We start from the raw sequence: 57,671 nt of genomic DNA on the forward strand, positions 1-57,671 counted from the left end.
AGGTGTCGCAAGTTCGATCCTTGCATCGCCCACCACCGATCCAGAAACCGGCCCCCGCGGCCGGTTTCGTCGTTCAAGTACCATCAAATGCGCAGCGTGCGTGTAGCAACGGGCACTTCACACGGCAGGTGTCACACAACGATCCTTGTACCGCCCACCATCGAATCCAGCGAACAAGGGCCCGGCATCGCCAGGCCCTTGTTCGTTTCGGCGGGCGCGTACCCCTCAGGGATGCAGGTTGCCGAGCACGTGTTCGACCAGCAGCGCGAGGAAGGCTTCGCGCTCGCGACGGTAGCCGGGGTCGAACGGGCCGGCCATCGCCGCGACGTGCATCGTCCGGTGGCCGGCATTCATCGCCGCATCGAGCCCCGGGCGCTGCAGGTATTCGCCGGGGTCGCAGTTGACCTGCGCATGCCGGGCCCAGAACGCCGGCTCGGCCGGCAAGGCAATGAACTGCTCCTCCCAGCGCAGCTCGCCGGCGAGCGCGCCCAGCCCGGTCTGCGGCCATGCGGCGGAGCCCTGCCCCCACCGGTGATCCGCCAGCCAGGCGGGCAACGCGTCGACGGGCATCGGTCGCGCCAGCGCATAGCCCTGGCCGAAATCCGCGCCGAGGATCGTCGCAGCCTCGATCAGATCGGGCGACTCCAGCCCCTCGACGACCACTTCGAGCCGCAGGTCGTGCCCGATCCGGATCAGCTGGCGGATGAAACGCAGGGTGCCCAGCGGATCCTGCCGAACCTGGCTGACGATGGCCTGGTCGATCTTGATCCGGTCGAATGGCCACTGGCGCAGGCGGATGAGCGAGCTGTAGCCCGCACCGAGGTCGTCTTCGACCAGGCGCACGCCCAGGGCCTTGAGCGACTGCATGCCCGAATCCTGCGGCACGGCGGCATGCTCGGTGCCGATCGGCGATTCGAGTATCTCGAACAGCAGCGCCTGCGCCGCACAGCCACTGCTGGCGATCACCGCCGCCGCCGCCTCGGCATAGCGCGGATCCTCCAGTGCGGCCGCGGGCGCGTTCACCGAAACGTCCAGCGCATGGCCCGCCTGCAACAGCGCTGCGCGGCAGGCGACGGCCTGGGCCAACCCCTGGCGGAACAGCACGAGCAAATCGTCCGCACCCAACGCGGGAAGAAACCTGGCCGGCGCCAGCAGCTCGCCCTCGTCGCGCAACCGTGCCAGCGCCTCGATCTCGGTAATCCGGCCATCGGCAAGCCTGACCAGCGGCTGGTAGTGCATCTGCAGCGCGTCGGTCGCGACCATCGCGCGCCAGCGCTCGCGCACGAAGAACGGCAGCAGCTCGGTGCCCTGGCGCGGCGGCGCCAGGCGCGCCAGGGCGAGATCCAGCACGGTCTTGATCTGCTCGAGGAAAGCGCGCTGGTCCTCGCTGTGGAAACCGCCGGCGTACGGGCTGTACACGGTCAGCACCACCGCCGGCTGCAGCGGCGACGGGCACAGCGGAATGGCGACGTTGGAGACCACGCCGAGGCTCAATGCGATGTCGCGCCAACCTGCCATCGACGGGTCGCTCGCGTAATGGGCGCACCGCTGGATCGTCGCCGTGCGCCAGGCGCGCCCGCTGGGACCCTGCCCTTCCGGCTGGTCCGCATCGACCCGGATCGGCGGTGCGTTGCCGCAGACCAGCGCGTGCAGGTATTCGGCAAACGCCGTTCCCGCCACTGCCTCGTAGGTCAGCTGGCCCGACGCATCCGGGCGCCCCGCCGAACAGGCGATGATTTCCTCGTGCGACACCAGGATGTCGGCCACACCCTGGATCAGTTCCAGGTAGCCCTCGGCCGACCACGCCAGCGCATTGATCCTGGCCAGCAAGGCCACCCGGCGGCGCTGCAGCGCGCGCATGCTTTCCAGTTGCCACTGCCGCTCCATGCCCAGCCGCTGCAGCAAAACCGCCAGCGCGCGGCGTTCGGTCTGGCCGACGCCGGCCAGCGTGGTGGCCAGGATGTCGCGCAACTGCTCGATCGCCTCCAGCAGCCAGACTTCCTCGAGCCCGCAGGCCGCATGGAACAGGCCGGTCCGGGTCGCCCGGGCGCGGTGGCCGGCCATATCGAGGTCCGCCCGCAGCAGGGTCTGCAGATGCAGCAGCAGGTGCTGCTCGAACACCCGCACATCCGCGGCCGGAAGCAGGTCCAGCAACCTGGCGATGCCGTCATGCGAATGCAGCCCGGCATGGAAGATTTCCACGATACCCGGCAACCGCGGCTCCCATGCCTGGCTGCAGCCGCCCAGCAGCATGGCGGCATGTTCGCCATAAGGCGAGGCGGCGGCATCCAGCTCGTCGGCCTGGTCCGTCACGCCATGGGGCGAAACCAGCGACCACCAGCGCGAGCGGTGCCGTTTGCGCGACTTCACCTGGTACATCGCCTGATCGGCACGGCGCAGCAGCTGCTCGCCGGTGGCCTGGACCTCGCCGGAGTACAGCGCGATGCCCAGGCTGGCGCCCACCGAGATGGCCTGGCCATCGATCGCCAGCGGACGCCGCAGGGCCCCGCTGACCCGCTCCAGCAGGCCGTCGAGATCCTCCTCGCGCTCGAGATCCTCGAATACCAGCACGAACTCGTCGCCGCCCAGCCGGGCCACGTAGTCGCCGGCGCGAAGCATCTGCCGGAACCGTTCCGCCACCTCGGCCAGCAGACGGTCGCCCACGGCATGGCCGTGGCGGTCGTTGATCGGCTTCAGATCGTCCAGGTCGAGCAGCCCCACCGCGACCATGCGCCCGCGGCGCCTGGCGCGATCCAGCACGATCTCGAGGTGCCGATCCAGCGCACGGCGGTTGGGCAGGCCGGTGAGATCGTCGTGCAGGGCCAGGTAGGTCTGCCGCTCCTGCTCCTGCAGCAGGGCGTGCCGCTGTGCGTGCTGGCGCAACGCCAGCCCGGTCGCGTCGGCGATCTCGTCCAGCAGGCGGCACATCTCGCCGTCGAAGGCATCCGGCTCGACGGTTACCACGACGAATACGCCGGTCGGCGCCCGCGCCGTGCCGATCGCATCGGCGGGGGATGCAAACAGCGGCCAGCATCCCACCGCACCGGCGTGCTCGAGCAATTCCTTGCGGAAGGCCCTGGCGGACCGCGGCGCGCCGCGTGGGTGGCGCCGGATGACCGGCGCGCCCTGCATGAAGGCCTGTGTCGGCGTAAGCACGGTGGGACCGTCGTCGTGCCGCGGCGGCAGGGGCAGGCCGCGCAGGATGTCCGCGATCGGCCCGACCAGGGCCACCCGCCGCAGCATGTGGTCGGCGCCATCGGCCGCGAACACGTCGACCGCGGCGGCACCGGCAATGTCGGCCAGCGCCTGGGCCAGCGTGCGGTAGACCGATTCCGGATCAGGCTGCTCGAGCAAGGCGCGCTGGATCGTGCGCTGTGCATCACGGTAGCGGCTCATCCGCACGCTGCGCTCCAGCAGCAGCTGGTGGTCCCAGAACCGGCCCAGCTCGTCGACCAGTCGCTGCGCCCAGTCGAGCAATTCCCGGCTCAGACCGGGCCCGTCGTCGCGGGAATAGGCGGCCAGTACCAGCTGGCCATCGTCCCGCGTCCTCGATGCGGCCACGATGCAGGAGCCGAAACCGTGCCGCTGCGCGGCGTCGCGCCATGGCGCGAACTCCGTCGCATCGACCGAAGTCACCCGGGCCTGCTCCTGGCGCAATACCATCGCCACCGGCCCGCGACCGCCGGGCTCGGATTCATCCGTGCTGAGGCGCAGCGCGGCGGCATAGTCCGCGGCGGGTCCCGCCGCCGCCAGGACCTCGACATTGCTGTGCCCCGGTTCGCGCCGCCCGATCCAGACCAGCGGAAGATCCATGGTCGAGGCCAGGATGCCCGCGATCGTGACCATGATCAGGCGTCGGTCGCGATCCGGCGCCGCACGCAGCAGCGCGAGGGTCTCCGCCACGCTCCGGTAGAAGCGTTCGCGAAGCTCGCCGCGTGCCTGTTCCTGGCTGTTCATCCGCCTGCCGATTTCCCCGAACGAACAAACGGTGCACCGATTGTCGGCCTACTTCATCATGGCAGCACGCATTAATCCACCGCGCCGACGGCACCCCGCACGGCCCGGACTGGTGCCGTTCACCCGGCCGGCGCGTGCTCCCCGCACGTCCGGGCGCGCTTGCGCATCAGCTCGCGCTCGCGCCGGTTCATGGCCAGTGCGGCCGCCCGCTCGAATTCCCGGCGCGCCTCGTCGACGCGGCCCAGCCGGGCCAGCAAATCGCCCCGCACCGCGGGCAGCAGGTGGTATCTCTGCAGGCTCGGCTCGTCGACCAGGGCATCGGCCAGTTCGAGGCCCGCTGCCGCGCCGCCCGCCATGCCCACGGCCACCGCACGGTTGAGTTCGACGATCGGCGACGGCGCCACCCGGGCCAGGGTCGCATACAGCGCGGCGATGCCCGGCCAATCGGTTTCCCCGCTGGTCAGCGCACGCGCGTGGCAGGCGGCGATCGCCGCCTGCAGCGCATACGGGCCCAGCGCGCCACCCAGCTTCCGGGCCTGCTCAAGCGCGGCCAGACCGCGGCGGATCAGCAACCGGTCCCACAACGCCCGATCCTGCTCCAGCAGCAGGATCGGCTCCCCGCTCGCATCCACGCGTGCGCGTGAACGCGAGGCCTGCAGTTCCATCAACGCCACCAGGCCATGCACCTCGGGCTCGCGCGGCATCAGGCCGGCCAGCACCCGGCCCAGGCGCAGGGCGTCCTCGCACAAGGCCGGGCGCATCCAGTCGTCGCCGGCGGTGGCCGAGTAGCCCTCGTTGAAGATCAGGTAAATCACCCCGAGCACCGACGAAAGGCGTGCGGCAAGCTCGTCGCCGCGGGGCACCTCGTACGCCACCGCGGCCTTGGCCAGGCTGCGCTTGGCGCGAACGATGCGCTGCGCGATGGTCGGCTCGGGCACCAGGAAGGCGCGCGCGATTTCCTCCGTGGTCAGGCCGCCGAGCAGGCGCAGGGTCAGCGCCACGCGCGCCTCCATGGAAAGCAGCGGATGGCAGGCGGTGAAGATCAGCCGCAGCAGGTCGTCGCCGAACGGGTCGTCCAGCGCCGCCTCGTCCGCGGACCTTGCACATTCCTGCTCGTGTTCCAGCTCGTGCATCAGCTGCTCGTGCTTGCGTTCGAGCAGCTTGCTGCGGCGCAGCCGATCGATCGCGCGATGCTTCGCGGTGGTCATCAGCCACGCGCCGGGATTGTCCGGCACGCCGGTATGCGGCCACTGTTCCAGCGCCACCACCAGCGCATCCTGCGCCAGCTCCTCGGCCAGGCCGACATCGCGCAGCATGCGGGCGAGGCCGGCGATCAACCGGGCCGACTCGATCCGCCAGACGGCGTCGATGGTGCGATGGGTATCGGTCACGCTCATGGCGACCGATCACACCATCCCCACCGCGCCGGCGCAAGGCCGTTCCTGCTTCCGGCCCACGCCCGCCTGCGAGGCCGGTCCCGCGGCCTCGCTCAGGACGCGGCGACGGGGCGGCGGCGGGGGCCGCCCCGCTCCGCGCCGTGCGCGCGCACGGCGGCGTCCCGGGTCAATTCCCGCTGCACGTCGACGGCAAGGTCGGCGAACTCCTGCACCCGCTGCACTTCGATGGTCTCGCCGGCCGCCGCCGGGCACCGCGAGGCCCAGGCGATGGCCTCGTCCCGCGACGCGACATCGACCATCCAGTAGCCGGCGGGCACGCCCATCGTTCCGCTGCGCGGACCATCGACGAGCTCGGCCCCGCCGCCGGCGAAGAAGATGCGCGCGCCCATCGAGGGCGGGCACAACCCGTCCAGCGCAACCAGCACGCCGGCCTGCCACAAGGCGTGGTTGTACCGCGCCATCGCGGCCGCGCCATCGGCATCGGACCCGTTCCCCGGCGCCTCGCCCTCGACCGCGCCGGCGCCGGGGATCAGCCACATCATGAAACGCATGGCGGTTGCTCCCCGGCGCGCCCTTGCCAGGACCGGCCCTCGACCCGGCTCATGACTTCGCCGCGATCTGCGCGCGCAGCCGCTCCTCCTGCTCGCGCAGTTCGGGCGTGAACTCGGCGCCGAAATCCTCGGCCTCGAACACCTGGCGGACCTCGATCTCGGCATCGTCGTCGAACGGCGCGCGCTTGAGCCACTCGATCGCCTCCTGCATCGACTTCACCTGCCACAGCCAGAAGCCGGCAATCAGCTCCTTGGTCTCCGCGAACGGCCCGTCGATGACCGTGCGCGCATGCCCCGAGAACTTCACCCGCACGCCCTTCGAACTGGGCTGCAGGCCCTCGCCCGCCAGCATGATGCCGGCCTTCACCAGCTCCTCGTTGTAGCGGCCCATCGCGGTCAGCAGCTGCTCGCCGGGCATCACGCCGGCTTCCGAGTCCGGGGTCGCCTTCACTATCACCATGCATCGCATCGTCGTGTCTCCTTCGAATGAGTGGGAGCCAGGCAGGCCATCCCGGCTCTATGCGAATGACGAACGGCGGACCGGCAAATCGACACGCCGCCCCGCCTGCCGGCCGCCATCGCAAACGATGAGCCGCGGCTCGGTATGCTGTGCGGGTTGCGTCAACCAGGGCAGGAAGGCATGAGGGACAACCCGGGCGGACTGATCGTCCACCGCGGCAGCCGCACCGAGCGGCTGGCCGATGCACTGGCGCTGCAGCTCGAAGCGCAGCGGCCGGCCAATCCGCTGGCGGCACAGACCGTGGTGGTGGCGCATCCGGGGCTGCAGCGCTGGCTGCTCGGCCATCTTGCGCAGCGCAGCGGGCCGCATGGCGGGCACGGCATCGCCGCCAACATCGAGATGATCCTGCCGTGGCAATGGTTCGAGCGCGCGGCCCGCCGCGTGCTGGGCGACGAGGCGCTGATCGGCGGCGCGTACCGGCACGAACTGCTGCGCTGGCGCCTGCTGGCAGCGCTACCCTCGCTGAAGGCGCCGGAGGTCGCCGCCTACCTGGCCGGCGACGACGCCGCGCGGCGCGGCTTCCAGCTGGCCGAGCACCTGGCCGGCCTGTACACCCAGTACCTGATCTACCGGCCGGACTGGATCCTCGACTGGGAGCAGCATCCCGCGCAGCACGGCGGCGACTGGCAGGCGGCGCTGTGGCAGCGGCTGCGGGCTGCCATCCCGCAGCCACACCGCGCGCAGCGCAGCGCCGCCCTGCTGCAGGCGCTGCGCGCCGGCGGCGGGCTGGCCGGCGACCCGCCGCTGCACGTGTTCGGCGTCAGCCACCTGCCGCCCGACGTGCTGGCGGCGCTGCAGGCGACCGCGCTGCACACGCCGGTGCACCTGTATTTCCCCGACCCCTGCCGCGAGCACTGGGTCTATCTGCGCAAGCAACGCTTCCTGCTCGCCCACGCGGACGACCCGGAGGCGCTGTATTACGAGGTCGGCCATCCGCTGCTGGTGGCGCTCGGCCGCATCGCGCAGGATTTCTGCCTGAGCCTGGACGAATGCGACGCGATCGACGAGCGCGACCCGCTCGACGAGGCCGAGCCGCTCGGCCGGGCCAGCTCGCTGCTAGACCGACTGCAGTCGAGCATCCGCTGCCTGCAGCCGGAGCTGGTGGGCGCGCCGATCCGCGAGCAACGGGCCGGCGGTGCCAGCCTGGAGGACATCCTGCCCGCGCTGAGCCACGACGCCAGCCTGCGCGTGCACGCCTGCCATACCCGTCTGCGCGAGCTGGAGGTGCTGAAGAATGCCCTGCTGCGCTTCCTTGCCGACGATCCCGCCTTGCAGCACCGCGACATCGTGGTGATGGCGCCGGACATCGGCGCGTACGCACCGTACCTGGCGGCGGTATTCGGCGAGCCGGCGCAGTACCGCAGCGATCCGTTGCACATTCCCTGGCACCTGGCCGACGTCGGGCTGGCGCAGGCGCACCCGCTGATGAACGCGTTTTCGCAGGTGCTGGACCTGGCCGAGAGCCGCTTCACGGTCAGCGAGGTGCTGGACTTCCTCGACGTGCCGGCGGTGGCGCGGCGCTTCGCGATCGACGCCGGTGGCCGCGACGCGCTGGAGCGCTGGCTGCGCCGCGCCCGCGTGGCGTGGGGCCTGGATGCCGCGATGAAGGCCGCGGCCGGCGCGGCCGCGGTCGACGCGAATTCATGGCAGTTCGGCCTCGACCGCATGTACGCCGGGTTGATCGTGGGCCAGGACGCGGATGGCGAACTGCTCGACGGCATCCTGCCGCTGCAGGGTATCGCCGGCGGCACGGTGGAGGCGCTGGGCCAGCTCGACCGCCTGCTCGGCGAGCTGCGCCAGGTGCGTCACGCCTTTGCCGGCGCGCGCCCGCTGGCCGCGTGGAGCGCATGGCTGCTGGAGCGGCTCGATGCGCTGTTCCTCGCCGACCCGCGCGATGCCGCCGAGCAGAACGCGCTCGACGCCCTGCGCCGGCTCACCGCCGGCCTCGCCGGCCAGGCCGCCGAGGCCGATGTCCACACGCCGTTGCCATGGAGCGTGGTGCGCGAGGCGTTGCGCGGCGCGCTCGACGCCATGCCGGAGCGGCAGGCCTTCCTGCTCGGCGGGGTGACCTTCTGCGGGCTGGTGCCGCAGCGCTCGATCCCGTTCCGCGTGGTCTGCCTGCTCGGCATGAACGAGGGCGAGTTCCCGCGCCCCGGCCACGACGCCGGCCTCAACCGGATCCTCGGCCAACCGCGCCGCGGCGACCGCGACACTCGCAACGAGGATCGCTACCTGTTCCTGGAGGCGCTGATGTCCGCGCGCGACGCGCTGCACGTCAGCTACGTCGGCGAAGGCGTGCACGACGGCAAGCCGCGCAACCCCGCCGCACCGCTGGCCGAGCTGCTGCAGTTCCTCGACGAACAGCACGGCCTCGCCGCCGACGCCAAGGCCGAACGGCCCTGGCACGTGCGCCACCCGCTGCAGCCGTTCGACGCGCGCTACTACGAGCGCGATGCGCAGGGCCAGCCCCGCCACGATCCGCGGCTGTTCTCGTACGAACCGACGTTCCTCGCCGCCGCGCCGGCCGGTGCCGGCTTGCCGCCCTTCCTCGACCCGCCGCGAGCCGCGCCGGAAACCGTGGCCGGCGGCGAGATCAGCCTCGGCGCGCTCAAGCGCTTCTGGCGCGACCCCGTGCGTGACGCCCTGCAACGCGGCCAGGGCATCAGCCTGCAGGCACTGGACGACAACGGCTGGCCGGACCGCGAACCGCTGGAGACGCCACTGGAGAAAATCGAGCGGGTCGACCACCGCCTGCTGTTCGAGGCGCTCGCCGCCGGCCGCGACGAACTGCCGGTCGAACCGCCGGCATGGCTCGCCCGCTCGGGCATGCTGGCTGGCGGCGCGATCGGCGAGCAGACCTGGATACGGCTGCGCGACTCGCTGCGCCCCCTGCTCGCGCAGGCGCAACCGCTGTTTGCCGGCGGCAGCGCACAACCGCAGGCGCAGGCGATCGACCTTGACCTCGGCGACGGCCTGCGCCTGACCGGCGTGGTCGATCGGGTGTTCCATGGCGCCGGCGACAGTCTGCTGTGGTTCGACGCCCGCCCGGGGCGCGCTGCCCATCTGAAGGATCTGCTGGCCTTCTACATCGACTGGGCCTGCCTGAAACTCGCCCGTGCCGATGACGGCAGCCGCCTGCAGGCCACGCTGCTGGAGCAGGTCTGGCGGACGCGGGGCGGCGGCAGCGTGCTGGTTGCCCAGAGAGCCGGCATGCTCGACGCCGTCATGGCGCAGGATGATGACCGGCTGCGCCATGGCCTGCGCCGCCTGATCGAGGCATGCCGGGCCGCCGAACAGCGACCGCTGCTGTTCTTTCCGCGTACCGCACAGGCCTGGGCCGCCAGCGAACCGGAGGACCGCCGCGCCAAGGCAATTGCGGCGTGGGAAGGCGACGGCTTCAACCCCGGCGAGCGCGACTACGCACCCGGCTACGCGGCCCTGCTGAGCCGCGGACTGGATCTTTTCGACGAAACCGGCCCCGCGCACCGTGCCTTCATCGCCGCCACCGAACTGGTCTGCGGCGTGCTCGATCCGGGGCACACGACGCTGTTGAAGGAACCCCGCCCATGAACCTCCTGGCAGGAGCGCACCCTGTGCACGAACGCTCTTCGCACGGGTCCACCCAAAGGCATCGCGCACAGGGTGCGCTCCTGCAACGGTATCTCGCCCCATGATCGATGCCACCGCCCTGCCCCCGCTCGACTGGCGCCGGATGCCGCTGCACGGGCGCGTGCTGATCGAGGCCAGCGCCGGCACCGGCAAGACCTGGAACATCGGCGTGATCTACCTGCGCCTGCTGCTCGAGCGCGGGCTGCCGGTGGAGCAGATCCTGGTGACCACCTTCACCGACGCCGCCGCGCAGGAACTGCGCGAGCGACTGCGCCGCCGCCTGGTCGAGGCCGAGCGCCTGCTCGAAGCCGCGACCCGCGACGCGGCCAGCGCCGATCCCCTGGAAAGCTGGCTGGCCACGCTGTGCCCCGACGCGGACAGCACGCGCATCGCGCTACGCCGGATCCAGCTCGCCCGCAGCGACCTCGACCGTGCGCCGGTCTCCACCATCCACGCGCTGTGCCAGCGCATCCAGCGCAACTACCCGCTGGAGAGCGGCGCCGCCTTCGCCGACGACCAGCTGTTCGACGAGCAGCAACTGATGCGCGAATGCGTGGAGGATTTCTGGCGCCGTCGCTACCTCGCCGGCGAGGTCGACCCGCGCGAAGCCGAGCTGCTGCTGAGGGACGGCCCGGAGGGCCTGCTGCGCGACCTCGGCGGGCTGGCGAACCATGCCGACGCGCGGATCGAGGCCGGCGGCCTGGCCGAACTCGAACGCGCGCTCGCCGTACTGCGCACGGACGTGAGCATCGCCGAGCTGCAGCGGCTGGCAGACGACGCGACGCTGTACAAGCGGGCCAATGCGGCACTGCGCGGCCGGCTCGGCGAGATCGCCCAGGCGCTGCGAGACGACGACGAGGCGCAACTGTCCAGGTCGCTCAGCGACGTGTTCGAGCCGGAAAACCTGCCAGCGCAGACGGCCGCCGCCCGCGCCGGTGAAATCGCCGACCATCCGCTGATCCACGCCCTGCAGGCGCTGCGCCCGCTGCTCGGCATGCGCGACATCCTCGTCCGCGGCGCGGTGTTGGCCGCGGCGGCACAGGCCTGCCGCGAGGAGATGCCGCGGCGCGCGCGCCAGCGCCACGTGATGACGTTCTCGATGCTGATCGACGCGGTGTATCAGCGGCTTTGCGGCGAACAGGCCGACGACGTGCTGGCCGACCGCCTGTTCGACGCCTTCCCGGTCGCCCTGATCGACGAGTTCCAGGACACCGACCAGCGCCAGTTCGCCATCTTCGAGCGGATCTACCGCGAGCGCGGCACGCTGGTGATGATCGGCGACCCCAAGCAGGCGATCTACAGTTTCCGCGGCGGCGACATCGCCGCCTACCTGCGCGCCAGCGAACAGGCCGGCCAGCGTTTCTCGCTGGGCACCAACCACCGTTCCAGCCGTGCCCTGGTGGAAGCGTTGAACGCCTGGTACGGCCATACCGAGGGCGGCTTCGGCCAGCCGCAGATCCGCTACCAGCCGGTCGCGCCGGCCGGCAAGGCGGACGACCAGCCGTACACCGTCGACGGCCGGCCGGTGACGCAGCCGCTGGTGTTCCACCCGTTCCGCGGCGATGCCGTGGACAACAGGAATCGCCCGCTGAAGGCCCTCGGCGAACTCGAATCGCTGGCGCTGGACGACTGCGCCAACCGCATCGCCGAACTGCTCAACGACCCGCGGCGGGCGATCGGCGGCCGCCCGCTGACACCCGGCGACGTCGCCGTGCTGCTGTCCACCAACAACCAGATCGTGGCGCTGCGCCAGCGGCTGGTCGCACGCGGCGTGCCCTGCATGGGCAGCGGCCGCGGCAACATCTTTGCCGGCGAGGTCGCGCGCGAACTGGAGCTGGTCCTGTTCGCCGTGCTGCATCCCGACGACGACCAGACCGTGCGCGGCGCGCTGGCCACCACCCTGCTCGGCGCCACGCTGGAACAGTTCCGCGACTGGCAGGCACAGCCCGCCGCATTCGAACACGAACTGGAACGCTTCGAGGCGTGGCGCGCGCTGGTGCGCGGCCGCGGCGTGCTGGCCCTGATCGGCGAACTGCTGGCCGCGCGCGCCACCGCCCTGCTGGCGTTGCCGGAAGGCGAGCGCGTGCTCACCGACCTGCGCCACCTCGGCGAACTGCTCGCCGCGGAGGAAGGTGCGCGGCAAGGACTGGACGGCCTGTACGCCTGGCTGCAGGAGATGCGTCGGGAAGGCAGCGACGGCGATGCCGAAGCCGCCGACGAGCGCCAGCTGCGCATCGAGAGCGACGCCCGCCGCGTGCAGCTGCTGACCATCCACGCCAGCAAGGGGCTGGAATTCCCCATCGTGTTCCTGCCGCTGCCGTGGCGCATCGGCAACCGAACGGGCATCTATGCGCCGAAGCTGCTGCGCTATCACGACGACGCCGGCCGACGTTGCGTGGACCTGGGCTCGATGCATTTCACCGAGCACCGCGCCCGACACTTCCGCGAGGAGCTGGAGGAACGCCTACGCCTGCTCTACGTGGCGCTGACCCGCGCCGTGCATGCCGTGCACGTGTACTGGGTCGACCGCGGCCCGCTGCCCGACGGCGATGCGCAGGCATGGCAATGGGCGGCGATCGACCTGCTGGTCGGACAGGCCCAGCATGCGCTGGCGCTGCCCGCGGGCGAAGCCTCGCTCGCGGCCATGGCCGGGGCGCTCGGCGGCATGCAACTGTGCGCGCCGTTCGCCGACACGTTCACCCGCTACCGGCCACCGGCCGAAACCGCCGCGCCGCGCGCCACCCAGGCGCCGCTGCCGCCGTTGCGGCCGTTCCAGTGGCTGCACAGCTTCAGCGGCCTGACCCGCCATGCCGCCGCGGCGCTGATCGACGACAGCGGCGGCGCCGACGAAGCCGGCGCGGAGGAGCCGGCGATCGAAGCGGATGATGCCGCCGAAGATGGCCGCCTGCTCGCGCTCTACCCGCTGCGCGGCCCGCGCTTCGGCGACGCCGTGCACCGCGTGTTCGAGCTGGCGCAGTCCGGCCCGGTCTGGCCCGACCAGCGCCAGTTGTTGCACCGCCAGCTCGGCGCGCAGGCCGTCGCCGCCCCGCACCTCGCCCATGAGGAGGCGCTGGAGCGCGTCGGCCGGATGATCGACCGTGCGCGCCAGGCCGACCTGGGCGACGGCCTGCGCCTGCTCGACCTCGCACCCGACCAGCGCATTACCGAGTTCGAGTTCCAGTTTCCGGTACGGCAGGTGCCGCTGGCGCAATTGCGCCGGATCTGCGCGGACCACGGCCACGCCGACGCGGTGCCGGCCAGCCTCGACGCCACCACGCTGAACGGCATGCTGACCGGCTTCGCCGACCTGATCCTCGCCTGGGACGGACGCTTCCACGTGCTCGACTACAAGACCAACTGGCTCGGCGCGCGGCTGCGCGACTACCAGGGCGACTCGCTCGAGGCCGCCATGGCCGAGCACCACTACCCGCTGCAGGCGCTGCTCTACACCGTGGCGCTGCATCGCTACCTGCGCCAGCGCATGGACGGCTATACGGCCGAACGCCAGCTCGGCGAAAGCTGGTACCTCTTCGTGCGCGCGCTGGGGCTGGCGCCCGGGCTGGGCGTGTGGCGCCGGCGCTGGCCGGCGCCCCTGATCGAGGCGCTCGACGACGCCTTCGCCGGTGCGCAGGAGGCCGTGGCATGAACCTCCCGCTGCCGCAAGCCGCCAATGCCGACGCCGACGAGCGCGCGATCGACCAGGGCCTGGCGCAATGGGTGCTCGGGCGCACCGGCTCCGCTCCGCTGGCTGCCGCCGTGCGCGCAGCCAGCCGTGCCGAAGGCCACGGCCATTCCTGCGCCACGCTGACCGACCCGGATACCGACGCCGGCTTCGACGCCGACGCCCTGGGCGAGTTGCGCCGGCACGACTGGGTCGGCGACGGCAGCTCGTTCACCCCGTTCGTGCTCGATACGCAGGGGCGTTTCTACCTGTGGCGCAACTGGCAGCATGAAACCAAGCTCGCCGAGGCGATCCTGCGGCGCTGCGCGCAACGCACGCTGCCGATCGCCGCCGATACCCTGGCCAGCGACCTGGACACGCTGTTCGCCGGCATGCCGCGCGGCGCCACCGACTGGCAGCGCGCCGCCGTGGCCGCCGTGCCCGGCGCGCGCTTCTTCGTGCTCACCGGTGGCCCCGGCACCGGTAAGACCACCACCGTGGTGCGCATGCTGCTGATGCTGCTGCAGCACGCGCAGGCCTGCGGCCTGCCGGCGCGGCCGTCGATCGCCCTCGCCGCGCCCACCGGCAAGGCCGCCCAGCGCCTGGTGCAGGCCATCGCCAGGGGCAAGGCCGAGCTGCAGGCCGCCTTGGCCGACGACCGCCCCGTAGGGCGGGCACTGCCCGCCGCTCTTCACCACCCCAACGAAGACCAACCGCCGGCGGACAATGTCCGCCCTACAGCGCTGGGCGACGACCCCGTAGGGCGGGCACCGCCCGCCGCTCTTCACCACCCCAACGAAGATCAAGCGCCGGCGGGCACTGCCCGCCCTACGGAGCTGCTTCGGCCCAACCTGCCGAATCTGCTGCAGCACATCCCGCACGCCGATGCGCGCACGCTGCACCGCCTGCTCGGCTACCGGCCGATGGACGACAGCTTCGACCGCGGCCCGCACAACCCGCTGGCCGAGGACATCGTGGTGGTGGACGAGGCGTCGATGGTGGACCTGGCAATGATGCGCCAGCTGCTGCAGGCGCTGCGCCCCGAGGCGGTACTGATCCTGCTCGGCGACCCGGGCCAGCTGGCCTCGGTCGATGCCGGCTCGGTGCTGGCCGACATCGTCGCCGGCGCACCGCGCAACCGGCTGCCGCCAGCGCTGGCCGGCCTGCTCGCGCCGCTGCTGCAGCAAGCGCCCGGCAGCGCCGGCGGCGACACACCGCTGGCCGGCCAGGTACTCACGCTGACCCACAGCTGGCGCGCCGGCAGCGGCCTGCAGCGCGGCGTCGAGGCGTTGCGCGACGCGCCCGACCCGGCCTGGCTGGACGCGCTGCTGGGCAAGCGCAGTGACGGCGACCTGCACCTGCGCCACTGCCCCAACCCGCATGCCCTGCGTGCCTGCGTCGACGGCTGGATCGATCGGCATGCCGCACTGTTGCAGGCATTGCTGACCTCGCCCATCGACGCCGGCACCGCGCTGCAGAACCTGCATCAGCTGCAGATCCTCTGCGCACTACGCGACGGCCCGTTTGGCGCGCAAGGCCTCAACGAATTGATCGCGCGCCGACTCGCCACCCGTTTTGGTATCGACAGCGGCCACGCCTGGTACCACGGCCGTCCGGTGATCATCACCCGCAACGACTACGCCCGCGGCCTGTTCAACGGCGACGTCGGCATCGCGCTGCAAGGCGCAGAGGGACTGCACGTGTGGTTCGAGCTCAGCGACCGCGACGGCAACGCCGGCCTGCGCAGCTTCTCACCACGCGCCCTGCCCGCGCACGAAAGCGCCTGGGCGATCACCATCCATCGCAGCCAGGGTTCGGAATATCGCGACGTGGCCGTGATACTCCCACCGGACGAAGACAACCATGTACTCACCCGCGAACTGGTCTACACCGCCATCTCGCGCGCCAGAAGCCACGCCGAGATCTGGGCTACCGATGGCTCGCTGCGCGCGGCACTGAGTCGCCCGATCCGGCGTCAGGGTGGCCTGCGGAAGCGGCTGCAGTCGTCCTGAGGCCCACAACTGCCACCAACCCAGTCTCCTGCTTGTCCCAAAGGGGCGTCCTTCGGTCGCAGGAGAGTCAGGGAGGGGTTCGCTCTTGATCTTCTGCGATGCTCCCCGTCCACAGGAAGCACAGCTACATCACCAGCACTGATCCACGGTGCCCGTACCGGTCACATTGCGCTTCCCTGTCTGGTCCAACGAGAGCGTGCCGCACTGGGTGTCAGCGGCCAATTGCGCGTTGACGGGGACAGCTTTGACCGTGTAGGTGGTTTGACCCGGCGTGCCGTCGTTATACGTGTAATACGCCGCGGTCTGCGTATCGCAGTCCAACTTCGTGAACGGATTGGCAACGGCTGCAGCATCCTGGTCGTAGCGAAGGTTGGTGGTGTAGTACCGCTCCATGTAATTGGCGTACTGCGACAGGCATGCCTTCGCCGCGGAACGTCGGGTCTTGACGACCTGATTGGTATACGAGGGGTAGGCAATCGCAGCCAGGATGGCCACGATGGCCACCACGATCATCAGTTCGAGCAGGGTGAAACCCCGCGCCGAGCAGCGGTACTTCATTTGCCAGCAGAATGATCCGTTCATGACGTCGCTTGCTCCCCCATCGGCCAACCAACTTTACCTTCGCCTCATCGAAATCAGATGGGCGCGTCGAATATCTAGATCAGCGGCAGATCTCATCACTCGCCAGAGTGACATTCTGGCGAGTGATGAGCGATCGGTCGATGAACTTCTCCCGGCTGGATGTCGTGCCGACGCTGATCAATTCCTGATTTCCCTCCAGGAGATCCGCGACGGAACATCGTTGCTCGGTGGATTCACCTGGCTGAGAGCGGCGCTGCCCGTCACGGTCTGGGTGACGATATAGGTTTGCCCGCCGTACGTCACCGTGGTCGGACTACCCACCGCATCGAGCCGGATGCCAGCGACAGCCGAACCGTCGGAAGCCGTGCCGAACGCTCCGCTCGCATTCGGGAAAAAGCCCCCGGGCAGCGCTCCACCCGACGACGGGTCGAACGCCATCGTCCAGCCGCTCTGCAGTCCGGGATTGCATTTCGCGGCCGAAATGACCGGCGGGATGGCCGAGCTGACCACGACCGCGCCACCCACGATGGCCGGGTTGTAGATGACCTGCTCCTGGGTGTCGGGAAAGTCGAACAGCCAGCCATATTGGGTATTGCCCGTCGTGCAGGTCGTGCTGCCCTGCCAGCACACCACCTTGCTCGTGCTCAGGGTGCGATAGCCGAGTACCAGACTGGTGCCGCCCGGGCCAGCCGTCGTTGCCACCACGGTCTGTGCCAGCAGCGCGCTGCGGGCTATCGCCTGGGTACCCGTCAGACTGGCGTATTGCCTCTTCAGGCTTGCTGCCGCGTTCCAAGCCGTCATGTCCCAGTCCCAGATGCCATAGAAGGTCTGGGTACCGGTCGCATAGACATCCGGACTGGTGGCGGTGAGCGGCGTCTTCTGGCCGGTACCGAACAGCACCATGACCCGGTTCACGCTGCCTGTCTTGATAGCCGCGATGGTGGTCGCGGTCGTGATGGGCTGGAGCTTGGGCGTGGCGCTTCCGTCCTTGGCCACGAACAGCGGAGTTGCCGCTGCATTGCCGAATTTCGAAACGCCCCAACTCGTGGCCGTCTTGCTGGTGACATCGAAGCGCCAGACATTTCCCTGCTGGTCGCCGGCATACAGGTAATCCGCGATGTGGTCGCCATCAAGGTCCGCCGAAGCGACATAGGCGATGCCGTTCGCGCTGGTGGCCGAGCCCACGCCCGTGTCGAGAAACTGGAACGTGACCGCACCGGTGCTTGAGACCAGGCCGATATAGACGCCGGCACTCTTGCCGCTGCCCAGTCCGTTGCCGAAGATGATCGCCCACTGCCCGTTGTGCATCCGGGTGATGATCGGCGAACCGACGGTTTGCCCGAGATTCGACAGCCCGGTGGTGGCACTGGTCCAGTCGCCGATGACCACCGACGAAGCGGTGCTTTCCGTGAACTTGGTCGGATCGGTGATATCGAGTGCGTAGATTTCCGAGCCGCCGGTTCCCACGCCACCCACCAGCCACGTGTGCCACGCGTTTCCGTAGAACAGATCGCCCGCCGTCGGAGTGGCGTCCACGAAATAGTTGTGCACGTAGGTGGGGTTGGTGAGGCTGACCGTCGCCGCGCTGGAAAGCACCGCCGAAGGCATGAATCCGAGAACTTCCTTGCCGTCGTTCTTGGTGGCGTCATAGGTACCGTCGGTCTTGTTGGCGCCCGCTTCGAAACCGTGCAGGAACCCGTCGTTGCTGCCCACGTAGACCACGTTCAGGCGCGTCGCGTTGGTGCTGGCGAAGGCGCTGTAGGCCTGGGCACTGCTGCCATTCTCCGGTGGGCTGACCGAGCTCCCGTAGAGGCCATCGCTGAACACATCAGGATTGGCAGCCGCGACCGGAGCGCCCACCCAGGTCGGGCTGGAGTTGACGATATCGCCCAGCACCGCGGTGCGTGCCCGCAGCGTGCCGGGAGTCGGGCTAGCCAACTGCTCGACCGTCCGGTCGCCGCGCAGCCAGGCAACACGGTTCGCACCTGAAGCATCGGTGCTGTTCAAGGCTGTCTGCTGGGCCGTGGTGAGACTGGTCCATTGCAGCGGCAAGGCTGTACTGCCGACGCTGTCCCAGGTTAACAGCGTGCGTGCGGCAGGCCCCTGCACCGCAACGCTGGTCGTGGGATTGCCTGACGCATCCGTTCCCATCGCCGCGCATGGTCCGCCGGTAAGCACACACCTGGCGTCCCAGTTGGCGGTCGATGCAACGCTGAGCTTCCCGCCGATGGTGACCAGCGAATCGGATACGAGCGAACCCCACCAGTTGTCCGACGAATATGACGCCAGGTAGATCTGCGACCCGGTCTTCACCTGTCCCGACTGCACCGTGTTCGCGCTCGCACTGCTGTTGGACTGCAGCGGTGACGCCTGGAAACAGGTGATTTCATGGACGTTGTTGCTGCCGCCTGTACCCGAGGAAAAACCGAAACGGAAGGATGTGGGCAACGGGCCGTTGTCCGTCGTAATCAACCTGTTTGCCAATACCGGCTGAAAAGCGCCGTTATTGTAGCTGAATGAAAAATTCAACAAGCCCGCCGGAGAAAGCGTCAACTTGTAGGTGATCGGCCATGCATTCTTGGTGGTGTCAGTGGGGGCAGACGGGGTGGATCGTACCTTCGTGGCCTCATTGGCAATCAGGGTGCTGTCAGGCAGCACCCGATAGCCGCCAGCGATCGCGTTGTAGTTGTATGGAATTGCCGCATAGGCCGTCGGACTCTGTATCGTTGTTCCATTGTCGTCTACGTACGTCGTAAAGGTTTTTACATATTGTCCCTTACTGCAAGCAGCGGTGACCTTCGCCTTATTCGGGCTGCTGTCATTGTAGTAAGCAGGATTCTGCGTTTTGAGCCACGCCCAATTCGTGTTGCCGGCACCCCGCAATCCGATCCGCTCAGGCTGATACTGTCCACTAGTACCAAAGGAATTGGTGCCATACGCCTTCGTGCCACCGCTAGCGTTCGAATTGAGGATGCCGGTACTGGTGTTATCGGGTTGATTGAGATAATTGCCATACTCATCGATACCCAGGCCCAGATAAGCATTGGCCATACCATCGTAGGTGGGATTGACGTTGGAACAACTGTAGCCGAGGCTGCCACCCAGTCCACCGGCTACCGTAGGAGCAACCGCGGTACCGTCGGTCAGCATGAATGTGATGCCGTCCGCACCATTTTTTGCAGTGCCTCCGCTGTCGCCACCGTATGTATAGGTGGTGAACGTGACCTGCATGCCCTGGCTCAACGGAAACGTGAAATTCGAGAGAATCGCGCCGGTCTGGTTACCCAAAGCAGGGGTGAGGCGAAGCGCGCCGGAACCTGCCGCGTCCACGGGGGCGGTCACCCCTATATTTGCGCAGCCCGGTATGACCCCCGTGCTTTTAGCCGCTGTACCCGCCGTGAGGCAGGCATCATTCAACGCAAGCCAACTCAACGTGCTCGTGGCACCCGAGAAATTGTCCTTGTAGGTGGTGGTCTGTGCCGTGGCCGCACAGCTGAACAGCAGGCCTGCGAACAGGGATACCAGCTTGGTGAGTTTGATGGACATGGCCTTTCCCGTTGTCTCTAGACTGGCGCCGATCAATGTTCGGCTATGTGACGACCTTGATGCTGGTGGATGCCGGTGGATCACTGGAGCCTCGGCACCCCTGTTCACAACTGACTAAGCCACATACGAGGGCATCGCAAGCCCCTGGCACGTGTCGAATGACGTCAGGCAAGCGCACACCACGGCGTCATCGCCTGAACATGGTCTGGAATGTCACGGTTGCCCGATCCGTCCCGGCTGTCGTCGGGCCGCTGCTGACGGTGATGCGATAGTAATCGGCGGTATTCGACAACCCGCATGGGGCATAACCGGAGCAGCCCGAAAGCTGCTGGACGGTGGGCGTCGGTGCGTTGAAATTCCCCATGTACTCGATGACGTACTTCGGCTGACCGGCAGCCAGGCCGCCTCCACTGTTTGCATTGAATGACCCGACAGGCACGGAAACGATGTCAGCGGGCGGGAGGGTTGTGTCCGTCAGTGGGTTGGCCAGGCACACGGTTCCGCTGCCCGGCGAGCAGTTGCGAATGGTCGCCGGCAGGGTGGCCGTCGTCACCGGCGTCGGCACGCCCTGCACCGTGATCTGGGCTTGTCGCAGCGCCGCTTCGCCCACCTGGAAGGCGATTTGCCGGTCGCTGAAATTGGAAGTCATTTTCTGCTGCATGATGGTGCCGCGAACCGCCGCCAGCCCGACCAGGGTGAGCACCACCAGCAGGATCAACGCCACCACCAGCGCCACGCCGCGCTGGCCGGCGCGGGGTGACGACAGGCCATGTCGACCTTGTGCGAACAACGGCTGCACCCTTGCCGGATGGGCGGCACCGGAAGTCACGCCCGCCGCGATATCGAAGCAGCGTCGAAACGGTTTCGACGGAAGGGATGCGAGAGCGTGGCTCATCTCAGTTCACCCGGTTGCGCGCGGTGGTGGTGGCGGTAAATATGCGTGTGATCGGCTTGGCGTCGGTGCCGGCGTTCTGGTTGGTACTTTGCAGCGTCAACTGGACCTGCACCGCAGTCACCGCCCCCCAGTTAGTGATCGTGCTTGCCGCCCCGAAACTGGCATTGCCCGACTGCAGATATTTGATGCTCATATCGGTGACATTGCGCACCATCTCATCGGCGGTCGTGGCGATGGATCCGGCATTGTTGACCAATCTCACGCGATATAGCGAAAGGCCGCCAGCCACCCCCGGTGTATTGCCGATATACCAGTCCACGGCGGTCAACTTGGCGATCAGCGCGTTGGCCCCGAAGGTGTAGGGAGTGCCGGTGGCGCCCAGGATCTTGGAGGAGTTGCCGGGCGTGCCGGCAGGGGCGTCGTACCCGACAGTCTTGGCCGTGCTGCTGTAGCTGCTGGACTGGAACACCGCCGCATTCCCGGGATCGCACACGATCATCACATCACCCGACAGCAGGTCCGGGCTGGTTTCGTTGAGCGTGAACAGGGTCGTCGTATGGTTGTCGGAGAGCACGCTCAGGCCGGAATTGGTGGCACCGATGAGCTCCAGCGAATCGCCAGTCGCGCGCTGCCCAGCGCCTGTCCCGGAAGGCGCCGCCGGATCGGCCTGGGCACTGCCGTAACCTTTCATGGCATTGTTCCAGTTGGCCCACCAGGCGGTGCCCTTGTTCGCGAGGACGTTCGCGATGTCTCCGCCACTATCGCAACCGATGAGTCCGGCGTTCCGGATGTCCTGCGCCATCATCTCGAACGCGGTGCGCGAGCCATCCTGTACCTCGCCCAGCGCCTGATTGGTGCGATAGGACTGCTGGTTCGCCAGGAACACGCTGACCACGCCGCCGATGACGATCAGGCCCAGCAACATGGCGATCATCAGTTCGATCAGGCTGAAGCCGACCGATGGCTTTGCCGACCGGAGCTCGCGCCGGATCAGGCCGCGATGAGTGGTGCAACACTTGCTCATAGCATGGCCCTGGTGGTGACTGCCTGGGCACTGGTACCACCCGCCCCGCCCCGGCTGTCGTCGAAGGTGATGGTGATGGTGCAATCGCCGGAGCTGCTGCAGTTGATCGCACCGATGGTGTTGGCCGTCTTGCCGAGGTCGGCACCGAGCTGGTTGCACCACTGGATGAGCTGCGCATTGGACAACGAGGCGGTCGTCGCCACCGCCGGACAGGCACTGGCCTTCGTGGCGGTCGTGTTGTAGGCGCCACCCCTGGCACTGGCGGCGTCTGCCCGCATCGCGTCCAGAATCGAATAGCTGTCGATCGTTGCCATGCTACGCGCCATCGCGCTGTTGTTGGTGGACAGCGACAGCGCCTGCAACGCCGCGATGCCGAGGAAGGCGATGGAAAGCACCAGCACGGCCACCAGCACCTCGATCAGGCCGACACCGGACTGGCCGGCATGCAGGCGCGCGGCCCGCTGCCCGACCACATGCACGGGGCGCATGGCCGGAGTGGGGCGATTCGTCATGGGCAGGCTCCCGATTTGGTGGTGGTCACGAGAATCGACCCGGTCGTCATCGTGATCACGCGATGGTTGTCGCTGCTCATCTGGCCGGTGCAGATGTCCGCGACCGTGCCGGTGTAGGGGCTGGTGGTGCCCACGGCCTGCCCCAGCCCCTGTCCGCCGAAACGGATCGCCACCACATCGCCCGACAACTGCACGGTCGTGTCGATGCCGGTCGTGCCGGCCAGCACCGGGTTGGCGCCGGCACCGGCCATCGCGTAGACCGCGCCGGTCTGGGTGCTGCACGCCGCGCCAAGGGCGTCGGCGCTGTTGACGCTGGCCGAGTTGCTGCACAGCTGCGTGTTCGCATTGCGCTTGATGGCTTCCATCCGCGCCACGTTGATCGCGTTGACCACGTCGTTGGCGGTGGTGGTGAGCTTGTTGGAAAGGGTCAGCGACCTGAAGCTCGGCACGGCGATCACCAGCAGCATGACCGCGATGGCGAGGGTGATCATCAGCTCGACCAGGGTGAAGCCGTACTGGCATCGCCGTGCCGCTCCGCGCCACGGCGGGCCATCACCGGCCATACCCGACTTCCGCAACCCGACCAGCGAAGCACCTCGCTGACGCGACAAGACCCGCATGGCATTCTCCCTGATACCCCTGCGGTCACTCTGTACCGAGGCGCCCGGTTCCGGCCAGCCTGCAGCCGACGAGCGGTAGCAATTGCCCGACGAGCGGCCGGCGGGGCGCCGGAAGGGTGATCGGGATCACAGGCGGCCGTGCGGCGCGGCCGCCGGTCAAGGCAGCTCGCTAGGGCGCCGCCTCGACCCGGTTCCTGCCGTTGTCCTTGGCGTGATACAGCGCCGCGTCGGCGCGCCGCACCAGGGAGGCCATCCCCGATTCGGCCGGCCGCAGCTGGGCGACACCCAGACTGATCGAGAGCTGCAGCTCGATGCCGGCAACCGTCGGCCTCGCGGCGGCCACGGCAGTGCGCAGGCGTTCGGCTACCTGCAGGCCGCCCTCGAGATCGGTATCGGGCAGCACGACCAGGAACTCCTCGCCGCCCAGGCGGCCGAGCCGGTCGAACTGGCGCAGTGCGCCCTGGCAGGCCTGGACGATCTGCTCCAGCACCTGGTCGCCGATCTGGTGGCCATGGCTGTCGTTGACCTGCTTGAAGTGGTCGATGTCGAACATGACCACGGTCAGCTCGTGATGCTTGCGGCGGGCCTCGTCCATGGCCATGTGCAGCGTATGCTCGATGTGGCGGCGGTTGGAGATGCCGGTCAGCGCATCGGTGAGCGCCAGCCGGTGCAGGCTGCGGCTCCGGCGCAATTGCCGCCACGCCAGCCAGAACATCAGCAGCAGCAGAGAGCCGGCGAGCAGGATGGCCAGGCTCTGCCAGCCGCGGATGCGCTCCAGCGCGGCCAGCTGCTGCTCCTTGAGCGCCTTGTCGGCGGCAAGCTTGCGGTTCTCCAGTTCACGCCGCTCGGTGTCGAACTGGTAGCCCATCAGCGTGGTGATCTGGGTCTTGGCCATCCGCGCCAGTGCGGCATCGGCCTGCATCTTGAGCTTCAGGTCGGCCAGCGCTGCCGCGGGGTTGCCCAGCGCCTCCTGGTTCCTCGAACGCGCCTCGTACAGCTCGGCCAGGTAACGCATGTTGTCGCCCTGCCTCACGTTGGTCTCGGCGACGTCGAACTCGCGCGCGGCCAGTTCGTGCTGGCCGAGACCCGCGTGGGCCTTGGCCGACTGCAGGGCCAGCATGCCGGTGCTGGACTTGTCCGAAACGACCTGGAACTCGTTGCCGGCAAGCGCCAGCTGCTGCAGCGCCTCGGTGTACTGGTGCCGGGCATTGCTGCTCTCCGCCAACGCCAGCAGCGCGGATCCCACGCTTTGCCGCGAGCCGGTCGCGCGCGCGATCGCCAGGGCCTGCTGCAGCGGCGCCACGGCAGCCGCGGCATCGCCCCGCTCGATCGCCAGGAACCCCGTCTGCATGTCTACCGCCATCTCCTCCTGCCTGTCCTGCTTGCGCCGCGCAAAGACCATCGACTGCTGCAGATAGTCGGCGGCCTTGTCGTACTCCCCCAGTCGGCGATAGATGGTGGCGATGCTGATGAGGTTGAATTGCGCGGCCGTCGTATTGCCCACGGCTTCATAGAGGCGCTGCGCCTCCAGGAAATCGAACAGCGCCTTGGCCTGCTCGCCGAGCAGCGACAGGGCGCTGCCGCGCCAGGTCAGCCCGTCGGCGACCAGGCGATTGTTCTCCAGGCGTCGGGCAATCCGGATGCCGGCCTCGTAGGCCGGCAGCGCGTCGCGCTCCGTGGTGACCCGGCCCTGGTAAAGGCCGCGGCATATCTGGAAGTTGGCCTCCACCTCCGGGTCGCCCGCCTGGTGGGCCTGCTCGATGCCGCGGCCGGCGTAGGCGTAACCGCCATTCGCGTCGTTGTCGAATGCCAGGAAGCAGTAGATGTAGTCGTACCGGCGCTGCCGGTAGGCGTCGTCCGGCGGCAACAGGGCGCGCAGGCGCCCGAGGGTCTGCTCGACCGCTCCCCGGGTGTTGAGGATCACCTCACCGTTGTCCAGCCGCCGCATGAGCTGGTCGAATGCCGCCGTATCGCGTACCGATGCCTGCGTTGCCGGTCCCGCATGCACGCAGCACGTCGCCGTCAGCAGCAACAGCAAACCCGGCAAAGTTCGAAATAGTCCGGACAATACGCCCCCAAGAAAGTCGATTCAGACTCTCCCTGTCCGGACAGCGCGGGCCGTCGACTCGTTGTCGGCCGCGCTCCGGAAAACCTGAGTATGCGTGACCTGCCCGCCGGGACCGCGGCCCGACAGCAGCCTGACGCACGGCCGGCACCACCGATCCATGGCCGGCAGACGCCGCCGGCGCCGCAATCGTCGCTTGCACCATCGCGGCTCGGCCCGTAATATTCTCGGCTCTTTGCCGGAATAGCTCAGTTGGTAGAGCGGCGCATTCGTAATGCGTAGGTCGTAGGTTCGATTCCTATTTCCGGCACCAGTCCTTGCACGACCAAGGCCCCGGGAAACCGCGCTTCCCGGGGCCTTGGTTGCATCTGATGGCACGCGGCATTGCAGGCGTCCGTCCCCCGGTTCCCGACGTCTTTCGCAGCCCTACGCCCGAAGAATGCTCCCTCGGCACGGCAACGGGCAAGTACGCCGCGCATGTGGACCCGCGGCAGCGCCATCGTTGCGCCGCCGGGGACTCGCCGCTACGGGATTACAGGCTGGCGGAGCCGTTGCCGCCGACCATGCGCAGCTCTTTGGGCAAGGCGAAGGTGATGTCCTCCGGCTCGCCGTCCAGCTCGCGCACCTCGCCGACGCCCCACGACTGCAGGCGGGCGATCACATCGCGCACCAGCTTCTCCGGGGCCGAGGCGCCGGCGGTGAGGCCGATCCGCCCGACGCCGTCGAGCCAGCTGCGCTCGATGTGCTCCGCGCCGTCGATCAGGAACGAGCGCACACCCTGCTTCTCGGCCAGCTCGCGCAGGCGGTTGGAGTTGGAGCTGTTGACCGAGCCGACCACCAGCATCAGGTCGACCGCGTCGGCGAGCCGGCGCACGGCGTCCTGGCGATTCTGCGTCGCGTAGCAGATGTCGTCCTTACGCGGCCCCTCGATGTCGGGGAATTTCGCGCGCAGCGCCGCGATGATCGCCTTGGTATCGTCCACCGACAGCGTGGTCTGGGTGACGTAGGACAGCTCACGCGGGAATTTCGGCGTCAGGGTGGCGACGTTCTCCACCGACTCCACCAGCAGGATCTCGCCGGTATTGGCCCGGTTCCACTGCCCCATGGTGCCCTCGACCTCGGGATGCCCGGCATGGCCGATCAACACCACGCTGCGGCCCACCCGGCCCAGTCGCGCCACTTCCATGTGCACCTTGGTGACCAGCGGGCAGGTCGCGTCAAACACCTTCAGGTGCCGCTGCCCGGCTTCCTCGCGCACCGCCTGCGACACGCCGTGCGCGCTGAAGATCACGGTGGCGCCGTCGGGCACCTCGCGCAGTTCCTCCACGAACACCGCGCCGTCGGCACGCAGCTTGTCGACCACGTAGCGGTTGTGCACCACCTCGTGCCGCACGTAGATCGGCGCCCCGTAGGATTCCAGCGCGCGCTCGACGATGGCGATGGCGCGATCGACGCCGGCGCAGAAGCCGCGGGGGTTGGCGAGCAGGATGTCCAAGCTGACCTCGATTCAGGATCCTGTAGGAGCCCGCTTGCGGGCGATGCCTTTTCCTTGGGGCTCCAAAGCAAGAGCATCGCCCGCAAGCGGGCTCCTACACACAGGGATGCGATTATCGCACGTCGCCCTGCCCCTTGCCGGCGAACAGGCCGAACGCGATCAGCATCACGGCACCTACCGTGATGCCGCAGTCGGCCAGGTTGAATACCGGGTAGTTCCACTGGCGAAAATGCACGTGGATGAAGTCGGTGACCTGTGCCGCATGCAGGCGGTCGATCAGGTTGCCGACCGCGCCGCCCACGATCAGCGCCAGCGGCAGCGCGGTGCGCCAGTCGCGCCGCGGCGTGCGCCGCAGCCAACCCACCAGCACGGCGCTGATCGCCACCGCCAGCAGCACGAAGAACCAGCGCTGCCAGCCGGCGCCGTCGGCGAGGAAGCTGAACGCGGCGCCGGTATTGAACGCCAGCGTCCAGTTCAGGAAACCCGGGATCACCGGATGCGGCACGCCGGCCGGCTGCAGCGCCGACAACGCCCACCACTTGCTGAGCTGGTCGAGCACGATGACGGCGGCGGACAGCCAGAGCCAGGGGAGTGCGTTGGGTTTCGGGGTCATAGGGCGCGGGGACTCGGTGATGGGGCGATCTTCGGCTCCTCCCCCTGCAATGCAGGGGGAGGTTGGGAGGGGGTTCGCTTTTGACCTTGGGAGATCAGATCAAGAGCCTACCCCTCCCCGGCCCTCTCCTGCTTTGCAGGGGAGGGAGTTACGTCAAGGTCAGAACCAGCGGCGATCCTCGCCCGGCCCTTCGACGTTGCCGACGCAGCGCCCGCACAGCTCGGGGTGCCCGGCGTGGCTGCCCACGTCGTCGCGCCGATGCCAGCAGCGCACGCACTTGTCTGCGCCACTGACCGTGGCCGAGACCCAAGCGTCGGCGCCCTCCAGCTCAGTCAGCACCGCGTCGGCCGGCTGGCCACCAGCCAGGTCGAGACGCACCTCGGAGGTGATGAAGAAGAACCGCAGTTCACTGGCCGCAGGGGCGTAGCGCGCCACCGTGGCCTCGTCGGCATGGATCGCCAGCTTCGCCTCCAGTGCGGCGCCGATCAGCTCGGCCTTGCGCATGCCCTCGAGCACGCGCGAGGCGGCGTCGCGGATCGCCAGCAGGTCGGTCCACCAGCGCCGCTGTTCCGGAGAGGCCTGGGTGGCGGCGAGGCCGTCGTACCAGGTCTCGAACAGCACGCTGTCGCCGCGCTTGCCCGGCAAAGCCTGCCAGATCTCCTCGGCGGTGAAGCTAAGGATCGGCGCCAGCCAGCGCACCAGTGCCTCGGCGATGCGGTACATCGCGCTCTGCGCGCTGCGCCGGCCGCGGCTGTCGGTCGGCATGGTGTAGAGCCGGTCCTTGGTGATGTCCAGGTACAACGCGCCCAGTTCGTTGGTGCAGAAGTTCTGGATGCGCGACACCACCTCGGGATAGTCGTAGCGCTCGTACGCGGCCGTCACCGCCTGCTGCACGTCATGCGCCTGCTGCACCGCCCACTGGTCGAGCAGCACGCTGCCATCCACCGGCAGCAGGTGCCGCGCCGGGTCGAAGCCGTCCAGGTTGCCGAGCAGGAAACGCGCGGTGTTGCGGATGCGGCGGTACGCATCGGAGACGCGCTTGAGGATCTCGTCGGAAACGGTCATCTCATTGCGGTAGTCGGCCGAGGCCACCCACAGGCGCAGCACGTCGGCGCCCAGCGTGTCCATCACCTTCTGCGGCGCCACCACGTTGCCCAGCGACTTGGACATCTTGCGGCCGTTCGCATCCACGGCGAAGCCGTGGGTAAGCACCTCGTCGTACGGCGCGCGGCCGAAGATCGCCGACGAGGTCAGCAGTGACGACTGGAACCAGCCGCGATGCTGGTCAGAGCCTTCCAGGTACATCACCCTGTAGTGCGACGCCGTGCCCTGCTGCAGTTCCGGGCGCTGGCCGATCACCGCGAAATGGGTGACGCCGGAGTCGAACCACACGTCCAGCACGTCGGTGACTTTCTCGTAGTCGCTGGCCTGGTCGCCGAGCAGCTCGGCCGCGTCCAGCGTGAACCACGCGTCGATGCCGCCCCGCTCCACCTTCTGCGCGACCTGCTCCAGCAGCGCGACGGAATCCGGGTGCGGCTCCTGCGTGGCCTTGTGCACGAACAGCGCGATCGGCACGCCCCAGGTGCGCTGGCGCGAGATGCACCAGTCCGGACGCCCGGCCACCATGCCGGCGATGCGCTCCTCGCCCCAGCCCGGCACCCAGCGCACGCTCCTGATCGAGGTGAGCGCGGTCTCGCGCAGGTCCGCCTGCTCCATCGAGACGAACCACTGCGGCGTGGTGCGGTAGATCACCGGGGTCTTGTGCCGCCAGCAGTTCGGGTAGCTGTGCTCGATCTTCGCGAACGCCAGCAGCACGCCGCGGCGGCGCAACAGTTCGACGATGGCGTCGTTGGCCTTCCAGATGTGCATGCCGGCCAGTTCGAGGCCGTCGGCGGCCGGCGTGTCGGCGCGGTAGTTGCCGTGTGACCCGATGTAGTTGAGCAGGCCGATGCCGTACTCGCGCGCCACCACGAAATCCTCGACACCGTGGTCGGGCGAGGTGTGCACCGCGCCGGTGCCGTCCTCGGCGCTGACGTGCTCGCCGAGGATCACCGGCACGATGCGCTCGTAGAACGGGTGATGCAGCTGCAGGCCTTCCAGCGCCCTGCCTTCGGCATGCCCCAGCACGGTCGCCTGGCCGATGCCGTAACGCTGCGCCACCTTGTCGACCAGCGCGCTGGCGACCACCAGCAGCGTGCGCTGCCCTTCGCGCGCCGGCCCTTCGACCAGCGCGTATTCGAGACCGCCGCCGAGCGACACCGCCTGGCTTTCCGGCAAGGTCCACGGCGTGGTGGTCCAGATCGGGATGGCGACGATCGCATCGCCGGCATCCACGCCGAACCGGGCCGCCAGCGCCTTCGGGTCGACCGCGTCGTACGCCACGTCGACGGCGGGCGAGACCTTGTCGCCGTACTCGATCTCCGCCTCGGCCAGTGCCGAGGCGCAGTCGAAGCACCAGTACACCGGCTTGGCGCCGCGCACCACGTGGCCGTTGGAAACGATGCGCGCCAGCGCGCGCAGCATGTCGGCCTCGTACCTGAAATCCATCGTGCGGTACGGATGCTCCCAGTCGCCGAGCACGCCGAGCCGCCTGAAGCCGGCGCGCTGGTCGTCGATCTGCTGCTGGGCGTACTCGCGGCACTTCTGGCGGAACTGGGCGGCGTCGAGCTTGTCGCCCGGCTTGCCGTACTTCTTCTCCACCGCGATCTCGATCGGCAGGCCGTGGCAGTCCCAGCCCGGCACGTAGGGCGCGCGCTGGCCGGCCAGCAGCTTGGACTTGACCACCATGTCCTTGAGGATCTTGTTGACCGCGTGGCCGATGTGGATCGAGCCGTTCGCGTACGGCGGGCCGTCGTGCAGCACGAACACGCTGTCGCGATGCGCCGTCTTCTGCTGGATCTGCGCATAGCGGCCGACCCGCTCCCACTCGGCCAGCCAGCCCGGCTCGCGCTTCGGTAAATCGCCGCGCATCGGGAAATCCGTCTGCGGCAGGTTGATCGTGCTCTTGTAGTCGTGGGTCATTGGCCTGGATGCCGTCGCTGAAGTGTCGCGGCCCGCCGAACGGCGGACACAAGGATGCAAAGTTAAACGATACGCGTGCGCACCGGAATACGGCTCACGCCTCGGCCAGCCGCGGATTCATGCCGAGCAGTTCGCGCGCCGTGCGCGAATCCAGCGCCATCTGCGCCTTCAGCGGCTCCAGCCCGTCGAACTTCCGTTCGTCGCGCAGCTTGGCGACGAACTGCACCGCCATGCGCCGGCCGTACAGGTCGCCCTCGAAGTCGAACAGATGCACCTCCAGCAGCGGCTCGGCGACCTGGTTCACGGTCGGGCGCACGCCGAGGCTGGCCACGCCGGGCCAGCTGCACTCGCTTTCGCCCAGCCCCACGCGCACCGCGAAGATGCCCTGGATCGGGCTGACCCGCTGCTGCAGGTGGATGTTGGCGGTGGGGTAGCCCAGCGTGCGGCCGAGCTGGTTGCCGTACTCCACCTTGCCCTCGATCACGAACGGCCGGCCCAGCAGCGGCTCGGCCCCGGCGAACTCGCCCGCCGCGAGCAGGGCGCGCACCCGGCTGGCCGAGACGCGGGCGCCGTCGAGCTGCACCGCCGGCATGGTGCAGGCATGGAAGCCGAGTTCGGCGCCCATCCGTTCCAGCAGCGCCACGTCGCCCACGCGCCTGTGGCCGAAGCGGAAATCGCCGCCCACCCATACTTCGCGCGCAGCCAGCCGCTCGACCAGCACGCGTTGCACGAACGCCTCGGCCGACATCGCGGTCAGCGCCCGGTCGAAGCGCAACAGCAAGGTGTGCTCCATGCCGGCGGCGGCGAAGCCGCGCAGCTTCTCGCGCACGCTGGACAGCCGCGGCACCGGCTCCGGCGAGAAGAACGCCCGCGGCAGCGGCTCGAAACTCACCACCACCGGGCTGCAGCCCAGCGCTTGCGCACGCTCGTGCACCTGCGCCAGCAACGCCTGGTGGCCGCGGTGCAGGCCGTCGAATGCGCCGACGGCGATCACGCTGCCGCGCGGCGCCAGGCAGGGGCCTGCGAGATCCCGGGAAAGTCTCATCATCGCGTGAGTATAACGGCCAGGCCGCCCGCGAAAGAGCCTCGGGCGGCTTTACGCCCCTCGCAGGTCGCGCAGGCGGAAGCCGCCGGCAAACAGCACGGCCACGTAACTGGCCCCGCCGGCCAGTACCAGCGCCGCCAGATGCCACAGCCGGGTCAGCACCGACACACCGTGGGTCCAGTCCGGCCACAGTCCGCGGCCCAGCAGCAACACCGCCACCATCACCGCACAGGCCGCCGCCAGCCGCAGCAGGTGCCGCGACCAGCCCGGCTGGCGCTGGTAGACCCCGGCCTGCTTCAGCCAGTGCCACAGCAGCCACAGGTTCACGTAGGCGGCCACCGCGCTGGCCAGGCCCAGCGCCATGTGCAGGCCGGGCAACCGGGCCAGGCCGTCCAGCCAAGACAGCTGCTTCAACTCGGCCGGCGCCCATAGCTCGAACAGCACCGCCAGGAACACCACGTTAAGCAGCATGTTGGCGAGCAGCGAGGCCACACCCGCACGCACCGGGGTACGCGTGTCCTGGCGCGCGTAGAACGCGGGCAGCAGCACCTTGACCAGCGCGAATGCCGGCAGGCCGAAGCTCAGCGCGGTGATCGACAGCGTGGCCATGTGCGTGTCGTGCGCGCTCCAGTGGCCGTGCTGGAACAGCGTGGCCACCAGCGGCCCGGCCAGCAGCATCAGCGCGAACATCGCCGGCACCGCGATCAGCAGGGTGACGCGCAGGCCCCAGTCCAGCGCGCGCGAGAAGCCCGCCGTGTCGGTGCTGACGTGATGGCGCGACAGCGACGGCAGGATCACCGTGCCCAGCGCCACGCCGAACACGCCCAGCGGCAGCTCCAGGAAGCGGTCCGCCTGCGACAGCCAGCTCTGCGAGCCGACCACCAGCAGCGAGGCGATCACCGTGTCGAACAGCAGGTTGATCTGCGCCACCGACGAGCCGAACAGGGTCGGCACCATCAGCCGCATGATCCGGCGCACCTCCGGGTGGTTCCAGCCCCAGCGCGGCAGGGTCAGCAGGTCCAGCCCGCGCAGCGCCGGCAACTGGAACAGCAGTTGCAGGATGCCGGCCGCCAGGATCGCCCAGCCCATCGCCATGATCGGCGTCTGCAGCCGCTTCGACAGCCACAGCGCGCCGGCGATCATGCACAGGTTGAGGATCACCGGAGTCAGCGCCGGCAAGCCGAAGCGATGGAAACTGTTCAGCGCGCCACCGGACAGCGCGGTCAGCGACACGAACAGCAGGAACGGGAAGGTCAGCCGCAGCAACTCGACGGTCAGCTCGAACTTCCGCGGCTCGTCGATCGCGCCGGGCGAGAACAGCACCGTCACCTGCGGCGCGAAGATGATGCCCAGCGCAGTGATCAGCAGCAGCACGCCGCCCAGGGTGCCCGACACCCGCGCCATCAGCTCCTTCAGCTGCGCGTGCGTGCCCTTCTCCTTCACTTCCGTGAAGACCGGCACGAAGGCGGTGGAGAACGAGCCCTCGGCAAACAGCCGGCGCATGAAGTTGGGAATGCGGAACGCCACCCAGAACGCGTCGGTGGCGCCGTTGGCGCCGAACGCGGCGTTGATCGACATGTCGCGCACCAGGCCGAGCACCCGCGAAACCATCGTCATGCTGCTGAACGAGAGCAGTCCGCGGAGCATGCTGGGGGACTTCATGGGGCAGTCTTTGACCTTCGCGGGACCGGGCGCACGGGGCGCGTAGTGTGACAGCCGCGGCGGGCAGGATGACAGCCCGTCCTGTGGCAAAATACCGGCACCGCGGCCCGCCCGGCCAGGCGACACCCGCCCGGGGCCTGCGCCTGGCCGCCTAAATGATTGACGCATAGGCGAATCGACCGCATAATTGGCGTCTTTTTCCACCAACCCAACACTGCATCCCGGAGTTCTACCTTGGCCAACATCAAGTCCGCGAAGAAGCGCGCGCGCCAGTCCGAACAGCGCCGCCTGCGCAACATCAGCGCACGCTCCATGGTCCGCACCGCCCTGAAGAAGGTCGTCAAGGCCATCGAGGCCAAGGACAAGGCCGGCGCCGTCGCCGCGTTCACCGCCGCCCAGCCGGTGATGGATCGCTACGCCGCCCGCGGCCTGATCCACAAGAACAAGGCCGCCCGCCACAAGAGCCGCCTCAACGCGAAGATCCGCGAACTGGCGTAAGCCGGAGCGCGACCCGCGTCAAATGAAAAAGCCGGCGCAAGCCGGCTTTTTTGTGTCTTGTCTTTGTAGGGCGGGCACGGCCCGCCGCTTTAAGTTCATCTGGCAAGAACCGGCGGGCCGTGCCCGCCCTTGTGGTACCGTCGCACGTCACCGCCGCGGCCGGAATTCCAGCGGCATCGATTCACCCGACCGTGCCGCCGCCGGCCGCTTCGGGCCGCAGGCGCCGCAGGTGCTGCAGCCGTCGCTGCAATCCCCGGTCGCTTCCTTCGGCTGCAGGCGCCGGGCGAAGGCCCGCACCCACGCGCTGCGCCCGGGCCGGCCGCAGCGGATCGACGCGGCCGCCAGCCAGCGGTTGGTCAGTTTCGGCGCCAGCTTGCGGAACACGAGCAGCACGCTGGCCAGCACCACTAGGCCGACCACCACGTACTGCATCAGCAGGCCGCCACTCATGTCAGCGCCCTCGCCACCTGGTAGACGACGAACGACGCGGCATAGGCCATCACGAACATGTAGCCGAACGAGATCGCCACGTTGCGCCAGGAATCGGTTTCGCGCTTGATGATCGCCAGCGTGGACATGCACTGCGGCGCGTACGCGAACCACACCAGCAGCGACAGCGCGCTGGCCAGCGGGATCTGCCCCGCCAGCGCCTGCCCCAGCCCCTCGCCCTCGCCGCCCACCAGGTAGACGGTGGCCAGCGCCGCCACCGCGGTCTCGCGCGCGGCGAATGCCGGGATCAGCGCCAGGCTGATCTGCCAGTTGAAGCCGATCGGCGCGAAGACGTACTGCAGGCCGCGCCCGATGTAGCCGGCGAAGCTGTAGTCGATCGCCGGCAGGGTCGCGCCCTCCGGCGCCCCCGGGAAAGTGGAGAGGAACCACATCAGCACGGTCAGGCCCAGGATCACGCCGGTCAGCCGCTTCAGGAAGATCATGCCGCGCTCGTACAGGCCGATGGCCACGTCGCGCGGCCTCGGCATGCGGTACGACGGCAGCTCCATCAGCAGCGCATGCTCGCTCTTGTCGCGGCGAATGCGTTTCATCACCCAGCCCACCAGCATCGCGCCGAGGATGCCGGCCAGGTACAGCGCGAACAACACGATGCCCTGCAGGTTGAACACGCCGAACACGTAGCGGATCGGAATGAAGGCGCCGATCAGCAGCGCATACACCGGCAGGCGCGCCGAGCAGGTCATCAGCGGCGCGATCAGGATCGTGGTCAGCCGGTCGCGCGGATCGGTGATACTACGCGTGCCCATGATGCCGGGGATCGCACAGGCGAAACTCGACAGCAGCGGGATGAACGAGCGCCCGGTCAACCCCACCGACAGCATCAGCCGATCCAGCAAGAAGGCCGCGCGTGGCAGGTAGCCGGATTCCTCCAGCGTGAGGATGAAGAAGAACAGCACCAGGATGACCGGCAGGAAGCCGAGCACCGTGCCGAGGCCGCCGAACAGGCCATCGACCACCAGGCTCTGCAGCGGTCCGGCCGGCATCAGCGCGGCGACATGCTCGCCCATCCAGCCGAAACCGTCGCCGACCACGTCGCTCACCGGCTTGCCGGCCGCATACACCGCCTGGAACACCAGGAACATCACCACCGCCAGGATCGCCAGGCCGAATACCGGATGCAGCGCCCAGCGATCCAGCGCATCGTCCAGCGCCGCCGTCGTGCGCGGCATGGTCACCGTGGCGGCCAGCAGTTCGCGCACCTGCGCATGCAGGTCGGCGCGACTGGCCGCGTCGTCCGGTTGTACGGGTGCCGCCGCCGGCACCTCACCGTCTACGCGCTCGATCAGGCTGTGCGCACCGCCGCGCTTCACCGCTACCGTCTCCACCACCGGCAGGCCGAGGCGCCGCTGCAGTTCGGGCACGTCAATGACGATGCCGCGCTGGCGCGCGGTATCCATCATGTTCAACGCCAGCACCACCGGCCGGCCGAGGCGCTTGACCTCGAGCACGAAGCGCAGATGCAGGCGCAGGTTGGTGGCGTCGGCCACGCAGACGATCAGGTCCGGTACCGCCTCGCCGGGGAAGTTGCCGGCGCAGACGTCGCGGGTGATCTGTTCGTCTGGGCTGTTCGCCTCGAGGCTGTAGGTGCCCGGCAGATCGAGAATCTGCAACACCCGGCCCGAGGGCGCGGTGAAGCGGCCCTCCTTGCGCTCCACCGTGACGCCGGCGTAGTTCGCCACTTTCTGCCGGCCGCCGGTGAGCTGGTTGAACAGCGCCGTCTTGCCGCAGTTCGGGTTGCCGACCAGGGCGATCCGCAAGGTCGACGCGCTCATGCCGCCACCCCGGTGCGCACGCTGATCCGGGCCGCCTCGGCGCGACGCAGGGCAAAGCGGGTGAAACCGATCTGGACCAGCAACGGGTCGCCGCCCATCGGCCCCACCGCCACCACGCGCACCGGCTCGCCGTCGACGAAGCCCAGGTCGCGCAGGCGCTGTGCGATCGGGTCGGCCGCATGCGCATCGTCGACGCGGTCGACCACGGCAGGCGCACCCTTGGGCAAATCGGACAGACGCACAGGCTGGATTCTCAAATAAGAATAATTCGCATTATAAACCCACACCCGGCCCGCTGCACCACAGCCTGTTGTCGCACCCCGGTTTATCATCGGGTTATTTGCAGCAGGGACGACCGATGACCGATTCCATCCTCAGCGAACGCCGCGGCGCGGTCGCCTGGCTCACCCTGAACCGCCCGCAGATCCACAACGCGTTCGACGACGCACTGATCGCCGCGCTGACCGACGCACTGGCGGCCGCCGACGCCGACCCGGCCGTGCGCGCGGTGGTGCTGAGCGGCAACGGCAGTTGCTTTTCCGCCGGTGCCGACCTCAACTGGATGCGCGGCATGGCGACCGCCAGCGAGCAGGAAAACCGCGAGGACTCGCTGCGCCTGGCGCGGCTGATGCGCAGCCTGCAGTTCCTGTCCAAGCCGACCATCGCCCGCGTCAACGGCGCCGCCTACGGCGGCGGCGTGGGTCTGGTCGCCTGCTGCGACATCGCGATCGGCGTGGATACCGCCAAGTTCGCGTTGTCGGAAGTGAAGCTGGGCCTGGTGCCGGCGGTGATCTCGCCGTACGTGGTCGCCGCGATCGGCCTGCGCGAGGCGCGCCGGCTGTTCGTCACCGGCGAGGTGTTCGACGCCGCCACCGCGGCGCGGATCGGCCTGCTGCATGCGGTGGTATGCGCAGGCGAACTGGACGAGGCGATCGAGCGCCAGCTCCACCTGCTGAGCAAGGCCGGCCCGCTGGCCCAGCGCGAGGCGAAGCGGCTGGCCTTGCGCATCGGCGGCGCCGACCCGGCGCAAGCCGAGCGCATCGATGCCGCCAACGCCGAACTGATTGCCCGCCTGCGCGTATCGCCGGAGGGTCAGCACGGCCTCGGCGCCTTCCTCGACAAGCGCGCGCCGGCATGGGTCGGTGCCGCGGGAAACGTGCCATGAGCGGGCCGGTCATCAACCTTGACCAGATCGAACTGCAGTCGGTCGATCCCGCCATGACACCCACCGGCAAGAACGCCGCGGACTACGACATCCGCTGGGGCGAGATCGCCAGCCGGATCGGCGCACGCAAGCTCGGCTACAACCTCACCGTGGTGGCGCCGGGCAAGCGCAACTGCCCGTTCCACAACCATCGCGTCGCGGAAGAAATGTTCTTCATCCTCGAAGGCAGCGGCGAGCTGCGCTACGGCGACGCGCGCTATCCGCTGCGTGCCGGCGACATCATCGCCTGCCCGCCCGGCGGCCCGGAAACCGCACACCAGATCATCAACACCGGCAGCGTCGAACTGCGCTACCTGGCGATCGGCACCAACGAAACACCGGACATTTGCGAATACCCGGATTCCGGCAAGTACCTGGTGTTCGACGACAGCCTGCGCGATGCGGACGACCAGCCGCGGAAATTCCGAGTGCTCGGGCGGCAGCAGGATTCGCTCGACTACTGGGACGGCGAATGACTCCGGCGCGGCGTGCCATGCTGCGCCGCGCATCGGCCCCGGCACCGCAATCTGTTAGTTTGAGTGGCTTTGCATCGACACCAACGGCTTCGGGAACCCCGCATGTTCGAACGCGTACTGATCGCCAACCGCGGCGAAATCGCCTGCCGCGTGATTCGCACCTGCCGCCGCCTCGGCATCCACACCATCGCGGTGTATTCGGAAGCCGACCGCGACGCGCAACACGTGCGGCAGGCCGACGAGGCGTGGCCGATCGGCGGACCGCGCCCGGCCGACTCGTACCTCCGCAGCGACGTCATCCTCGACGTGGCGAAGCAGACCGGTGCGCAGGCGATCCACCCCGGCTACGGCTTCCTGTCCGAGAACACCGGTTTCGCCCGCGCCTGCAGCGACGCCGGCATCGCCTTCATCGGACCGAAGCCCGCGAGCATCGACGCGATGGGTTCCAAGGCCGCCGCCAAGGCGCTGATGGAGCAGCACGCCGTGCCGCTGGTGCCGGGCTACCACGGCGAGAATCAGGACGTAGGTCATCTCGCCAAACAGGCCGCGAAGACCGGCTTCCCGCTGATGATCAAGGCCGCGGCCGGCGGCGGCGGCAAGGGCATGCGCATCGTGCACGGCGCGGCCGGGTTCGCCGACGCGCTGGCTTCGGCGCAGCGCGAGGCGGCCAGCTCGTTCGGCGACACGCGCGTGATCCTGGAGCGCTACGTCGAGCACCCGCGCCACATCGAATTCCAGGTGTTCGGCGATAACCACGGCAACGTGATCCACCTCAACGAGCGCGAATGCTCGGCCCAGCGCCGCTACCAGAAGGTGCTGGAGGAAACCCCCTCGCCGTTCCTCGATGCCGCCCGCCGTCGCGCGATGGGCGAGGCCGCGGTGGCCGCGGCGAAGGCGGTCGACTACGTCGGCGCCGGTACGGTGGAATTCATCGTCGCCCAGAGCGGCGAGTTTTTCTTCATGGAGATGAACACGCGCCTGCAGGTCGAGCATCCGGTTACCGAACTGACGCTCGGCCTGGACCTGGTCGAATGGCAACTGCGCGTGGCCGCCGGCCAGCCGCTGCCGCTCACGCAGAGCGAAGTACACGCCCACGGCCATGCGATCGAGGTGCGCCTGTACGCGGAAGATCCCGACCAGAACTTCCTGCCCGGCTCAGGCAAGCTGCAGACCTTGCGCCTGCCCGCGCCATCGCCACACGTGCGCCTCGACGGCGGCGTGGCCGAAGGCGACACCGTGACGATCTTCTACGACCCGATGATCGCCAAGCTGATCGTGTTCGACCGCGACCGCCCGCAGGCCCTGCAACGGCTGCGCGAAGCGCTGGCCGCGTGCGAAATCATCGGCCCGAAATCCAACATCGGCTTCCTCGAACGGCTGGCGCGGCACCCGGCGGTGGTCGACGGGCGCATCGACACGGGCTATCTCGACCGCCACCTCGACGAGTTCCTGGTCGGCGACGTGTCGCCGAGCGACGACGTGCTGTTCGCCGCCGCCACCGCCGCGCTGCTGCATGACGAGCTGCACGTGCAGGGCACCGCGACCGACCCTCATTCTCCGTGGGTGCGCGCCGATGCCTGGCGCATCGGCCACGCCGGCAAGCGCATCGTGGCGCTGGCCTCGCGCGAACGGCGATTCGAGATCGAGGCGCACGGCCACGCCGGCGACTACCGGCTGCGCCATGCCGAGGCGGGCTGCGAAGTCCGCGGCGCGCGCCTGCAAGACGACGGCCTCAGCGCCCGCTTCGACGGCGAGGCGCGCCGCGTGCCGCTGCGCAGCGACGCCGCCCATGTGCTGCTGCATGACGCCCGTGGCCAGCGCTACAGCTTCAGCCGCGCCGCCGCGTTCGCCTGGGAATCGAAGGACGCCGCCGGTGGCCACCAGGTGACCGCGCCGATGCCCGGCCGCATCGTGCTGGTGAAGGCCGAGGCCGGCGACGTGGTCGAACAGGGCCAGGAACTGCTGGTGATGGAGGCGATGAAGATGGAGCTGGCCTTGAAGGCGCCACGCGCCGGCACCATCGAGAGCGTGAACACGACGCAAGGCGAGTTCGTCGAGGCCGACGCCGTGCTGGTGAAATTCGCTTCGGCTTCGTAGGGCGGGCACGGCCCGCCGTACCCGGCGTGACGCATCGTTGAGAGCCGGCGGGCAATGCCCGCCCTTGCCGTCCCGGCGAGCGGCAACTTCACCTCCCTACCGGAGCTTTCGCATGAACCCGTCCAATCACGTCCGCATCGTCGAAGTCGGCGCCCGCGACGGCCTGCAGAATGAGAAGACCCTGCTGCCGGCCGAGGTGAAGATCGCGTTGATCGACCGGCTCTCCTCCACCGGCCTGCAGACGATCGAGGCCACCAGCTTCGTCAGCCCGAAATGGGTGCCGCAGCTTGCCGACGCGGCCGAGGTGTTCCACGGCATCCGCAAGGTGCCGGGCGTGAGCTACCCGGTGCTGGTGCCGAACCTGCAGGGCTACCAGCGCGCGCGCGAAGTCGGCGCGCGTGCGGTCGCGGTGTTCACCGCCGCGTCGGAAGCGTTCAACCGCAAGAACATCAACGCCTCGATCGACGAGTCGATCGAGCGCTTCATCCCGGTGATCGAGCAGGCCCAGGCCGACGAGGTGACGGTGCGCGGCTATGTCTCCACCGTGCTCGGCTGCCCGTACCAGGGCGAGGTACCGATAGCCGACGTGGTGCGCGTGGCGCGGCGCATGTACGAGCTGGGCTGTCACGAGATCTCGCTGGGCGACACCATCGGCGTCGGCACGCCGGCGAAGGCGCGCGCGATGCTGCACGCGGTGGCGCAGGAAGTGCCGATGGACGCCCTGGCCGTGCACTTCCACGACACCTACGGCCAGGCGCTGGCGAACATCCTGGCCTGCCTGGAAGAAGGCGTGCGCGTGGTCGACAGCGCCGTCTCCGGCACCGGCGGCTGTCCGTACGCGAAAGGCGCCACCGGCAACGTGGCCAGCGAGGACGTGGTCTACATGCTGCACGGCATAGGCATGGAGACCGGCATCGACCTCGACCTGCTCGTCGCCACCGGCGCCTGGCTGGCCGCGCAACTGCACAAGGAAACCGCCAGCCGGGTCACCCGCGCGCGCACCGCCGCGGCCTGAACACTCCGCGAAAAGCTCGCTATCATCGGCGCTTCGGCTGACCGGACCCAAGCGATGCGCGCAAGCCTGACGACCTGGTGGCAAACGGCGGCGATCCTGCTGCTCCTGCTGTGTTCCCTGTGCGCGACCGCCGCCACGCCGAAGGGCGACTGGCTGCTGCTGCCCGAACGCGTGTGGACCGGTGACGGCGATGCCGCGCATAGCGGCTGGGCGGTGCTGGTGCACGACGGCGCGATCGCCGCGGTGGGGCCGGCCGCATCGATCCAGGCGCCGGCCGGTGCGCAGCGCGTCGAGCTGCCCGGCGCCACGCTCACGCCCGGCCTGATCGACCTGCACTCGCACCTGTTCCTGCATCCGTACAACGAAACGCTGTGGAACGACCAGGTGCTGACCGAGCCGCAGGACTACCGCACGCTGGAAGCCGCCGCCCACGCGAAGACCACCCTGCTGGCCGGCTTCACCACCCTGCGCGACCTCGGCACCGAGGGTGCCGGCTACGCCGACGTGTCGGTGAAGCGCGCCATCGACGAGGGCCTGATCCCCGGTCCACGGCTGTTGGTGGCCACCCGCGCGATCGTCGCCACCGCCAGCTATGGCCCCGGTCCGCGCGGCTTCCGGCCGGACATCGAGCTGCCCGGCGGCGCGCAGGAAGTCAGCGGCGTGGATGCCGCGATGGCGGCGGTACGCGAGCAGGCTGCACGCGGCGCCGACTGGATCAAGATCTATGGCGACTACCGCGTCGGCCCCGATGGCGCCACCGTACCTACCTTCACGCCCGCCGAATTGAAGGCACTGGTCGAGACCGCGCACCAGATCGGCCGCCCGGTCGCGGTGCACGCGGCCAGCGACGCCGGCGTGCGCATGGCGGTGGAAGCCGGCGTGGACAGCGTCGAACACGGCTACGGCGCCAGCGAGGCGACGTTCAAGCTGATGAAGCAGCGCGGCATCGCCTACGAGCCCACGCTCACCGCGGTCGCCGCCACCGCCGAGTATTTCCAGCACTACGTGCCGGGCCAGAGCGCACCGACCGAGCGCATGCGCGAAGCGGAGCGCGCGTTCCGCACCGCGCTGAAGCTGGGCGTGACGATCGGCAACGGCAGCGACGTCGGCGTGTTCACGCATGGCGACAACTGGCGCGAACCGGCCGCGATGGTGGCCTACGGCATGACTCCGGCGCAAGCGCTGCACGCGGCCACCAACGTGGCGGCGAAAATCCTGCGCCAGTCGCAGCACCTTGGCCGCATCGCGCCCGGCCTGGCGGCCGACCTCGCCGCGTTCAGCGGCGATCCGAGCACGCAGATCGACGCCCTGAAGAAACCGGTCTTCGTGATGAAGGACGGCATTCCCTACCGCACCCCCGACATGACCCGATGACCGGCACGGCTCCATGACCAGCGCTTTCCTGATCCGCCCGATCGAGCCCTCCGACAACGCGGCGATGGCCGCGATCATCCGCAGCGTGATGCCCGAGTTCGGTGCCGACGGCCCCGGTTTCGCGATCCACGACGCCGAGGTGGACACCATGTACCAGGCCTATGCGCAGCCGCGCTGCAGCTATTTCGTGGTCGAGCGCGACGGCGTGGTGATCGGCGGCGGCGGCGTGGCGCCGCTGGAAGGCGGCGAGCCGGAGGTGTGCGAGCTGCGCAAGATGTACTTCCTGCCCGCAGCGCGCGGCATTGGCGCGGGCACGGCGATGATGCAGCGCTGCCTCGACGCGGCGCGCACGCACGGCTTCAGGCGCTGCTACCTGGAAACGCTGACCGGCATGGATGCTGCCCAGGCGCTGTACCGGCGCAGCGGTTTCACTCCGCTGTGCGCGCCGATGGGCGGTACCGGCCATTTCAGTTGTGACCACTTCTTCATCCGCGAGTTGTGAGGTCACGGCATGGCGAACCACGATCCCCGCGTCGACGCCTATATCGCGAAATCCGCCGCATTCGCCCGGCCGATCCTGGAACACCTGCGCACCCGCGTGCACGCCGCCTGTCCCGAGGTGGAAGAAGGCATCAAGTGGGGCATGCCGTTCTTCAGCTACAAGGCCGCGCCGATGTGCATGATGGCCGCGTTCAAGCAGCACTGCAGCTTCGGTTTCTGGCTGTCGAAGGAAGTCGCCGGCGGCAGCGACGAAGACGGCATGGGCCAGTTCGGCAAGCTCGCCACACTGAAGGACCTGCCATCGGACAGGCAGCTCGCCGCCCACCTGAAGAAGGCGATGGCGCTGAACGAAGCCGGGGTGAGGAAGGCGCGCCCGAAGGCCGCCGCGAAACCCGCGCCGACGCTGCCGGACGACCTGTCCGCCCTGCTCGCCGAGCACCAGCACGCCACCGCACGCAAGGCGTGGGCGAGCTTCCCGCCCGGCGCGCAACGCGAATACATCGAGTGGATTGGCGAAGCCAAAACAGACACCACCCGCCGGAAACGCCTGGCCACCACCCTGGAGTGGCTGGCCGAAGGCAAGCGGCGCAACTGGAAGTACGAGACATGCTGAGAGCCCGTTCATGATCCGCATCGCCCGCGACGAAGACGCCGCCGCCATCCACGCGATCTACGCGCCGTCGGTCAGCGACGGCGTGGCCACCTTCGAAACCGAGCTGCCCGGCGTCGACGCCATGCGCGAACGCCTGCGCGCGCGCCTCAGGCACTACCCGTGGCTGGCGTGGGAGGAGGACGGCGAAGTGCTGGCCTACGCCTACGCCGGGCGCTTTCGCGAGCGCGCCGCCTACGACTGGATCGCCGAAACCTCGATCTACGTGCGCCACGATGCGCACCGCCGCGGCATCGCGCGCCGGCTCTACGGCGTGCTGCTGGACGTGATGCGGCTGCAGGGCCTCACTCAGGCCGTCGGTGTGATCACCCTGCCCGGCACCGCCAGCGTGGCGATGCACGAAACGATGGGTTTCGCCCCCGCGGGGGTGTGGCGCCAGTGCGGCTACAAGCTGGGGCAATGGTGGGACGTGGGCGTCTGGCAGAAGGAACTTCAGCCGGCCGCCACTCCGCCGCAACCCGTGACGCCGTTCCAGGCACTTGCCGATACGCCGGCGCTGCACGCCCTGCTGGGCTGAACCGGCCGCAACGAAAACGGCGTGCCTGCAGGTCGCAGGCACGCCGTCGGCCCCGGTGATGCGCCGGCTGGCGCCTAGTGGTTGAGCAGCAGGTCGACGATCACGCCGGTGGCGATCGCCACCAGCAGGTAGTCGCCGCTGTCGCTGCGCACCCAACGGTAGCCGCGTGGCGGTTCGCGCAGGTCGTACTGGCGCCAGTCCGTCACCACGTAGCGGGTGCTGCGGTATTCCTCCGGCAGGTAGCCGCCGCGCTTGTACCACCCCTCGTGGCGGCCGCGATCATGCCAGTTCTTGTAATGGCCATAGGCGTGGCCGCGACCATGGCCGTTGCCCTGGTTGTCGCCGTCTTCGTCGCGCACGTAGCGGCCGCCGTCATCGTCGCGGTAACCATCGCCCCGCTCGTAGCGGCCGCGGTCATGGCCATTGCCGCGGTCGCCATCGTCCTGCTCATACCCATCATTGCCATTGCCGTGACCATGGCCCCGGCCATGGCCGTTGCCCTGGGCCAGCGCGGAGCCACTGGCCAGCATCAGCATGGCACCCAGAACGGCAGACAGACTCAGTAGCTTCTTCATGCATTGCTCCCCATCCTCGATGGAAAAAGGCCTGCCCGGACGAACCCGGCCTGCCCGGTGGTTCGGGTCCAAGATGGCCGCCGCCGCCCCAACACGGCGTGAATCCCCTGCCACGGCAGATTTCGCGTTCAGCCTGCAGCAACCCGCGCCGGTCGGCTACCATGGCGGCCTTTCGACGTTGGCTACCAAGGATTCCCTATGCGGCTCGATCAGGTCAAGGCAATCATCACCGGTGGCGCCTCCGGTCTCGGCCACGCGGTGGCGCAGCATCTGGTGGCGAACGGCGGCAGGGTCGCACTGTTCGACGTCAACGAGGACAAGGGCCAGGCCGCCGCGAGGGAACTGGGCGGGGCCGCGCGTTTCTTCCGCACCGACGTCGCCTCCGAGGACGGCGTGGCCACCAACGTGGCTGCCGCGCACCACGCGATGGGCGGCCTCAACGTGGTGATGAACTGCGCCGGCATCCTCGGCGCCGGCCGCGTGCTGGGCAAGGAAGGCCCGATGCCGCTGTCCACCTTCGCCACCACCGTGATGGTGAACCTGGTCGGCAGCTTCAACGTGGCCAAGGCCGGCGCGGCATTGATGCAGGGCAACGCGGCAGGCGAGGACGGCGAGCGCGGCGTGATCATCAACACCGCCAGCGTGGCCGCCTACGAAGGCCAGATCGGCCAGGCCGCCTACTCCGCCTCCAAGGGCGGCGTGGTCGGCATGACCCTGCCGATGGCGCGCGAGCTGGCGCGCTTCGGCATCCGCGTGGCGACCATCGCGCCGGGCATCTTCTGGACCCCGATGGTCGACGGCATGCCCGAAGCCGTGCAGCAATCGCTCTCCGCCTCGATCCCGTTCCCCTCGCGGCTGGGCCAGCCGGCGGAGTTCGCCTCGACGGTCGCCTTCATCCTCGGCAACCGCTACATCAACGGCGAAACGATCCGGCTGGACGGCGCGGTGCGGCTGGCGGCGAAGTAAGTGCGTTCATCCATGGGCGCGAAAGTCAAAAAGCGGCCATCCATGGCCGCACTCTTCAAATAGATCACTACTTCCCGGGCACTCATGAAAGCTTCCGACGTCAAGAAAGGCAACGTGGTCGAACACGACGGCACCGTCTACCAGGTGCGCGACATCGAGCGCAGCGCGCCTACCGCGCGCGGCGGCAATGTCACCTTCCGTTTCACCATGTATTCGATCCCGGGCGCACGCAAGTTCGACCTCAGCCTGCGCGCCGACGACGACCTGAAAGAGATGGACCTGGTGCGCCGCGCCGCCAACTTCTCCTACATGGACGGCGACGCGTTCGTGTTCATGGATGCCGAGGACTACACCCAGTACCTGCTTTCGCCCGAGCTGGTCGGCGACAACGCCGGCTACATCGTGGAGGACGTCGAGGGCTACTACGTGCAGCTGATCGACGACGCCCCGGTGGGCCTGCAGGTGCCCACCAGCGTGGTGCTGACCGTGGTCGACACCGCGCCGGAGATGAAGGGCGCCAGCGCCACCAAGCGCACCAAGCCGGCCAAGCTCGGCACCGGCATCGAGATTCAGGTGCCCGAGTACATCACCAACGACGAAAAGGTGTGGGTGAACACGCTGACCGGCGAGTTCGCCGGCAGGGCCTGAGGGCAGAAGTGAGGGGAGAGGAGTGAGAAACGAGAGATAAAACGGTTCGAGGTTGCCCCGCTTCTCGTCCCACGCAGGCCGTGGAGCATCGGATCGGGCGGCACGGTAACCTTGCCCGAGTCACGAGTCCTCTCTCGCTTCTCACTCCTCTTCACTCACTCCTGGCCCTCCCATGTCCTCCAGCGCCTATTCGCTACGCGCCCATGCGATCGAGAGCCTGACCCACATCAAGCGGCCGGACGTGCCGCTGCGGGTGGTGCTGCGCAATACCGCGGCGGTGGTGCTGCCGCTGGCCGTGGGCATGGCCACCGGCTACCCGCAGATCGGGCTGGGCGTGGCCGCCGGCGCGCTGGACACGATGTTCTCCGACCAGCCCGGGCCGTACCGCCAGCGCCTGCGGCAACTGCTGCTGGCGTCGCTGGCCGCCGGCCTCGCCGCCCTGGTGGGTTTCCTGATCGGCGGCCTGCTGCTGCCGATCCTGCTCGCCACCGCCGCCTGCGGCTTCTTCGGCGGCCTGCTGGTGGTGTTCGGCACGGATACCGCGCGGGTCGGCATGACCAGCATGATCCTGCTGGTGATCACCGCGTCCACGCCGGCCTCCCTCGGCCACGCGCTTGGCGGCGCCGCGCTGATCTTCGCCGGCGGCCTGCTGCTCACGGCGTTCTCGCTGGCGGCGTGGCCGCTGCAACGCTACTGGCCGGAACGACTGGCGCTGGCCGAGGTGTATGCCGGGCTGGCCGCGGTGGCCCGGCAGCCGTCGCACGACGAAGCCGACGTGCCCGCGCTGACCGAGGCGATGACCACGCTGCAGCACACCCTGCTCGGCCGCGACCGTGCGCATGGCCGCGCGATGGAGGCATTCGGCGTGCTGCTGGAACTGGCCGAGCGGATCCGGCTGGAACTCACCGCGATGACCGCGCTGCACGCCGACCCGACCATCCACGCGATGTTCCGCGGCGACGCCGCCCGCGTGCTGGCGGCGATCGCCGACGCGCTGGAACGGGGCGACTCGCCCGAACAGGCCGGCCGCGCACTGCAGACCCTGCGCGCCAGCGAGTACGCCCTGCTCGACGGCAGCGATCGCGCCAGCGGCCTAGCTGCGCACATCCACGCGCTGGCCGGCCAGCTCGCCGCCGCCGTGCGCAACGCCGACTGGGCCGGCAGCGGCGGCGAACTGCGCGCCAGCGAGGCGGAGACGCGGCTGCCCAGATCGCTGCGCAGCAATTCCAGCTGGGCCACCCTGCGCGCCAACCTCACCCCGCGTTCGGTAGCGTTCCGCCACGCCGTGCGCATGGCGGCCTGCCTCACCGCCGCACTGTGGTTCTCGCGCCTGCTGCACTTGCCGCACGGCTACTGGCTGCCGATGACCGCGGCGATCGTGTTGCGTCCGGACTTCGCCGCCACCTTCAATTTCGGCCTGCTGCGCGTGCTCGGCACCGTGCTCGGGCTGGTGCTCACCACCGTGCTGTTGCGCATCGCGCCGGACGAGCCATGGGCGCACCTGGCCCTGATGGCGGTGCTGTGCATGGCGTTCCGCTACCTGGCCGGCGCGCACTACGGCATCGCGGTGGCGGCGCTGACCGGCACCGTGGTGATCCTGCTGTCCTTCGACGGCGTCAATCCCGGGCTGGCGGTGGCGGACCGGGTGCTCAACACCGCGCTCGGCTGCGGCATGGCCATGCTCGCCTACGTGGCCTGGCCGACCTGGGAACGCGGCCGCGCCCGCGCCGCGCTGGCGGTGATGCTGGGCGCCTACGCCAGCTACCTGCGCGCGCTGGCGCAACCCGGGCAGACCGGCGCGCACGACGACACCCGCACCGCGGCGCGCACCGCGCGCACCAATGCGCAAGCCTCGATCGACCGCATGCGCACCGAGCCGGCCACGCCACCGGAACTGCTGGCGCTGGCCCGCGCGCTGTTCGCCAACGGCAACCGCCTGGCGCGCACCGCGATGACGCTGGAAGCCACCCTCGACGACCTCGCCGCGCTGCCGGCAGCCTCCGCCATCCGCCACTTCGTCGAACAGGCCGCCGACGCGGTGCAGGCCATCGCCGCGGCGCTGCGCGAGCAGCAGCCGCTCGGCGCCCTGCCCGAGCTGCGCGCCATGCAGCGCGAGCTGGTCACGTCGATGCAGGAAGGCGGCGACCGCGTCGCGCTCGAGCTGCTGGCGCGGATCAGCGACCGCCTGGTCGACAACGTCAACACGCTGGCCCACGTCATGAAGCGCGGCGCGCAGGAGCCTGCCGCCGGAGCGAACCAGGCATCGGCGTAACCCCGCGCCGCGCCATGTGCGGGCGCAACGCGACGCCACTGTGCGGAGGTTTTACACTGCGCGGATGCTCAAGATCGACACCCACGCGCACATCCTGCCCCGCGACTGGCCGAACCTGGCGGCCAAATACGGCGACGACCGCTTTCCGGTGATGACCCATACCGACGGGCGCCACCGCATCTACAAGGACAGCCGCTTCTTCCGCGAAGTGTGGGATTCCGCGTTCGACCCGCAGACCCGGATCGACGACTACGCCCGCTTCGGCGTCGACGTGCAGGTGATCTCCACCGTGCCGGTGCTGTTCTCGTACTGGGCGCCCGGCCACCAGGCGCTGGAGCTGCATCGCCACCTGAACGACCACATGGCCGGCATCTGCCGCGACCATCCGCGCCACTACGCCGGCATCGGCACGGTGCCGCTGCAGGCGCCGCAGCTGGCCATGCGCGAGCTGGAACGCTGCATCGACGAACTGGGCCTGCAAGGCGTGCAGATCGGCTCGCACTGCGGCGACTGGAACCTGGATGCGCCGGAGCTGTTCCCGTTCTTCGAGGCCGCCGCCGACCTCGGCGCCGCGGTGCTGGTGCATCCGTGGGACATGATGGGTGCGGCGTCGATGCCCAAGTACTGGATGCCGTGGCTGGTCGGCATGCCGGCCGAGCAGTCGCGCGCCGCCTGCTGCCTGGCCTTCGGCGGCGTGCTGGAGCGGCTGCCGAAGCTGCGCGTGATGCTGGCCCACGGCGGCGGCAGCTTCCCTGCCACCATCGGCCGCATCGAGCACGGCTTCCGGATGCGCCCGGACCTGGTCGCCACCGACAACCCGCGCAACCCGCGCGAATACCTCCAGCGTTTCTACTTCGACTCCTGCGTGCACGACGACCGCTCGCTGCGCTATCTGCTGGATGTGACGGGTGCCCGCCAGGTGATGCTAGGCACCGACTATCCTTTCCCGCTGGGGGAGCAGGAACCCGGCAGCGGCATCGAGGCGCTGGGCCTGGACGAAGCCGATCGCGCGCGACTGTTCCACGGCACCGCGCTGGAATGGCTGGGACTGCCCCGCCACCGTTTCGCCCCCGATCCCATCTCCGAGGAATCCGCATGAGCCTCCTGCGCAGCACCACTCTCGCAATCGCCTTCGCCGCTGGCCTGCTGGCGGTCGGCGGCAGCCGCGCCGCCGACGTCAGCATGGCCGGCGGCAGCATCCACTTCAGCACGCCGGGCGGCTGGCTCGGCATCATGGAAACCGAGGGCGACCCCGAGGCCCGCGTGTTCCAGGTGCCCGACCCCTCGCCCACCGGCAGGAACAGCCTGGCCCGCGTCACCGTGACGGTGAAGCAGGTGCGCGACATCAGCGGGTTCCAGCAGTACATGGGCGATGCCACCGCCAAGGCACTGGCCCTGCCGGGCTACAAGGCCGCCGCGGTGCCGCCCAGCCCCAACAGCAACCTCTACACCGCCCAGGAAAACGGCGCCGAGTTCAGCTACGTCGAGCACTACTGGTTCAAGAACGGCCAGGCAATCCAGCTGCGCTGCATGCGCCCCAGCCAGAGCCAGGCCGGCGCCGCCTGGAAAGCCGAGTTCGACAAGGGCTGCAACGCCATCGCCGCGCAACTGAAGTAAACCCGCATCGCTCCCTCCCCTGCTTCGCAGGGGAGGGCTGGGGAGGGGTTGCTCTTGATCTTCGCGCACGCTCTCCCCCTTCCCGTACGCGGGGAAGATGAGCCAACACCTCGAAGAGATACCCAATGTCCGCAAGTTTCGAAGCCACCCTCGACTGGGCCCAGGCCCGCGACGCCGCCGACCCGCTGCGCGCCTTCCGCGACGAGTTCCTGATCCCGCCGCACGAAGGGCACGACAGCCGGCCGTCAGACAGCGTGTACTTCTGCGGCAACTCGCTGGGCCTGCAGCCGCGTGCGGTGCGCGAGGCGGTCAACGCCGAGCTGGACTACTGGGGCGAACTCGCGGTGGAAGGCCACTTCAAGGGCCGCCTGCCGTGGATGGACTACCACGAGTTCGTGCGCGACGACCTCGCCGCCGTGGTCGGTGCCCGGCCCGCTGAAGTGGTGGCGATGAACACCCTGGGCGTGAACCTGCACCTGATGATGGTGAGCTTCTACCGCCCCACGCCCGAGCGCCACGCCATCCTGATCGAGGCCGGTGCCTTTCCCACCGACCGTTACGCGGTGGAGTCGCAGGTCCGCTTCCACGGCTTCAGTCCCGCGCTGTCGCTGATCGAGCTGGAGGCCGACGAACCGAACGGCACCACCTCGATGCAGGCGATCGAGCGCGCGCTGGCCGAGCACGGCGAGCAGATCGCGCTGGTGCTGCTGCCCGGCGTGCAGTACCGCACCGGCCAGGCGTTCGACCTCAAGGCGATTAGCGCGCTGGGGCACCGGCACGGCTGCACGGTCGGCTTCGACCTCGCCCACGCGGTCGGCAACCTGCCGCTGCAACTGCACGACAGCGGCGCCGACTTCGCCATCTGGTGCAGCTACAAATACCTGAACAGCGGCCCCGGCGCGATCGGCGGCGCCTTCGTGCACGAGCGCCACGCCACCGCCGCGCTGCCGCGCTTCGCCGGCTGGTGGGGCCACGACAAGACCACGCGCTTCCAGATGGGCCCGGAGTTCCACCCCACCCCCGGCGCCGACGGCTGGCAGCTGTCCAACCCGCCGATCCTCGCGCTGGCCCCGCTGCGCGTGTCGCTCGAGATCTTCCGCCGCGCCGGCATGGATCGCCTGCGCGAGAAATCGCTGCAGCTCACCGGCTACCTGGAATGGCTGGTGCAGACCCAGCTGGCCGACGTGCTGCAGGTGGTAACCCCGGCCGAGCCTGATCGCCGCGGCGCCCAGCTGTCGATCCGCGTGACCGGCGGCCGCGAACGCGGCCGCGCCCTGTTCGAATACCTGATGGCCCACGGCATCATCGGCGACTGGCGCGAACCCGACGTGATCCGCATCTCGCCCGCGCCGCTGTACAACCGCTTTGCGGATTGCCTGGCGTTTGCGGAAGCGGTGCGGGAGTGGAGCCGCAGCGTCTGAACCGGCTGTGGCTCGGAACAAGCCGCCACCACCGGCTCATCGCCCGGCAAACACGATCGCCGGCTGCAACTTCACCACCGGGCGCACGCTGATCAAGGCCGCCGCCACGCTCACCAGGACGACGCCCAGCAAGCCCGCCAGCGGGGTGAACCACATCATGCGGAATGGGAAACCCAGCCGGGCGACGACCTCGCCGGCGATGCCGCACAGGCCCAGGCCCATGCCGGCGCCAAGCAATGCGCACACCGCAGCCTGCACCAGCACCATCGCGGTCAGCACCCTGGATGACGTTCCCAGCGCCTTGAGCACGGCGTACTGGCTCTGGTGCTCATAGGTAAACATGTAGAGCATGACGCCGGTGACGCCGAACCCCATGGTCATCGCCAGCGTCAGCATCGCCGCGATGTCGCCGACATCCTCGGAGTTGACCAGGAACCAGCGGACCGTATCGGACTTGAAGTCGGCCGTCGCACGCGCGCGCAGGCCGGTGCGCTGCTCGATGCGCCTTGCCAGCTCCCGCGGCGAGACGCCTGCCGCAGCCTGCACCATCACGAAGGTCAGCGTATGCGGTTCCACCGGCAGGATGCGCAGCGCATTGGACAGCGTGGTATAGAGCAACGGCCGCGGCGGGTAGCGCGGCAAGGTCGAGGACTGGCCCAGCACGCGCACCAGATGCTCGTTGACCAGCAACTCGTCGCCGCCACGCAGCTCGCGCGTCGGCGCATCCAGGTGCGCGCCGTCGTGCGGCCACTGGTCCCGCGCAAACGCTGGCGTCTCCAGCTTGCCGGTCGTACCGCCCGCGTCGACGATCACCGCATTGCGCGCGCGCAACTCGCCCGGATTCCGCCCGGGTACCACCGGCACGCCGGCCAGCGACGCGTCGTCCACACCGATCACCTGGAAGGTCTGGAACTGCCCGTTCGCGAAGCGCACGTCCGCCGTGCCCAGCGCCAGCGGCACCGCGCGGCCGACGCCCTGGACGCTGCGCACCCGGTCCAACACGGACGTCGGCATGTTGATGGTCTGCTCCACGGACTCGACCGCCGGGTCCATCACCCACACATCCGTGGCGCCATTCTCGGCAATCAGGGCGAATCCATCGGTCATGAAGCCGCAGAAATACGAGGCGGCGAAGGTGACCAGGAAGGAGGTGAACGCGATCCCGAACAGCAGCCCCACGAACTTCGCGCGATCCGCCGCCAGCATCTTCAGCGCGATCCGAAACATCAGCGCTGTCCGGCCGCCGCTTTTGCCGGCGCAGCCGGCACCTCGATGAAAGCGTCCATCTGCTGGCCGAGGTACACCGGCAAGGTGCCGCGCTCGAAACTGTAGATCGCCTGCAGCACGCGGACATCCGTGCGCTCGGTGCTCTGCCCCGTCAGCGAGGTTTTGGGGGTGACGTATGGCTCGATGTACTCGAAGCGCAGCGGAATGGACAGCTGTGGATTGCCGCGCACGAACGCGCGTGCCTGCGTCCGTGGACGAACGCGCCAGGCATCGTTCTCGTCGATGTCCACGCGCAGATACATGCGCCTGTCGTCGCCGATCAGCACCAGCGGCTTGGCCACCTCGCCCGCAGGCGCAAACTCGCCCACCCGCACGTTGACCTGCAGGACGCGCCCTGCGATGGGGGCATGGGCTTCCGATCGCCCGATGTCGACCTCGATCTGCCGCACTGTCGCCGAGGCCGTCTCCACCGCCGAGGCGGCCGCCTCCATGTCGTCCCTGGCATTGGTCAGAGCCTCGACGCTGATGGCGGCCTTGTCGAGCTGCTGCAGGCGCGTGAGGTAATCCAGCCGGTGCGAGGGCTTCGCCAGCGCCGCCTGGGTCAGCCGGACATTGGCCTTGGCGACGCCGAGTCGCGCCTGCAGGTCACGGTCATCGATTCTGAAGAGCGGAGCGCCAGCCCCGACCTCGTCGCCCGGCCTCACGTAGATCGCGCTCACCACGCCGGGAACGGCGGTGCCGATCGAGACATTGCCCAGGCCGGTTTCGGTGATGCCTGTTCCGACGACGTAGTCGGTAAAGGGCACCTGCTCGACCGGCTCCGCGGAGGTCGTCACCACGGCCGAGTCGCCGGAGCGCAAGACGACAGCGACGGCAATCGCCACACCGATTATCGCCAGGCCAGCCAGCAGGTAGATCCGCTTCTCGAAGGGCGCCATCACGGCTGCACTTCCTGCCGCTCGCCATCGCTGACCTCGACGACCCGTCCGTCTTCCATGCGCGCCATGCGGTCGGCGTACCCGAAGGTGCGGTTGTCGTGCGTAACCACGATGAGGGCCCGGCCGGGCGCACGGGCCACTCCGCGCAGAATGTCCATCATCTCGTGTCCCGTCTTCGCATCGAGGTTGCTGGTCGGTTCGTCGCACACCACCAGCTTCGGATCGTGCACCAGGGCACGCCCGATGGCGACGCGCTGCTGCTGTCCGCCGCTCAGCTTGCGCGGCAGCGCGTCGGCCCGTGCCGCCAGCCCGACCTCTTCGAGCACGGACCTGGCGCGCTTCTCGGCCGCCTCCCGCGCCATGCCGGACAGCAGCAGGGGCACCGACACGTTTTCCACCGCCGTGAGCGCAGGCAGCAGGTTGAAGGCCTGGAACACGAAGCCGATGGCCTCGCCGCGAAAGCGCGTGCGCTCGCTCTCCGGCATGCAGCCAACGTCACGGCCAAGCACTTCGCACGTGCCGTCGTCCTGGTCGAGGATCGTCGTGATGATCGAGATCAAGGTGGTCTTGCCGCAGCCCGAGGGGCCCACCAGCATCAGCAATTCCCCGCTGCGCACATCGAGATCGACGCCACGCAGCGCATCCACGCGCTCGTCGCCCGAACCGTAGCGCTTGGTCAGGCCGCGGCAGCGCACGGCGAGTTCCTGGTCTGAGTGGGTCGTCAACGACTGCCGCCTTCGGAAGTACCTGCGCCGGATTGTAGCCCGCCGTTCGGAATGCGACAGGCATGGATGCCACGCAAGAAATCGCGCGCACGCGCGGCCCGCATGGATTGGGTGATACGAGCGACAGGACGAATCCACCGTCGAAAGCGGACAGCCAAATGCCCTATGCCCGGCCCTGCGAATGCCGCACCTGCCCTACTCCGCGCACCACGAAGCGCTCCACCGTGAGCGCCTCGGCGCCCATCGGGCCGTAGGCGTGCAGGCGCGTGGTGGAGATGCCGATCTCGGCGCCGAGGCCGAGTTCGCCGCCGTCGCTGAAGCGCGAGGAGGCGTTGACCATCACCACGGCAGAGCGGATCGCCTGCACGAAGCGTTGCGCGGCGGCTTCGGCGGCGGTGGCGATGACTTCGGTGTGGTCGGAGCCGTAGCGGCGGATGTGGGCGATGGCGGCGTCGAGATCGTCGACCACGCGCACGGCGAGGATCAGGTCGAGGAATTCGGCGGCGTAGTCGTCGTCGGTCGCCGCATGGATGCCGGGCACCAGCGCGCGGCTGCGCTCGTCGCCGCGCAGTTCGACGCCGCGCACGCGCAGTGCCTGCGTGGCGCGTGGCAGGAACATGTCGGCCACGTCGCGATGCACCAGCAGCGTTTCCAGCGCGTTGCACACGCCGGGGCGCGAGGTCTTGCCGTCGACCAGCAGGTTCAACGCCAGGTCGAGGTCGGCGGCGCGGTCCACGTACAGGTGGCAGACACCCTTGTAGTGCTTGATCACCGGCACCCGCGCGTGCTCGGCGACGAAGCGGATCAGGCCTTCGCCGCCGCGCGGGATGGCGAGGTCGACGATGTCGCTCAGCTGCAGCAGTTCGACCATCGCTCCGCGGCTGAGGTCCTGCAACACCGTCACTGCGGCCTCGGGCACGCCGTGCGCGCGCAGCGCGGCGTGCAATGCCGCGGCGATGGCGAGATTGGAATGGATCGCCTCGGAACCGCCGCGCAGGATCACCGCGTTGCCGGCCATCAGGCACAGCGCCGCGGCATCGGCGGTGACGTTGGGGCGTGCCTCGTAGATCATCGCGACCACGCCCAGCGGGATGCGCACGCGTTCGATCGACAGCCCGTTCGGGCGCGTCTCGCGGCGGGTGACCACGCCGACCGGATCGGGCAGTTCGGCCACCTCGCGCAACGCGCCGGCGATGCCGGCCACGCGCGCCTCGTCCAGCCGCAGGCGGTCGAGCATGGCGCCCTGCACGCCTTTCGCCACGGCCTGGCGCATGTCCTCGGCGTTGGCGGCCAGCACCGCGGCGGACTGCGCTTCCAGCGCCGCGGCCATGTCGCGCAACAGCGCGCGCTTCGCCCCGGTGTCGAGTATGGCGACCACCTGGGCGGCATCGCGGCAGGCCAGCGCCTGTTCCCTGATCGTGCTCATGACTCGATTTCCTGCCCGGATGCCACCGGGCGGTTCATGGTGACGAGATCGTCGCGATGCACCACCTCGTCGCCGTAGCTGTAGCCGAGCGCGCCGTCGATCTCGCGGCTGTGCCGCCCGGCCAGCCGGCGCACCTCGGCGGCACCGTACTGGCTGAGCCCGCGCGCGATGGCGATGCCGGCGGCATCGACGATCTCGACCAGGTCGCCGCGGTGGAACTCGCCGTCGGCACCCACCACGCCGCCCGGCAGCAGCGAGACGCGGCCGCCGGCCAGCGCCTTCGCGGCGCCGGCGTCGACGCGGATACGGCCCGGCGCCGCGGGTGCGTGGCGCAGCCAGTACTTGCGCGCCTGCAACCGCATGGCGGCCGCGGCGATCAGGGTGCCGCGCAGCTGCCCGCGCTGCAGCGCCTGCACGGTGGCCGTCTCGCGGCCGCTGAACAAGGCCGTGGGGATGCCGGCCGCGGCGGCCTTCGCCGCCGCCTGCAGCTTGGTGCGCATGCCGCCGGTGCCGACCGCGCTGCCGCTGTCGCCGGCCATGGCGGCGATCTCCGGCGTGAGCGCGGCAACGTGCACGATCGGCACGGCGGCGGGATCGCGCCGCGGATCGGCGCTGTACAGCGCATCGACGTCGGAGGCGATCAGCAGCAGGTCGGCATCGACCAGCGCGGCCACGATGGCGGCGAGGTTGTCGTTGTCGCCGAGCTTCAACTCGTCCACCGAGACGGTGTCGTTCTCGTTGACCACCGGCAGCACGCCGAGCTGCAGCAGCTCGCGCAGGGTGGCGCGCGCGTTGAGGTAGCGGCGGCGGTTGCGCAGGTCGTCGTGGGTCAGCAGCACCTGCGCCACCGGCCGCGCGCTCAGGGACTGCCACAGCGCGACCATTGGCGCCTGGCCCAGCGCGGCCAGCGCCTGCCGTGCGGCCAGTCCGCCGCCGTGGCTCGCATGCTCGCGCAGCAACGCGCGTCCCGCCGCCACCGCGCCGGAGGACACCAGCACCACCTCGCGGCCTTCGGCGTGGCTGGCGGCGATGAAGGCGGCCAGCGCCTCGGCATGGCGCGGAGTGAGGCCGCCGCCGTCGGCGGCGAGCAGGTTGCTGCCCACCTTCAGCACCGCGCGGCGCCAGCGCGGCAGCGCCTGCTCGGCCAGCGTGCTCATGCGGCGCCCTCCGCCCGCGGCGCCAGCGTGCGGTCGCCATGGCTCTTCGGCGCGGAGACCACGAGGAAACGGACGTCGACGGCGCTGTCGTTGCGCATCTGGTGCGCGGCGCCGGGCGGCACGTGCAGCCCCTCGTCGCGCCGCAACCGATGCGTCACGCCGTCGACTTCCAGCATGGCCGTGCCTTCCAGCACGTAGAAGAACTGGCGCGCCCGCACATGCCGGTGACGCTGTTCAGCGGTACCCGGCGGCATGCGCTCCTCGATCACGCTGAGGTCGCCGCCGGCCAGCAGGTGCCAGCCGTCGCAGGCGTCACCCCAGTGGTAGTGCTGCGCGTTCGCCGTGCTGACCGCCGCCATGTCGTGCCCTCTTCAACGATCGAGTTGATCCATACGCGCCCGCAGTTCATCCAGCCGCAGGTCGTTGCCGGCGCCCGGCGAGACGCGGGCGGCGAGGCTGCCTTCCGGCGTGCGTCCCCGCCCCGCGGATGCCGCGGTTTCCGCGGCGGCGCGATACGCATCGCGGAACGGCACGCCGGCGGCGGCCTGCTCGATCGCCACGTCGGTGGCGTACATCGCCGGCTCGATCGCCGCGCGCATCGCCGCTCCGTTCCACTCAAGCCGCGCCAGCAGGTCGGGCACCAGCTCCAGCGCCATCAGGCCGTGGCGCACGCCGTGGAAGATCGAACCCTTGGAGAACTGCAGGTCGCGCTGGTAGCCGGAAGGGAGCGACAGCAGCTGCTCGATCTCGGTGCGCGCGGCGGCCACGCTGGCGTAGCTGGCGCGCAGCAGTTCGATCACGTCGGGGTTGCGCTTGTTCGGCATGATCGAGCTGCCGGTGGTGTACTCGGCCGGCAGGTGCACGAAGTTGAATTCGGCGGTGGTGAACAGCGACAGGTCCCACGCCAGCCGGCGCAGGTCGAGCAGGGCGCCGGCAATCGCCTCCAGCACCGCCATCTCGAACTTGCCGCGCGACAGCTGCGCGTAGATCGGGCTGAGCTGCATGCGCGCGAAGCCGAGCGCCCTGGTGGTGTGCTCGCGGTCCAGCTTCAGGTTCACGCCGTAGCCGGCGGCGGTGCCGAGCGGGTTCGCGTCGATCAGCACCAGCGTCTGCCGCGCCCTCAGGGCATTGTCGATGAAGCCCTCGGCGAACCCGGCAAACCACATCGCGGTGGAGGACACCACCGCGCGTTGCAGGTGGGTGTAGCCCGGCAGCGGCAGTGCCGGTTGCGCGGCGCGCTCGAGGCAGACTTGCGCGATGGCACGGCAATGCGCTTCG

Annotated in this window: 45 protein-coding genes and 1 tRNA gene (1 of these 46 running past the window's edge); 19 read left to right on the forward strand and 27 right to left on the reverse strand. The window is 69.2% G+C overall.

The window, feature by feature from the left end; all coding sequences use genetic code 11:
- Positions 1 to 225: 225 nt before the first annotated feature.
- From RHOFW104R8_RS09695 to RHOFW104R8_RS09710, 4 genes are all read right to left on the reverse strand, one after another.
- Positions 226 to 3,957 carry a diguanylate cyclase domain-containing protein gene (locus RHOFW104R8_RS09695; RefSeq protein WP_068205431.1) on the reverse strand — a complete coding sequence of 1,244 codons (3,732 nt, stop codon included), beginning with the start codon at positions 3,955 to 3,957 and terminating at the stop codon, positions 226 to 228.
- A 119-nt stretch (positions 3,958 to 4,076) separates the two neighbouring features.
- Positions 4,077 to 5,354, reverse strand: coding sequence for an RNA polymerase sigma factor (locus tag RHOFW104R8_RS09700; protein WP_068097839.1), 1,278 nt, complete (start codon positions 5,352 to 5,354; stop codon positions 4,077 to 4,079).
- A gap of 92 nt (positions 5,355 to 5,446) precedes the next feature.
- A complete protein-coding gene (locus RHOFW104R8_RS09705; protein WP_068097836.1) occupies positions 5,447 to 5,905 on the reverse strand; it encodes a YciI family protein in 459 nt (152 codons plus the stop codon).
- Positions 5,906 to 5,954: 49 nt separating this feature from the next.
- A complete protein-coding gene (locus RHOFW104R8_RS09710; protein ID WP_068097833.1) occupies positions 5,955 to 6,374 on the reverse strand; it encodes a YciI family protein in 420 nt (139 codons plus the stop codon).
- Between the two features lie 171 nt (positions 6,375 to 6,545).
- Between RHOFW104R8_RS09710 and recC the strand changes: the two genes are divergently transcribed.
- The 3 genes from recC (at position 6,546) to recD (ending at position 15,707) form a co-directional block, all read left to right on the forward strand.
- Positions 6,546 to 9,995, forward strand: a complete 3,450-nt coding sequence (gene recC, locus RHOFW104R8_RS09715; RefSeq protein WP_068097831.1) for an exodeoxyribonuclease V subunit gamma — start codon at positions 6,546 to 6,548, stop codon at positions 9,993 to 9,995.
- A 100-nt stretch (positions 9,996 to 10,095) separates the two neighbouring features.
- Positions 10,096 to 13,680 (forward strand): UvrD-helicase domain-containing protein, encoded by a 3,585-nt coding sequence (locus RHOFW104R8_RS09720; RefSeq protein WP_235604392.1) that lies wholly within the window; start codon positions 10,096 to 10,098, stop codon positions 13,678 to 13,680.
- Positions 13,677 to 15,707, forward strand: coding sequence for an exodeoxyribonuclease V subunit alpha (recD, locus tag RHOFW104R8_RS09725; protein WP_068097829.1), 2,031 nt, complete (start codon positions 13,677 to 13,679; stop codon positions 15,705 to 15,707). The genes RHOFW104R8_RS09720 and recD overlap by 4 nt, the downstream gene beginning before the upstream one ends.
- Before the next feature lie 129 nt (positions 15,708 to 15,836).
- Here the strand turns inward: recD and RHOFW104R8_RS09730 are convergent, their stop codons facing one another.
- The 7 genes from RHOFW104R8_RS09730 to RHOFW104R8_RS09760 all read right to left on the reverse strand — a co-directional run bounded on the left by RHOFW104R8_RS09730 (position 15,837) and on the right by RHOFW104R8_RS09760 (position 24,933).
- Complete coding sequence (locus tag RHOFW104R8_RS09730) at positions 15,837 to 16,289, reverse strand: type IV pilin protein (protein WP_275484587.1); 453 nt, start codon at positions 16,287 to 16,289, stop codon at positions 15,837 to 15,839.
- Positions 16,290 to 16,466: 177 nt separating this feature from the next.
- Positions 16,467 to 19,835: a PilC/PilY family type IV pilus protein gene (locus RHOFW104R8_RS16950; protein ID WP_082823591.1), complete on the reverse strand. Its 3,369-nt coding sequence runs from the start codon at positions 19,833 to 19,835 to the stop codon at positions 16,467 to 16,469.
- Positions 19,836 to 20,022: 187 nt separating this feature from the next.
- Positions 20,023 to 20,730, reverse strand: coding sequence for a PilX N-terminal domain-containing pilus assembly protein (locus tag RHOFW104R8_RS09740; protein ID WP_153021775.1), 708 nt, complete (start codon positions 20,728 to 20,730; stop codon positions 20,023 to 20,025).
- A gap of 1 nt (position 20,731) precedes the next feature.
- Positions 20,732 to 21,754, reverse strand: coding sequence for a prepilin-type cleavage/methylation domain-containing protein (locus tag RHOFW104R8_RS09745; protein ID WP_235604393.1), 1,023 nt, complete (start codon positions 21,752 to 21,754; stop codon positions 20,732 to 20,734).
- Positions 21,751 to 22,266: a type IV pilus modification protein PilV gene (pilV, locus tag RHOFW104R8_RS09750; RefSeq protein ID WP_082823585.1), complete on the reverse strand. Its 516-nt coding sequence runs from the start codon at positions 22,264 to 22,266 to the stop codon at positions 21,751 to 21,753. The genes RHOFW104R8_RS09745 and pilV overlap by 4 nt, the downstream gene beginning before the upstream one ends.
- A complete protein-coding gene (locus RHOFW104R8_RS09755) occupies positions 22,263 to 22,829 on the reverse strand; it encodes a GspH/FimT family pseudopilin (RefSeq protein WP_235604394.1) in 567 nt (188 codons plus the stop codon). Before RHOFW104R8_RS09755 ends, pilV begins: the two co-directional genes overlap by 4 nt.
- Before the next feature lie 226 nt (positions 22,830 to 23,055).
- Positions 23,056 to 24,933, reverse strand: a complete 1,878-nt coding sequence (locus tag RHOFW104R8_RS09760; RefSeq protein ID WP_235605139.1) for a diguanylate cyclase — start codon at positions 24,931 to 24,933, stop codon at positions 23,056 to 23,058.
- 255 nt (positions 24,934 to 25,188) lie between these two features.
- On the opposite strand from RHOFW104R8_RS09760, the gene RHOFW104R8_RS09765 reads away from it, so the two are divergent.
- Positions 25,189 to 25,264 (forward strand) — tRNA-Thr (locus RHOFW104R8_RS09765).
- 219 nt (positions 25,265 to 25,483) lie between these two features.
- Here RHOFW104R8_RS09765 and ispH read toward each other — a convergent pair.
- The 5 genes from ispH to murJ all read right to left on the reverse strand — a co-directional run bounded on the left by ispH (position 25,484) and on the right by murJ (position 32,787).
- Entirely contained in the window at positions 25,484 to 26,446 is a 963-nt protein-coding gene (gene ispH / locus RHOFW104R8_RS09770; RefSeq protein ID WP_068097808.1) for a 4-hydroxy-3-methylbut-2-enyl diphosphate reductase, read from the reverse strand.
- Between the two features lie 112 nt (positions 26,447 to 26,558).
- On the reverse strand, positions 26,559 to 27,059 hold the full coding sequence (gene lspA, locus RHOFW104R8_RS09775; RefSeq protein ID WP_068097806.1) for a signal peptidase II: 501 nt from the start codon (positions 27,057 to 27,059) through the stop codon (positions 26,559 to 26,561).
- Between the two features lie 159 nt (positions 27,060 to 27,218).
- A complete protein-coding gene (ileS, locus tag RHOFW104R8_RS09780; protein ID WP_068097798.1) occupies positions 27,219 to 30,080 on the reverse strand; it encodes an isoleucine--tRNA ligase in 2,862 nt (953 codons plus the stop codon).
- A 94-nt stretch (positions 30,081 to 30,174) separates the two neighbouring features.
- Entirely contained in the window at positions 30,175 to 31,128 is a 954-nt protein-coding gene (locus tag RHOFW104R8_RS09785; RefSeq protein WP_068097797.1) for a bifunctional riboflavin kinase/FAD synthetase, read from the reverse strand.
- A gap of 48 nt (positions 31,129 to 31,176) precedes the next feature.
- Positions 31,177 to 32,787, reverse strand: coding sequence for a murein biosynthesis integral membrane protein MurJ (gene murJ / locus RHOFW104R8_RS09790; protein WP_068097796.1), 1,611 nt, complete (start codon positions 32,785 to 32,787; stop codon positions 31,177 to 31,179).
- A gap of 234 nt (positions 32,788 to 33,021) precedes the next feature.
- On the opposite strand from murJ, the gene rpsT reads away from it, so the two are divergent.
- Complete coding sequence (gene rpsT / locus RHOFW104R8_RS09795) at positions 33,022 to 33,285, forward strand: 30S ribosomal protein S20 (protein ID WP_068097791.1); 264 nt, start codon at positions 33,022 to 33,024, stop codon at positions 33,283 to 33,285.
- 147 nt (positions 33,286 to 33,432) lie between these two features.
- Here rpsT and RHOFW104R8_RS09800 read toward each other — a convergent pair whose 3' ends face one another.
- The 3 genes from RHOFW104R8_RS09800 to RHOFW104R8_RS09810 are packed head-to-tail and all read right to left on the reverse strand — an operon-like array spanning position 33,433 to position 35,809.
- Positions 33,433 to 33,735 (reverse strand): DUF6587 family protein, encoded by a 303-nt coding sequence (locus RHOFW104R8_RS09800; RefSeq protein ID WP_068097789.1) that lies wholly within the window; start codon positions 33,733 to 33,735, stop codon positions 33,433 to 33,435.
- Positions 33,732 to 35,567, reverse strand: a complete 1,836-nt coding sequence (locus tag RHOFW104R8_RS09805) for a ferrous iron transporter B (protein ID WP_068097787.1) — start codon at positions 35,565 to 35,567, stop codon at positions 33,732 to 33,734. Before RHOFW104R8_RS09805 ends, RHOFW104R8_RS09800 begins: the two co-directional genes overlap by 4 nt.
- On the reverse strand, positions 35,564 to 35,809 hold the full coding sequence (locus tag RHOFW104R8_RS09810) for a FeoA family protein (protein ID WP_068097785.1): 246 nt from the start codon (positions 35,807 to 35,809) through the stop codon (positions 35,564 to 35,566). Before RHOFW104R8_RS09810 ends, RHOFW104R8_RS09805 begins: the two co-directional genes overlap by 4 nt.
- 116 nt (positions 35,810 to 35,925) lie before the next feature.
- Here RHOFW104R8_RS09810 and RHOFW104R8_RS09815 point away from each other — a divergent pair, with 116 nt between their 5' ends.
- From RHOFW104R8_RS09815 to RHOFW104R8_RS09850, 8 genes are all read left to right on the forward strand, one after another.
- Entirely contained in the window at positions 35,926 to 36,732 is an 807-nt protein-coding gene (locus tag RHOFW104R8_RS09815) for an enoyl-CoA hydratase-related protein (protein WP_068097782.1), read from the forward strand.
- A complete protein-coding gene (locus RHOFW104R8_RS09820) occupies positions 36,729 to 37,247 on the forward strand; it encodes a cupin domain-containing protein (protein ID WP_068097779.1) in 519 nt (172 codons plus the stop codon). The genes RHOFW104R8_RS09815 and RHOFW104R8_RS09820 overlap by 4 nt, the downstream gene beginning before the upstream one ends.
- Positions 37,248 to 37,349: 102 nt before the next feature.
- The gene (locus RHOFW104R8_RS09825) at positions 37,350 to 39,344 is read left to right on the forward strand and encodes a biotin carboxylase N-terminal domain-containing protein (protein WP_068097776.1); all 1,995 of its coding nucleotides are present in this window, start codon (positions 37,350 to 37,352) and stop codon (positions 39,342 to 39,344) included.
- Between the two features lie 112 nt (positions 39,345 to 39,456).
- Entirely contained in the window at positions 39,457 to 40,359 is a 903-nt protein-coding gene (locus RHOFW104R8_RS09830; RefSeq protein WP_068097775.1) for a hydroxymethylglutaryl-CoA lyase, read from the forward strand.
- 54 nt (positions 40,360 to 40,413) lie between these two features.
- On the forward strand, positions 40,414 to 41,733 hold the full coding sequence (locus RHOFW104R8_RS09835) for an amidohydrolase family protein (RefSeq protein ID WP_068097774.1): 1,320 nt from the start codon (positions 40,414 to 40,416) through the stop codon (positions 41,731 to 41,733).
- A 13-nt stretch (positions 41,734 to 41,746) separates the two neighbouring features.
- Positions 41,747 to 42,235, forward strand: coding sequence for a GNAT family N-acetyltransferase (locus RHOFW104R8_RS09840; RefSeq protein WP_068097772.1), 489 nt, complete (start codon positions 41,747 to 41,749; stop codon positions 42,233 to 42,235).
- A 9-nt stretch (positions 42,236 to 42,244) separates the two neighbouring features.
- Positions 42,245 to 42,847 carry a YdeI family protein gene (locus tag RHOFW104R8_RS09845; protein ID WP_068097769.1) on the forward strand — a complete coding sequence of 201 codons (603 nt, stop codon included), beginning with the start codon at positions 42,245 to 42,247 and terminating at the stop codon, positions 42,845 to 42,847.
- 10 nt (positions 42,848 to 42,857) lie between these two features.
- The gene (locus RHOFW104R8_RS09850) at positions 42,858 to 43,421 is read left to right on the forward strand and encodes a GNAT family N-acetyltransferase (RefSeq protein WP_068097766.1); all 564 of its coding nucleotides are present in this window, start codon (positions 42,858 to 42,860) and stop codon (positions 43,419 to 43,421) included.
- A 74-nt stretch (positions 43,422 to 43,495) separates the two neighbouring features.
- Here the strand turns inward: RHOFW104R8_RS09850 and RHOFW104R8_RS09855 are convergent, their stop codons facing one another.
- Positions 43,496 to 43,996, reverse strand: a complete 501-nt coding sequence (locus RHOFW104R8_RS09855) for an RcnB family protein (RefSeq protein WP_068097761.1) — start codon at positions 43,994 to 43,996, stop codon at positions 43,496 to 43,498.
- Positions 43,997 to 44,194: 198 nt separating this feature from the next.
- On the opposite strand from RHOFW104R8_RS09855, the gene RHOFW104R8_RS09860 reads away from it, so the two are divergent.
- The 6 genes from RHOFW104R8_RS09860 (at position 44,195) to kynU (ending at position 50,920) form a co-directional block, all read left to right on the forward strand.
- Complete coding sequence (locus tag RHOFW104R8_RS09860; RefSeq protein WP_068097758.1) at positions 44,195 to 44,962, forward strand: SDR family NAD(P)-dependent oxidoreductase; 768 nt, start codon at positions 44,195 to 44,197, stop codon at positions 44,960 to 44,962.
- Between the two features lie 84 nt (positions 44,963 to 45,046).
- On the forward strand, positions 45,047 to 45,610 hold the full coding sequence (gene yeiP / locus RHOFW104R8_RS09865) for an elongation factor P-like protein YeiP (RefSeq protein ID WP_068097755.1): 564 nt from the start codon (positions 45,047 to 45,049) through the stop codon (positions 45,608 to 45,610).
- 172 nt (positions 45,611 to 45,782) lie between these two features.
- On the forward strand, positions 45,783 to 47,882 hold the full coding sequence (locus RHOFW104R8_RS09870; RefSeq protein ID WP_068097752.1) for an FUSC family protein: 2,100 nt from the start codon (positions 45,783 to 45,785) through the stop codon (positions 47,880 to 47,882).
- 64 nt (positions 47,883 to 47,946) lie between these two features.
- Positions 47,947 to 48,981: an amidohydrolase family protein gene (locus RHOFW104R8_RS09875; RefSeq protein WP_068097747.1), complete on the forward strand. Its 1,035-nt coding sequence runs from the start codon at positions 47,947 to 47,949 to the stop codon at positions 48,979 to 48,981.
- Positions 48,978 to 49,499 (forward strand): hypothetical protein, encoded by a 522-nt coding sequence (locus tag RHOFW104R8_RS09880; RefSeq protein WP_068097744.1) that lies wholly within the window; start codon positions 48,978 to 48,980, stop codon positions 49,497 to 49,499. Before RHOFW104R8_RS09875 ends, RHOFW104R8_RS09880 begins: the two co-directional genes overlap by 4 nt.
- A gap of 125 nt (positions 49,500 to 49,624) precedes the next feature.
- Positions 49,625 to 50,920 (forward strand): kynureninase, encoded by a 1,296-nt coding sequence (gene kynU / locus RHOFW104R8_RS09885; RefSeq protein WP_068097741.1) that lies wholly within the window; start codon positions 49,625 to 49,627, stop codon positions 50,918 to 50,920.
- Positions 50,921 to 50,956: 36 nt separating this feature from the next.
- On the opposite strand, the gene RHOFW104R8_RS09890 is transcribed toward kynU, so the two are convergent.
- The 7 genes from RHOFW104R8_RS09890 to argH form a co-directional block, all read right to left on the reverse strand.
- Positions 50,957 to 52,147, reverse strand: coding sequence for an ABC transporter permease (locus RHOFW104R8_RS09890; RefSeq protein ID WP_068097738.1), 1,191 nt, complete (start codon positions 52,145 to 52,147; stop codon positions 50,957 to 50,959).
- Positions 52,147 to 53,085 (reverse strand): efflux RND transporter periplasmic adaptor subunit, encoded by a 939-nt coding sequence (locus tag RHOFW104R8_RS09895; RefSeq protein WP_068097735.1) that lies wholly within the window; start codon positions 53,083 to 53,085, stop codon positions 52,147 to 52,149. The genes RHOFW104R8_RS09890 and RHOFW104R8_RS09895 overlap by 1 nt, the downstream gene beginning before the upstream one ends.
- Positions 53,085 to 53,780: an ABC transporter ATP-binding protein gene (locus tag RHOFW104R8_RS09900; protein WP_068097732.1), complete on the reverse strand. Its 696-nt coding sequence runs from the start codon at positions 53,778 to 53,780 to the stop codon at positions 53,085 to 53,087. The genes RHOFW104R8_RS09895 and RHOFW104R8_RS09900 overlap by 1 nt, the downstream gene beginning before the upstream one ends.
- Positions 53,781 to 53,973: 193 nt before the next feature.
- A complete protein-coding gene (locus tag RHOFW104R8_RS09905) occupies positions 53,974 to 55,236 on the reverse strand; it encodes a glutamate-5-semialdehyde dehydrogenase (protein ID WP_068097729.1) in 1,263 nt (420 codons plus the stop codon).
- Positions 55,233 to 56,393, reverse strand: coding sequence for a glutamate 5-kinase (proB, locus tag RHOFW104R8_RS09910; protein WP_068097726.1), 1,161 nt, complete (start codon positions 56,391 to 56,393; stop codon positions 55,233 to 55,235). Before proB ends, RHOFW104R8_RS09905 begins: the two co-directional genes overlap by 4 nt.
- Positions 56,390 to 56,752 (reverse strand): cupin domain-containing protein, encoded by a 363-nt coding sequence (locus RHOFW104R8_RS09915; RefSeq protein WP_068097724.1) that lies wholly within the window; start codon positions 56,750 to 56,752, stop codon positions 56,390 to 56,392. Before RHOFW104R8_RS09915 ends, proB begins: the two co-directional genes overlap by 4 nt.
- 12 nt (positions 56,753 to 56,764) lie before the next feature.
- On the reverse strand, positions 56,765 to 57,671 hold the 3' portion of the coding sequence (gene argH, locus RHOFW104R8_RS09920; protein WP_068097722.1) for an argininosuccinate lyase. It continues 389 nt past the right edge of the window; 907 of the gene's 1,296 nt are visible here — the last part of the coding sequence; the start codon falls outside the window, past its right edge — the gene reads right to left on this strand; the stop codon is at positions 56,765 to 56,767.

Origin of the sequence: Rhodanobacter sp. FW104-R8, from assembly GCF_001617365.1 — a bacterium.
GTDB lineage: Bacteria > Pseudomonadota > Gammaproteobacteria > Xanthomonadales > Rhodanobacteraceae > Rhodanobacter.

What these genes read in the sequence shown, in the direction of transcription:
- RHOFW104R8_RS09720 (WP_235604392.1), top strand. Translation starts at nt 10,096, where the DNA reads ATGATCGATGCCACCGCCCTGCCCCCGCTCGACTGGCGCCGGATGCCG.
- recC (WP_068097831.1), top strand. Translation starts at nt 6,546, where the DNA reads ATGAGGGACAACCCGGGCGGACTGATCGTCCACCGCGGCAGCCGCACC.
- proB (WP_068097726.1), bottom strand. Translation starts at nt 56,393, where the DNA reads ATGAGCACGCTGGCCGAGCAGGCGCTGCCGCGCTGGCGCCGCGCGGTG.
- RHOFW104R8_RS09755 (WP_235604394.1), bottom strand. Translation starts at nt 22,829, where the DNA reads ATGGCCGGTGATGGCCCGCCGTGGCGCGGAGCGGCACGGCGATGCCAG.
- RHOFW104R8_RS16950 (WP_082823591.1), bottom strand. Translation starts at nt 19,835, where the DNA reads ATGTCCATCAAACTCACCAAGCTGGTATCCCTGTTCGCAGGCCTGCTG.
- RHOFW104R8_RS09800 (WP_068097789.1), bottom strand. Translation starts at nt 33,735, where the DNA reads ATGAGTGGCGGCCTGCTGATGCAGTACGTGGTGGTCGGCCTAGTGGTG.
- RHOFW104R8_RS09905 (WP_068097729.1), bottom strand. Translation starts at nt 55,236, where the DNA reads ATGAGCACGATCAGGGAACAGGCGCTGGCCTGCCGCGATGCCGCCCAG.
- RHOFW104R8_RS09785 (WP_068097797.1), bottom strand. Translation starts at nt 31,128, where the DNA reads ATGATGAGACTTTCCCGGGATCTCGCAGGCCCCTGCCTGGCGCCGCGC.
- recD (WP_068097829.1), top strand. Translation starts at nt 13,677, where the DNA reads ATGAACCTCCCGCTGCCGCAAGCCGCCAATGCCGACGCCGACGAGCGC.
- RHOFW104R8_RS09880 (WP_068097744.1), top strand. Translation starts at nt 48,978, where the DNA reads ATGAGCCTCCTGCGCAGCACCACTCTCGCAATCGCCTTCGCCGCTGGC.
- RHOFW104R8_RS09710 (WP_068097833.1), bottom strand. Translation starts at nt 6,374, where the DNA reads ATGCGATGCATGGTGATAGTGAAGGCGACCCCGGACTCGGAAGCCGGC.
- RHOFW104R8_RS09740 (WP_153021775.1), bottom strand. Translation starts at nt 20,730, where the DNA reads ATGAGCCACGCTCTCGCATCCCTTCCGTCGAAACCGTTTCGACGCTGC.
- RHOFW104R8_RS09820 (WP_068097779.1), top strand. Translation starts at nt 36,729, where the DNA reads ATGAGCGGGCCGGTCATCAACCTTGACCAGATCGAACTGCAGTCGGTC.
- ileS (WP_068097798.1), bottom strand. Translation starts at nt 30,080, where the DNA reads ATGACCCACGACTACAAGAGCACGATCAACCTGCCGCAGACGGATTTC.
- RHOFW104R8_RS09825 (WP_068097776.1), top strand. Translation starts at nt 37,350, where the DNA reads ATGTTCGAACGCGTACTGATCGCCAACCGCGGCGAAATCGCCTGCCGC.
- RHOFW104R8_RS09705 (WP_068097836.1), bottom strand. Translation starts at nt 5,905, where the DNA reads ATGCGTTTCATGATGTGGCTGATCCCCGGCGCCGGCGCGGTCGAGGGC.
- RHOFW104R8_RS09860 (WP_068097758.1), top strand. Translation starts at nt 44,195, where the DNA reads ATGCGGCTCGATCAGGTCAAGGCAATCATCACCGGTGGCGCCTCCGGT.
- RHOFW104R8_RS09805 (WP_068097787.1), bottom strand. Translation starts at nt 35,567, where the DNA reads ATGAGCGCGTCGACCTTGCGGATCGCCCTGGTCGGCAACCCGAACTGC.
- RHOFW104R8_RS09915 (WP_068097724.1), bottom strand. Translation starts at nt 56,752, where the DNA reads ATGGCGGCGGTCAGCACGGCGAACGCGCAGCACTACCACTGGGGTGAC.
- murJ (WP_068097796.1), bottom strand. Translation starts at nt 32,787, where the DNA reads ATGAAGTCCCCCAGCATGCTCCGCGGACTGCTCTCGTTCAGCAGCATG.
- RHOFW104R8_RS09875 (WP_068097747.1), top strand. Translation starts at nt 47,947, where the DNA reads ATGCTCAAGATCGACACCCACGCGCACATCCTGCCCCGCGACTGGCCG.
- RHOFW104R8_RS09745 (WP_235604393.1), bottom strand. Translation starts at nt 21,754, where the DNA reads ATGAGCAAGTGTTGCACCACTCATCGCGGCCTGATCCGGCGCGAGCTC.
- yeiP (WP_068097755.1), top strand. Translation starts at nt 45,047, where the DNA reads ATGAAAGCTTCCGACGTCAAGAAAGGCAACGTGGTCGAACACGACGGC.
- kynU (WP_068097741.1), top strand. Translation starts at nt 49,625, where the DNA reads ATGTCCGCAAGTTTCGAAGCCACCCTCGACTGGGCCCAGGCCCGCGAC.
- pilV (WP_082823585.1), bottom strand. Translation starts at nt 22,266, where the DNA reads ATGACGAATCGCCCCACTCCGGCCATGCGCCCCGTGCATGTGGTCGGG.
- RHOFW104R8_RS09895 (WP_068097735.1), bottom strand. Translation starts at nt 53,085, where the DNA reads ATGGCGCCCTTCGAGAAGCGGATCTACCTGCTGGCTGGCCTGGCGATA.
- RHOFW104R8_RS09730 (WP_275484587.1), bottom strand. Translation starts at nt 16,289, where the DNA reads ATGAACGGATCATTCTGCTGGCAAATGAAGTACCGCTGCTCGGCGCGG.
- RHOFW104R8_RS09850 (WP_068097766.1), top strand. Translation starts at nt 42,858, where the DNA reads ATGATCCGCATCGCCCGCGACGAAGACGCCGCCGCCATCCACGCGATC.
- RHOFW104R8_RS09870 (WP_068097752.1), top strand. Translation starts at nt 45,783, where the DNA reads ATGTCCTCCAGCGCCTATTCGCTACGCGCCCATGCGATCGAGAGCCTG.
- RHOFW104R8_RS09840 (WP_068097772.1), top strand. Translation starts at nt 41,747, where the DNA reads ATGACCAGCGCTTTCCTGATCCGCCCGATCGAGCCCTCCGACAACGCG.
- RHOFW104R8_RS09890 (WP_068097738.1), bottom strand. Translation starts at nt 52,147, where the DNA reads ATGTTTCGGATCGCGCTGAAGATGCTGGCGGCGGATCGCGCGAAGTTC.
- RHOFW104R8_RS09830 (WP_068097775.1), top strand. Translation starts at nt 39,457, where the DNA reads ATGAACCCGTCCAATCACGTCCGCATCGTCGAAGTCGGCGCCCGCGAC.
- RHOFW104R8_RS09700 (WP_068097839.1), bottom strand. Translation starts at nt 5,354, where the DNA reads ATGAGCGTGACCGATACCCATCGCACCATCGACGCCGTCTGGCGGATC.
- RHOFW104R8_RS09855 (WP_068097761.1), bottom strand. Translation starts at nt 43,996, where the DNA reads ATGAAGAAGCTACTGAGTCTGTCTGCCGTTCTGGGTGCCATGCTGATG.
- lspA (WP_068097806.1), bottom strand. Translation starts at nt 27,059, where the DNA reads ATGACCCCGAAACCCAACGCACTCCCCTGGCTCTGGCTGTCCGCCGCC.
- RHOFW104R8_RS09835 (WP_068097774.1), top strand. Translation starts at nt 40,414, where the DNA reads ATGCGCGCAAGCCTGACGACCTGGTGGCAAACGGCGGCGATCCTGCTG.
- RHOFW104R8_RS09845 (WP_068097769.1), top strand. Translation starts at nt 42,245, where the DNA reads ATGGCGAACCACGATCCCCGCGTCGACGCCTATATCGCGAAATCCGCC.
- RHOFW104R8_RS09695 (WP_068205431.1), bottom strand. Translation starts at nt 3,957, where the DNA reads ATGAACAGCCAGGAACAGGCACGCGGCGAGCTTCGCGAACGCTTCTAC.
- RHOFW104R8_RS09815 (WP_068097782.1), top strand. Translation starts at nt 35,926, where the DNA reads ATGACCGATTCCATCCTCAGCGAACGCCGCGGCGCGGTCGCCTGGCTC.